Origin of the sequence: Nonomuraea sp. NPDC050691 (genome assembly GCF_040654455.1) — a bacterium.
GTDB lineage: Bacteria > Actinomycetota > Actinomycetes > Streptosporangiales > Streptosporangiaceae > Nonomuraea.
In genome coordinates this window covers 1-56570 of the sequence record NZ_JBFAIA010000018.1, presented here as the reverse complement: position 1 = coordinate 56570, position 56570 = coordinate 1, and the positions used below count along the sequence as shown (strand labels likewise).

Below are 56570 nucleotides of genomic sequence, written 5' to 3'. Positions count from 1 at the left end.
AGAGGCGATGCCGACGCCAGAGCCACCCGGACCGCCATGGCGCGACCCCCACGGCGACCGGCCACGCCTCCCCGGCCGACCGGTCCCGCCGTCTTCGCGGGGCGCGGGAGACTCGCCTGTCCCGCCTTCTTCACGAGGGCCGGGGGACTCGTCGGTTATGCCTCCTTCGCGAGGGTCGGAGGACTCGCCTGTTGCGCCTGGCTCGCGGCGGTCGGGTGACTCGTCCGGTTCCTCCGCGAGTGGCCGTCCCGCGGCGGGGCCGTGGCAGGCCCCGCGTCCGTCCGCGTACTCGGGGGACTGGCGTTCGGGCGGGACGGGACGGGAGCGATCCGGAAAGGAACGTTCCGAAGAGGGGCGATCCGAGGGCGAACGGGCCCCGGCGGACCGGCGTGGCCGTGCGGAGGCGCGTGACACCGGGCCGAGGCAGGCTCGGGGATCTCGTGGCGACGAGGCGCGGGAGCCGATGTCCGCCCAGGAACGGGTACGCGAAGCCTGGCAGAGCCGCGAACGCGAACGGCAGCCCGACCGGCGCGACCGTGAGGGGCACGACGCGCGCGGAGGTAGGCGAGGCGCTGAGCAGGACGAGCGCGGTCGTGAGCAAGGCGCGGGTCGCGAAGGTGGTGGCGGGCGAGCCGCCGGCCGCGAGGGCTGGGCGGAGGCTCGGCGCGAGGGCAGGGCGGAGGCCGGGCGCGAGGGCTGGGCACGCGAGGGTGGGGCGGAGGCTGGGCGGGGGAGTGTTCGGAGGCCCCCACGGGATGTGGCGATCGAGGGACAGGAGCGAGCAGGGCACAGGCAGGCGGGCTCAGGGCAGGACCGCGGCTCAGGGCAGGGCCGTGGCGTGAGGCAGGGGCGCGGCGGGGGGCCTGGGCATGCGCGGGTTTCCGCCCGGCGGGGTCCCGGTGACGTGGCTGCCGGGCTCGGGGCCCTGCTCGTCCTGGTCGGGCTCGTCGGTGGCGTGCCGTACGCGCTGCTGAGGTTCGCCGGGCCGCCCATCGCCCCCGAGCTGCTCGACCTCGACCTGCTCACCAGCAGCGTCGGCCCGTCGACGATCGTGGCCGTCCTCATCCTGTTCGTGTGGATCGCCTGGCTGCAGCTCGTCGCCTGCGTCATGGTCGAGGTGTACGCGGGGGTGCGCCGGGTCGGCATGCCCGCTCGCGTCCCGTTCTCCGGCGCCACCCAGGCGCTGGCCAACCGGCTCGTCTCGGCGGTGCTGCTGTTGTTCACCGCCGGGGCCGTGGCCGTGCCCATCGCGCGCCTCGGCATGACGCCGCCCGCCGCGCCCCCCGTGGCCGCCGTCGCCTACACCGCGCCGGTCGCCGACCACCCGGCGGAACCCCTGGACACGACCCAGCACACGGCGCGCGTGAAGAAGGTGTACGTCGTTCAGCCGCCTCACGGCCGCCATCACGAGAGTCTGTGGGAGATCGCCGAGAAGTGCCTCGGCGACGGCCGCCGCTACCCCGAGATCTTCCGGCTCAACCAGCACAAGGAACAGCCCGACGGCTCCCGCCTGCGGATGGCCGACCTGATCAGGCCGGGCTGGGTTCTCGACATGCCCGACGACGCCCGCCACGCCCACGTCGTCCCCGCCGACCAGGCGCGGGCGCAGAGCCTGCGCGAGCACCCGGGGCGGGCGTCAACGGGCACGGGTCGCGCGGCCGACGAGGTACGCCAGGAGGTCAGGCACCAGAGCCCGAAGCACCACGCCACCCAACGGCAGAGCCCCGAGCACCATCAGGCCCCCCACCAGCAGGAACAGCGAGAACAGCAGGGTCTGGACCTCGTCGACCACCTGGCCGGCGCCTCGCTGGCCGCCGCCGGGCTGCTGGCGCTGCTCGGCCGGCGGCGGCGCGAGCAACTGTGGCGGCGCGCGTTCGGCCGTCGCATCGCCCGCCCGCGCGGCGACGCGGCCAGCGCGGAGGTCGCGCTGCGCATCGGCGCCGACGCCCCCGGCACGCGCCTGCTGGACATCGGCCTTCGGGTGCTGGGCGCCGAACTGGCCGCACAGGGCCGCACACCGCCGACCGTGTACGCGGCGCACCTGTCGGCCCGCAACCTCGACCTGTGGATCCACCCGCCGGACGGCGACGCCCCCGCCCCGTGGACCGTTCAGGACGGCGGCCAGGTGTGGCGGCTGCCCGCGCACGAGGGACGCCTCCTGGCCGAGCGCTGGGACGTCACCGGAGGGGGCGGCGGGCTGAGCCCTGTGGGCGGCAGACCGGCCGGCACCCCGTACCCGGGGAGCGTCCCGTATCAGGGTGGCGCCCCGTATTCGGGCGGCATCCCGTACTCGGGTGGTGTGCCACACGCGGGCGGTGGGTCGGGCGGCGTCCAGCACGCGGGCGGCGTCACGTACCCGGGCGGGCCGGCCGGTGCCCCGTACCCCGGGCTGGTGTCGCTGGGCACCGACGCGGGCGGCCGGGTGCTCGTCGACCTGGAGGCGGCACAGGGCCTGATCAACATCCGCGGCCCGCAGACCACCGCGGCGCTCGCCGCGCTGGCCGTCGAGCTGGCCACCAACCGCTGGTCCGACGGCATGAGCATCACACTCGTCGGGTTCGGGGAGGAACTGACCGCGATCGCGCCCGAGCGGGTCAGGTCGGTGGGCAGCCTGGCCGAGGTGCTGCCTGAGCTGGAGGCGTCCGCCGCCCCCCGCCAGGAGGTGCTGACCGGCCGGATCACGGGCCGCCGCCGCGACGCCCACTTCCTGCTGTCGGCCGTCACCCCCACCCAGGAGGAGGCCCGCAGGCTGGCGCTGCTGGCCCGCAACGACACGGCCGGCTACGTGGTGACCGGCGACGTGCCCCACGCCACCTGGACCCTGGAGATCACCTCGGAGGGCAAGGCCAGGATCGCCGAACTGGGCTTCGAGGTGACCGCCCAGCTCCTGCCGCGCCGCCACTACCAGGCGCTCGTCGACCTGTTCCGTACGGCCGGCCGGTACGACGGCGAGCCGATCACCGACGCCGAGCCGCTTGAGGACCTCCAGCCCCCCGAGGTGCAGGTCCGGATGCTCGGCCCGATCGAGATCGCCGGGCTCGACCCGCTGGAGGAGGGCCGGATGGCGCTGGCCGCCGAGATGCTGGTGTACCTGGCCACGCATCCCGGCGGTGTCCACCCGGTCGTCCTCGGCGGCGTGCTGTGGCCGCGCGGTGTGCAGGCCATGGTCCGCGACGCCACGATCGCGCGGGTGGCCGACTGGCTCGGCGAGGAACATCTGCGGGTGGACGAGGCGGGCCGGCTGAGCCTCGGGCCCGGCGTGCGTACGGACTGGGCGCTGTTCCGGGAGCTGGTGCGCCGGTCGCACCGGGACACGGCGGCGCGGGCCGTGCTGCTCGAACGGGCGCTCGGGCTGGTGCGCGGGCCGCTGCTGAGCGGGCGGCCGCCGGGGCGGTACGCCTGGCTGGCGGCCGACGACCTGGAGTACGACGTGTCGGCCGAGGTGGCGGACGCGGCCCACCGGCTGTGCGAGCTGCGGCTCGCGCAGAGAGATCCGGAGGCGGCGGTGGCGGCCGTACGGGCGGCGTTGCTGCTCGCGGCCGACGACGAGGGATTGTGGCGTGACCTGCTGCGCGCGACGCACGCGACGCGCGACTACGTGCGGTTGCGCGCGGTGGTCGACGCGCTGACCAGGAGGTCGGGGGTGCACGCCTACACGGGCGGGCTGGCGCCGGAGACCGAGGCGCTGATCGACGAGCTGCTGCCCGCCTGGCGCATCCACGTGGTGAGGGAGTCGACGGCATGAGATCCACAGAAGGGTTCCGGCTGGGTGAGGGGGCCGGTGGAGTGCGGGTCGCACATCGGCTCCGGCTGGGCGAGGGGGCTGGTGGTGTCCGTGGGGTGAGTTGTCTCGGGTGGGTCGTGGTGCTGGTCGCGTCCGTCGCGCTTGCCGGGTGTGGTGAGGTCGCGCGCCCGTACACGCCGGGGAACGGCCCGGGCGCCAGCACGCCGGCCATCCGCGCGTCCGACGCGAGCCCTCCGACTACATCCGGCAACCCGGGCGTTCCGAGTACGGAAGGCGCGGACGAGCCGTCGGCGAGCCGCCCGGCGATCCCGCGCGGCACCCAGACGGTGGGGATCGGTGACTCGATGCGCGTCCGCATCGAGTGGCCGTCCGATGCCGACCCGCTGGTACGGCTCGTCGCCGACTACTACGTGGCCTCGCGGCGGGCCGTGGTCACCGGTGACGACGGTTACCTCGACAACCTGGAGTACGACGCCGTGGGCATCGCCCGTGGGTGGGTGGACGAGTTCGCCGACCAGGAGCGGTCCCTGCGTGGTGTCGCCCGCCTGTACAACCTGCGTGTCCAGTCCGTGATGGGCAAGGGCGCGCAGGTCAACGCGTGCGTCGACGAGACGGGGGTGCGCCTGGTGTCCACGCGCACCGGCAAGGCGGTCTCGCGGCAGCCCGCCTGGACGCGCGCCCCGTACATGCAGGGCGTGGCCGCGCACCGCTACGACGGCGGTGTGTGGCGCATCCGGACCTTCGTCAGCGGTGAGGAAGGGTGTGGCCGTTGACCTCTCCCCCACGGTTGAAGCCGAGGAGTTCCGACCCTCACAGGTCAAGTTTCCTGCTTCACCGCCAGCAGCCCGCCAGGCTTGCGCCCTTGAGGTCTTACACCGGCTCCACAGGCGTTTCACCTCTCCACCAGCCCGGCGGCGAGGATGTTGATCGCGGCGTTGACGTCGCGGTCGTGGAGTGCGCCGCACGCACACTTCCATGCCCGGACAGTCAGCGGCATCCTCTCTTGCAGCATGCCGCAGGCCGAGCATGTCTTCGACGAGGGGAACCATCGGTCGATCACGACCAGTTCCCGGCCGTACCAGGCGGCCTTGTACTCCAGCATGGACCGCATCAGGCGCCAGGACGCGTCGCAGACGGCGCGGGCCACGCTGTGGTTCTTGACCAGGTTGCGGACGGTGAGGTCCTCGATCACGACCGTTTGGTTCTCGCGGACGAGCCGAGTGGTGAGCTTGTGCAGGAAGTCCCGCCGCCGATCGGCGATACGGGCGTGAATGCGGGCGACCTGGAGTTTCGCCTTGTAGACCAGGCGCACACAGCCGAACGTCCGGGCAAGCTCTTCAGCCTGCTGGGGGGACGGGTAGAAGCGGTACCTGTAGGCCCGCTTCACGATCTGCGCCACACCTCACCTCCTACCAGGCGATCGATCGAGAATCGCTTCTATGTTCGCATTCACCATGCGACCCCGTCCCGCGTTTCCTCCCAAGGGCAAACTTCCAGAACCTCCACGCTCAAGGAGATTCGATGCCACTGATCGCGACGCTGGTCGCCGGGCTGCTGGCGACCGCCGCAGGAGCCCAGGCGACCCCAGCAGTCCACGCGGACGTCTCAGCGGCCCGCGCCGACGTCCCGGCGGTCCATGGCGCCGCCGCGGGCGTTCAGGGCGTCGCCGCAGCCGTACGTGGTGCGGCGCCCGTGCGGGATCCCGGCGGCGGCTCCCCCGAGGTGACGGGCACGCAGAAGGGACGCACCAGCGTCATCAACCTCAAGGGCTCGCGGATCGTCCTGAGCGGGAACGGCGTCAAGGCAGGCCGCCGCGACGGCTACCGGCTGACCAGCCCCTGCTGGTACGAGCCGGGCCCAACGCCGGAGGAGATGCTCAAGCAGCAGGAGAGCTCGCCCGACCACTTCGCCCGGATCAAGGCCGACGAGGAGAGCTTCCTGCGCTTCCTGGAGCAGTTCAAGGACAAGGTCGGCAAACCGGGTCGCTGGTGGACGCCCGCCTACAACGAGGACGACCCGCGGGGCATCTCGTGCTGGACCGGGCTGGAGATGTTCATCTTCGTGCCGCCCAACACCACGCCGCCCCAGGGCATCACGATCCGCGAGCTGACCGACATCGCGCGGGCCGCGCTGACGGTGCCCGAGCCCAAGATCCGGCTGAACCCCGACGCGAAGAGCTTCGTGAACCTGCCGACCTGGGTGTGGCTGGACGGCATCGGCGAGACGACGCGGACGGCCACGGCGACCCTGCCCGGGATCATGAGCGCGACCGTGGTGGCCACGCTCAAGAGCATCGACATCGACCCGGGCACGTCCGGCGACCGGGCGAAGGTGTCGGAGGACTGCGGGCCGACGGGCAAGCCGTACGTGAAGGGCGGCACGTACAGCTGCGGCGTCAGCTACTTGCGGGCCTCTCTGGACCAGCCGCGCGAGGTGTACCAGCTCACGGTGACGACCGTCTGGCCGGTGGAGGTGGCCGATCCTGGCGTGGACGTGCAGTACCAGCCGGTGCGGGTGGGTGTCACGCGGGACGTGCCGGTCGGCGAGGTGCAGAGCAGCGTCCGCGACGACGGCACCGGCTGAGCGTCAGCCGACCCCGGCGACCCCGGCGGCACCGGCTAGGCGATGATGGCGGCCAGCGGCGCCAGCTCGGGTACCGCGGCCGCCTCCGCCAGCACCTCCTTGAGGACCGTGTCGTGTGTGGGCCCGGCCGCGGCGAGCAGGGCCTGCCCCTCCGGGGTCACCTCGGAGTAGATGCCGCGCCGGTCGTCCTCGCACAGGTAGCGGCGGAGCAGGCCGCGGTTCTCCAGCCGGGTGACGAGCCGGGTGGTGGCGCTCTGGCTGAGCACGACCGCGCGGGCGAGCTGCTGCATGCGCATGTGCCAGCCGTCCTGCCTGCCGAGCACGTCGAGCACGGTGTATTCGCTCACGCTCAGCTCGTGCTCCTTCTGCAGGGCCTTCTCCAGTCGGTCCTCGATCCGCGCGTGCAGCGCGGCGAGCCGGCGCCAGCCCTGGGCGCGGGCCTCCGCGGCGTCATCGGGCAGCGGCATGTGACACCTCCCAGACATCCTTGTATGGTCGCTTAGTCGGCGTATGCAAATAATGTCCACGCTCACTAACGTCGTCTGAGGAGTATTCTATGCCTCTCGCTCTGTTCGCCCTCGCGATCAGCGCCTTCGGCATCGGGACCACGGAGTTCATCATCAACGGGCTGCTGCCCGAGCTGGCCAAGGACTTCGACGTCACCATCCCCACCGCCGGCCTGCTGGTCTCGGGGTACGCCCTGGGCGTGGCCGTCGGCGGGCCGCCGCTGACCATGCTCGGCGGGCGGTTGCCCCGCAAGACCATGCTGCTGGCGCTGATGGTGCTGTTCGTCGCCGGCAACCTGCTCTCCGCGCTCGCGCCCTCGTACGGCGTGCTCATGGTGGGCCGGGTGCTGGCCGCGTTCGCGCACGGCGCCTACTTCGGCGTCGGCTCAGTGGTGGCCGCCGACCTCGTCGCGCCGCAGAAGCGGGCCAGCGCCATCGCGCTGATGTTCACCGGCCTGACCCTGGCCAACGTGGCCGGCGTTCCCCTCGGCACCTGGATCGGCCAGGGCTTCGGCTGGCGGGCCACGTTCTGGCTGGTCGTCGTGATCGGCGTGGCAGGGTTCGTCGGCGTGCTCGCCCTGGTGCCGCGCCGGCCCCGCCCGGAGGGCGGTGTGCTGCGCGAGCTGGCCACGTTCCGCTCGGGCGCGGTGTGGCTGGCGCTGGCGATGACCGTGTTCGGGTTCGCCCCGGTGTTCGCGGTCATCACGTTCGTGGCGCCCATGATGACCGGGGTGGGCGGGTTCTCCGCAGGCGCGGTGCCCGTGGTGATGGCGCTGTTCGGCGTGGGGCTCGTCGTGGGCAACCTCATGGGCGGCCGGTTCGCCGACCGGGCCGTCATGCCGGCCATCTACGGCGCGGTCGGGCTGCTCACGGTGCTGGCCGTGGTCCTCGCCCTCGTCGCGCGCGACCAGATCGCCTTCATGGTGGTGATCACCCTCTTCGGCCTGGCGGGGTTCGCCGCGGTACCGCCGCTGCAGACCCGCGTGCTGGACGCCGCGGCGGGCGCGCCCACGCTGGCCTCGGCCGCCAACATCGGCGCCTTCAACGTGGGCAACGCCATCGGCTCGTTCGCGGCCGGCCTCACGATCGAGGCCGGCCTCGGGTACGTGGCTCCTGCCTGGACCGCCGCCCTGCTCGGGCTGGCCGGGCTGGCGGTGGCGGCCCTGGCGGGATTCCACGCCCTCCGCGCACGAACTCAGAACAAGGCCGGACGGCTCGCGGACTCGTGCGCGAGCAGCCACTCCTTGACCGGCACGCCGTAGAAGTACCCGCCGTAGCCGCCGCCGCTGGGCAGCACGCGGTGGCACGGCACGAACGGCGCGATGAGGTTCTGGGAGCAGGCAGAGCCCGCCACGCGGGCCGCCGTCCGCGGCAGGCCCGCACGCTCGGCCAGCTCCGCGTACGACACCGTGGTGCCCGCCCGGACCTCCCGCAGCGCCTGGTGGAGCCGCTTGCGGGTCGCGCTGCCCGGCTGCTCGACCGGGATCGTGTCGAGCGCGTCGAGGTCGCCGTCGAAGTAGGCGCGGACCGCGCGGGTGACGGGGCCGAGGTCGTCCACGACCTTCATGCCCGCGGCCTGGAGCTCCGGTGTGAGCCGGGCCAGCATCTCGCCGGGCTCGGCGGTGAAACCGGCCGCGACCAGCACGCCCTGCCGTACGAGCAGGGAGAGGGGGCCGATCGGGGTGGGGAGGACCTGTGCTTCGATCATGATGCGCTCCAGAGATGCAGGGCGGCGTAGGCCCGCCAGGGCCGCCACCGCTCGATGTGGTCATGAGGGATGTCGAGGGCGGCCATGCGCTTGGTGAGCACGAGGTCGCCGGTGGGCCAGGCGTCGGGATCGCGCAGCGCCCGCAGCGCGATGTAGCTGGCGGTCCACGGGCCGATGCCGGGGACGTCGAGCAGCGCCGCGACGGCCTCAGTGGGCTCCTGGCCGCCGTCGAGGTCGAGTCGGCCGTCCGCCACGCGGGTGGCCAGCTCCTTCAGGGTGACGACGCGGCGACCGGTCAGGCCGAGCCCTTCGAGGTCGGCCTCCAGCAGCTCCCCGGCCGTGGGGAACAACAGCCCCGGCGTCGCGGGGCTCTCGCCGCCCGCCGGGCGGCCGGCGCGGGTGACGATGCGGCCGAGCAGCGTACGGGCGCCGGCGACGGAGATCTGCTGCCCCACCACGGCCCGCACCGCCAGCTCGAACCCGTCGAACGCCCCCGGCACCCGCAGCCCCGGCCGCGCCTCCACCAGGGTGCGCAGCGAGGTCTGCCCGAGCGCGTCGGCGATCGCGCCGGGGTCGGCGTCGAGGTCGAGCAGGCGGCGGCAGCGGGCCACGATCCGGGCGAGCTGCCGCGTGTCGTCCACCGCCACATCCAGGGCGATGTGCCCGGGCCGCGAGGTGAGGGTGATGACGCCTCCGGGCACGGCCCGGCTGTAGGAGCCGGCCGTGACCGTCTCCAGGCCGGGGATCGCGCGCGAGGTCAGGAACGAGAAGACGCCCTCAACGTCGTACGGCTCGCGCCGGTGCAGCCTCAGGCGCAGCGGCGAGCCCGTCAGCGGCGCCCGCGTCCCGGCGGCCCGGGCGGCGGCGGTCCGCGTGGGGCCGCCGGCCGTGGCGCGCAGCTCGCTCGGCGTGAACCCGTACGTCTCGCGCATGGCCGCGTTGAACTGCCGCACGCTGCCGAACCCGGAGGCGAACGCCACGTCCGTGACCGGCAGGTCCGTCTCCGTGAGGAGCTGCTTGGCCAGCAGCAGCCGCTTGGTCCTGGCCACGGCCAGCGGTCCGACGCCCAGCTCGGCGACGAACAGCCGGTGCAGGTGGCGCTCGGTGATGTGCAGCCGCCCGGCCAGCCCGGCCACGCCCCGCTCGTCGGCCGCGCCGTCGTCGATCAGGCGCAGCGCCCGGCCGACGAGGTCGCCCCGCACGTCCCAGCCGGGGTCGCCGGGGGACAGCTCCGGCCGGCACCGCTTGCACGGCCGGAACCCGGCGGCCTCCGCCGAGGCGGCGTGCCGGTAGAACCGGACGTTCCTGGACGCGGGGGTGCGCGCCGGGCAGATGGGCCGGCAGTAGATGCGCGTGGTCGTCACCGCCGTGTAGAAACGCCCGTCGAACCGGGCGTCGCGGGAGGAGACCGCCCGGTAGCAGGAGTCGAAGTCGAGCTCAAGTGGTGACATGCCTATGACGGTATGCGCCGGGACCGACAGGCGGCTGGCGGAAATCGGACCTCAGCGTGAAAGCGCAGGTCACCAGGTCGTACGGGGTGAGTGGCGGAAATCAGACCCTGGCGCGGGGCGAGATCACCGCTGGTGGCGCAGCGGCGAGAGGACGACCGGCAGCCAGCTCAACGCCATGATCACCGCGCCTGCCCAGAGCGACGCCCGCACGCCCCACACCTCGCCCAGCACTCCGGCGAGCAGGCCCCCGAGCCCGACGGCGCCGATCAGGACGAGGCGCATCGTGGCGTTCAGCCGGCCCAGCATGCCGTCCGGCGTCATCCGCTGCCGCACGCTGACAAGCAGCACGTTGTTGACCCCCGTGCGGAACGCCAGCACGAACCACGCCCCCGCCGCGGCCCACAGCCACGGGCCGCGGTCCAGGAACGGGATCACCAGCGTGGTGGGTGTCGTGGCGAGGCCGACCAGCAGCGTGGCCCGCCCGGCGCCGAGCCGGCGCCCGAACAGGCGCGCCGCGAACGACCCGGCCAGCGAGCCCAGCCCGCCCGTCGCCAGGAACGCCCCGAGCACCCACGCCGGGTACCCGAGCTGCCGGACCAGGAGGACGGGCAGCAGCACCGAGCACAGGTTGAAGGCGAGGTTCGCCATCGCCCCCATCACGGCCATCCCGACGAGGGCCGGGTTGCCGGCGAGGAAGCGCACCCCTTCGGCGATCTGCCGGCCCATCCCCTCGGCCGGCGTGCCGGGGTTCCCGTCGTGCCGGCCGACGGCAGGACCGCCCGGACCGCCCGGACCGTCCGGACCGTCCGGACCGGCCGGGGCGGCCCGGCCGGACGGCGGCGGCTCGGGGACGTGGCGCAGCCAGGCGGCCGACCACAGGTAGCTGAGGGCGTCCAGCAGCAGGGCCACGGGCGCTCCCATGGCCTGCACCAGGACTCCGCCCAGGCTCTTGCCGGTGACGTCCATGCCGGCCGAGGTGCCGACGAGCAGCGCGTTGGCCGCCGTCAGCCGGTCACGCCCGACGAGCCCGGGCAGCACGCTCACGGCCGCCAGCTCGAACACCAGCGTCCCGGCCCCCACGAGCATCGCCACCGCGTAGAGCTGGCCCATGCCGAGCCATCCCGCCCACCAGGCGACCGGCACGGACAGCAGCACGGCCGCCCGCGCCAGGTCCATGACGACCATGAGGCTCCGCCGCCGTGAGCGGTCCACCCAGACACCGGCGGGCAGCCCGAGCGCGAGCACCGTGAGCGTGCCGAGCGCGCTGAGCAGCCCGACCTCGCCCGGGCCCGCCCCGAGCGCCGTGACCGCGAGCAGGGGGAGACCGACCTGGCTGATCTGGCTGCCGAGCCCGCTGACCGCTCCGGCGGTGTACAGGCTGCGGAAGCCGCGCTGCCGCAGTAACGGCATCTCATGGGAAGCGACGGGAGAGGAGGTAGAGGCCATACCCCCGACGATGCTGAAATATCGGGGCATAGCGCTATCGATGAAGCGAGGCGTTCATCCAATGACCCTCACCCTGACCTTCACCGCCCAGGACATGGCCAACATCCGCTTCGCCGTCTCACCCCTCGGCGAGGTGGTGACCAGCGTGCGCGTGGTCAAGGACCCCGCCGCCCACCCCGCCCTCCGGCCCTGGGCCGAGGAGGTGCGCCGCCGCCTGGCGGACGTCGACTGGCGGCTGCTGTCCGACCTGGTGCCCGTCCCCACGATCTCGATCGCCGGCTTCACCTGCACCCCGCCGTCCACGTCCACGCCCGACCTGGAGACGGAGCTGGCCACGATGCGCGCCGCCGGCGACCGTGTCCGCTCCGACCTCGACACCGTGGGCGGCCCCCGCACCCCGCGCGTCCTGGCCCTGTACGACGACCCGGACAAGGGCCTCGAACGCCTGGCGGAGGAGGTGGGCGCCTACTGGGAGGCGGCGATCGCCCCGTACTGGCCGCGGATCAGGTCGCTGCTCGACGGCGAGATCCTGCGCCGGGCAAGGCTGCTGGCCGAGGGCGGCGCGGACCGCATGCTGGCCGACCTCGACGACGCGGTCACCTGGCGCGACGGCCGGCTGCACCTGCGGCACCGTTACGCCTCAGGGGTCCGCTCGCTGCGCGGGCTGGGGCTGCTGCTGGTGCCGTGCGTGTTCGCCTGGCCCCGGGTCTTCTCCGTCACGACGCCGCCGTACCAGCCGACGGTCCGCTACCCGCCCCGCGGCGTGGCGACGCTCTGGGAGCGGCGCACCGTGGACACGCCCGAGGCGCTGGCCACGGTGCTCGGCCGCACCCGGGCGCGGCTGCTGGCCGAGCTCGACCAGCCCGCCTCCACGCAGGACCTCGCCCGGCGCACCGCGCTGACCGAGCCCGGCGTGAGCCGGCACCTCGTCGCGCTGCGCGCCGCGGGCCTGTGCACGGCGCACCGCACCGGCAGGTACGTCCTCTACGCGCGCACGGAGGTGGCCGAGGCGCTCCTCACGCACCGATCCTGAGCCGGGTCACTTGGAGCTGACGCCGACCCCCAGGTCGAACTCCCGGTAGACCCGGGCCCAGAACCCGTCGCGCAGCCACACCCTGGCCTCCGGGAAGGGCCGCAGCGAATGGCCCAGCTCCTTCTCGGCCTCGATCAGCAGCTCCGTGTCGATGACCGTGGGCAGGATCGGCCCGGGCAGCAGGTCGCGGATGTTGTCGCGGCCACGCGTGAGGATCCACTTCTGCGCCACGTGCTCGCCGACGTCCTCCACCCGCGGGCGGCTGGGCCCCAGCTTGGCCACCTGGCCGGGCTTGACCTGAGGCTTGGTGGGCGCCCGTCCGGCGAACACCTGCGCGGGCGACGGCGCGGCCACGGGCGGCGCGACCGGGACGGGCTGCGGAGCGCGGCTGAAAAAGGGCCTCAGGAAATCAGCGGAGATCACTTCGACGGTGTCGGACTCCCACACGAGCCGCTCGGCCTGGTTGGTGCCGTACGGCGGCTCGACGCCCCACAGGTGGATGCGCACGCCGTACGCCTGGGCGGCCTCCACGGCGGGCACCATGTCCTCGTCGCCCGCCAGCAGGATGGTGTCGGTCACCGCGTGGTGGCGGGCCAGCGCCTCCAGGTCGCTCCTGATCTGCGCGTCGACGCCCTTCTGCTGGCCGCGGGCGTTGAGGTTGCCAAGCCGGACCTTGACCCAGGGAAGCTGGGCGATGACCCGCTGGTCGACGGTGGGCACGCGGTCACGGGCGGCGTCATACCAATAGATCCGCAGCAGCTCACCGGAAATACGGGCCATCGCGTGTTTCTGCAGACTCTGGATCAGCTCGTCCGCGGCCACCCGGTATTCTTTGCGTTCCTTGGCCCCCAGCAGGACTTCACCCGCGGCGGCGTACAGATAACCGACATCCACAAGGACGGCGTACTTGGCCGCCACAGGATGCGGCATGAGGTCTGGGATGGCCATGATGTCCTCCAGGCCGCAGCGTTAGTTGATCGGCCGACTATATACTCCTGCTTTTTTCTAGATAGTCCCAAGTCCCTGGGGAGTTGACACCCGTTTCCTGGGATCTCGCTAGGGCAGGGTGCTCATCCGCCAAGCCGCCTTCCCCGGAGACAGAGGCTTACGCATGCTTCTAGCTGGGTTTCGCCACATTCGCGGAGCGGGTGCGGCGGCCGGTCGCGCGGGCGCCGCCCGGGTGGCCAGAACGGCCACGAGTGCGGCGATCTCCTCGGGCGTGGCGTCGCCCCGGACGATCCTCAGATGCGGCTTCATCGAAACTCCTTGAACGTGGAGACTTCGGGCTTCAGCCCTGGGGAGGAAACGCGACACGGCGCCGTGCTGTTTATGACAGTACTTTTCGATAGGCTTCGAACGTGCGTACGGCTTACAAGGTGCGGGCCTACCCCACCGCCGAACAGGCGGCGGTACCGAACCGCACGTTCGGCTGCGTACGCGTGGTGTGCAACCGGATGCTGGCCTGGCGGCATGCCCGCTACCACGGTGAGCGGGTCACAACGAGCTTCACCCAGGCCAACGCCCATCTCACGGCGATGAAAGCGAGCGATGAACTGGCGTGGCTGAACGAGGTGTCGTCGGTGCCGCTGCAGCAGGCCATCCGTCACCAGCAGGTCGCCTTCACCAACTTCTTCGCCGCGCGGGCCAGATACCCGCGTTACAAGTCCCGGACAGGGCGGCGGAGCGCCGAGTACACCCGTTCGGGGTTTCGCTACCGAGACGGGCGGCTGTTCTTGGCGAAGATGGACGCGCCGCTGCGGTTCGTCTGGTCCTGGCCCGGCCTCGACCCGGCGACCATCGAACCCACCACGGTCACCGTGTCGCGCGACCCGTGCGGGCGCTGGTACGTTTCCTTCGCCGTGGACGTCGAAGACCCCGAACCGGCTCCGGCGACCGGCGCGATGGTGGGTGTGGACGTCGGAGTGAGGGATTTCGAGAAGATCATCAACCCGCACCGTAAAGTCTGTTCGTCCCGCACCGACTTCCTGCACCGAACCTCGGCGCGGCTGGTTCGCGACCACGACGTGATCGTGACAGAAGACCTCGACGTCAAGAACATGGTCCGCAACCGCGAGCCGGCCAAAGCGATCTCCGACTCCGGTTGGGGCGCCTTCCGCTGCATGCTGGAGTACAAGGCGGCCAAGAACGGTCGCCACCTGATCGTGATCGACCGCTGGTACCCCTCTTCCAAGACCTGTTCGGCGTGCGGGCATCTGCTGGCCGAACTCTCGCTCAGCATCCGGACGTGGCAGTGCCCGTCCTGCGGCACCCGGCATGACCGGGACGTCAACGCCGCGAAGAACATCCTGGCGGCAGGTCTTGCCGTGTCGGCCTGTGGAGGTGACGTCAGACATTCCGGGTCCTCCCGGGTGCAGTCGCCGGTGAAGCAGGAACCCCAGCCTGTGAAGGCTGGAATCCCCCGCCTTGAGGCGTGGAGAGGAAGTCAAAGCGGGATGTTCCCATGCTTCTTGGCGGGGAGCGAGGCGCGTTTGTTGCGCAGCGCCCGCAGCGCCCGGACCACCTGGGCGCGGGTCTCCGACGGCTTGATCACGGCGTCCACGTAACCGCGCTCGGCCGCGATGTAGGGGTTGGCCAGCGTGTCCTCGTACTCCGTGACCAGCCGGGCGCGCTCGCTGTCGGGGTCCTCGGCCGCCGCCAGCTCGCGCCGGTAGAGGATGTTGACCGCGCCCTGGGCGCCCATCACCGCGATCTGGGCGGTCGGCCAGGCCAGGTTGATGTCCGCGCCGAGGTGCTTCGAGCCCATGACGTCGTACGCGCCGCCGTACGCCTTGCGGGTGATCACTGTGACGAGCGGGACGGTCGCCTCCGCGTAGGCGTAGAGGAGCTTGGCGCCCCGCCGGATGATTCCGTTCCATTCCTGATCTGTACCCGGCAGGAATCCCGGAACATCAACAAATGTCAGGATCGGGATATTGAAAGCATCACATGTGCGTATGAAACGGGCAGCCTTCTCGGATGCGTCGATATCCAGACATCCGGCGAAATGCATGGGTTGGTTGGCCACCACGCCCACCGATTGCCCGTCCACCCGGCCGTACCCGACCACGATGTTCGGCGCAAACAGCGCGTGGACCTCCAGAAACTCCCCGTCGTCCAGCACGCGCTCGATCACCCGGTGCATGTCGTACGGCTGGTTGGCCGAGTCGGGGATCAGCGTGTCCAGCTCCGGATCGGGCTCCAGGTCGGCCGCCGTCTCGAACACCGGAGCCTCGTCCAGGTTGTTCGAGGGCAGGTAGGACAGCAGCTCCTTGACGTACTCCAGCGCGTCGTCCTCGTCGGCGGCCTGGTAGTGGGCCACGCCCGACTTCGTGTTGTGCGTGTGCGCCCCGCCCAGCTCCTCGAACGTGACCTCCTCGCCCGTCACCGTCTTGATCACGTCCGGGCCGGTGATGAACATCTGCGAGGTCTGGTCCACCATCACGATGAAGTCCGTCAGCGCGGGCGAGTACACGTGGCCGCCCGCCGCGGCGCCCATGATGAGCGAGATCTGCGGGATCACGCCCGAGGCGTGCACGTTGCGCTTGAAGATCTCCGCGTACAGGCCCAGCGCGACCACGCCCTCCTGGATGCGCGCGCCGCCGCCCTCGTTGATGCCGATGATCGGGCAGCCCGTCTTCAGCGCCATGTCCAGCACCTTGACGATCTTCTCGCCGTACACCTCGCCGAGCGAGCCGCCGAACACGGTCACGTCCTGCGAGAACACGCAGACCTGGCGCCCGTCCACGGTGCCGTAGCCGGTGATCACGCCGTCGCCGTACGGCCTGCGCCGCTCCAGCCCGAACATCGTCGACCGGTGCCGGGCGAACTCGTCGAACTCCACGAACGAGCCCTCGTCCAGCAGCGCCAGCACCCGCTCCCGGGCCGTCATCTTGCCCCGCGCGTGCTGCTTCTCCACCGCCGCGGCGGACCCGGCGTGGACCGCCTCCTCCAGCCGCTGCTCCAGATCGGCGATCTTCCCGGCCGTGGTGTGGATGTCGGGCAGTTCTGGTATGGCGTCCGCTGTCATGCGCGCAAGGGTAATCCCTCCTCCTAGAGTGGATCCATGACGGACGCGGTTCGCACGCACGCCCTTCTCAAGCGCTACGGACCGCAGGTCGCGGTGGCGGGCGTCGACCTCGTCGTCCCGGCGGGCAGTTTCGCCGGGCTCGTCGGCCCCAACGGCGCCGGCAAGACCACCACCCTCAGCATGGTCACCGGGCTGCTCCGCCCCGACGGCGGGCGCGCCGAGGTCGGCGGCCTCGACGTGTGGCGTGACCAGCTCCAGGTCAAGGCGCGCATCGGCGTGCTGCCCGAGGGGCTGCGGCTGTTCGAGCGGCTCTCGGGCCGGGAGCTGCTGCTCTACTGCGGCCGGCTGCGCGGCATCCCCAGGGCCGACGTCGAGCGGCGCGCCGCAGAGCTGCTGCGCGTCATGGACCTGGAGGACGCGGCGGGCAAGCTCGTCGTCGACTACTCCACCGGCATGCGCAAGAAGATCGGCCTGGCCGCGGCGCTGCTGCACAACCCGGCCGTGCTCTTCCTGGACGAGCCGTTCGAGGGCGTCGACCCGGTCAGCGCCAGCACGCTCACCGAGGTGCTGCGCCGCTACACCGCCTCCGGATCCACCGTCATCTTCTCCAGCCACGTCATGGACCTGGTCGAGCGGCTGTGCGACTGGGTGTCGGTCATGAGCGGCGGCCACATCGTGGCCCAGGGCCCGATCGGCGAGGTGCGTGGCGGGCACAGCCTCAACGAGGCGTTCCTGCGGCTCGTCGGCGGCCCGCGCGCCGCCGGTGACGCGGGGCTGAGCTGGCTCGGCTCCCAGCCCGCGAGTCCAGCAGTCCAGGAGGAGGCGTGATCGGCACGGCGGCGCTGTTCGCGCAGCTCAAGCTCCGCCTCATCGCCGGGGCCCTGCGCGGCGACCTCCAGCGCAAGCTCGGCTTCGTCTTCACCCTCGTCATGGCCGCCGGCATCGCCGTGCTGGGCTTCGGCCTCATGACGCTGGTGCGCCTGGCGCCGCGCGACCTCGCCACCGACCTCGTCGTCGTCGCCTACACCGCCATCCTGGTGGGCTGGATGACGGTGCCGCTGCTCGCGTTCGGGCTCGACGACACGCTCGACCCGGCGCGGCTGTCGCTGTTCCCGCTGCGCACGCGTGAGCTCGCGACCGGCCTGCTCGCCGCGTCGGCCACCGGGGCCTGGCCGGTCGCCACGCTGATCGTCGTCGCCGGCGCGCCGGCCGGCCTGGCCGACGGCCCGGGCGGCGTGCTGATCGGGCTGGTCGCCGTGCTCCTGCAGTTCGCCCTCTGCCTGGTGCTGTCCCGGCTCGTCACCACCTCCCTGTCGGGCGCGCTGCGCACCCGGCGCGGTCGCGACCTGCTGGCCGTGGCCGCGCTGTTCGTCGTGCTGCTCGCCCAGCTGCCCAACGTGCTCCTCAACGCCGACCTCGGCGACCCGGCCGCGATGCTGCGCGGCGCGGCTGACGTCCTGAGGTGGACGCCGCCGGGCCTGCTGGCCCACGCGATGGCCGACGGCGGGCTCGCCGGCCTGGCCGAGGTCGCCGTCGTGGCGCTGCTCGTCGTGCTGGCCGCCTGGCTGTGGATCAAGGCGCTGAACCGGGCGCTGGTCACCCCCGACGCCTCCACCCAGACCGCCTCCGTACGCGAGGGCGGCGGGCTGGCCGACCGGATCCTGCCCGACGGGCCGCTGGCGGCCGTGGTGGCCAAGGAGCTCAAGTATCTCCGGCGGGAGCCGCGCTTCCGGGTGCTGTGGTTCAGCGCGATCGCCGTGAGCGTCGCGATCGCGTTCTCGCTCAGCTCCAACACTCCGGGCGGGGCCGGCCCTGGGCTGCCGATCGGGGTCACCTCGATGGCCGCCATCATGATCGCGCTCCAGTCGGGCAACGTCTACGGCATCGACGGCCCGTCCCTCTGGATGAACGTCGTGGCCATCGGCTCCGAGGACGGCTTCCGCACCGACCTGGCCGGCCGGCACCTGGCGAGCGCCATCGCCGCTACGCCGCTGCTCGTCCTCATCGCCGTGGCGGCGTCGCTGTTCACCGGGCATCCCGGGGCGATCCCCCTGGCCGTCCTCGCCGCGTGGGGCGCGCTCGGCGTCGGGCTCGGCGTCGGCACGGTCACCAGCGTCACCATCCCGTACACGGTGCCCGAGCGCATGAACGCCTTCACCGGAGCCGCCCCCGGACAGGGCGGCCAGGCGTTCGCCTCCGCCATGGGGGCGTTCGCCGGGATCTTCGCCCTGTCGCTGCCGCTCGCGATCCCGATCGCGTTCGGGCTGGTCTGGCTGTGCGCCGTCGCCCCGGTGTACGGGCTGCTGATCGAGACGCTCGGCCGCCGGCTGGGCACGACGATCGGGTTCGCCCGGATGCCGGAGCTCGTGGCCGCCGTGTCCAGGCCCACCTGAGCCCGCGACGAGCCCTGTGAGCAGTGGTCTAGTCCATTAGGTGAGACCGGGCTACGTCCTCCGGCGGCGACTGGATACCCTTCGAGGCATGATTGACCAGGGGATCCAGCGTCGCAGCGCCGCCGTCACCGAGATGCCCGACGAGCTGCGGCACGATGTGCGACTGCTCGGCAAGCTGCTCGGCCAGGTCATCGCCGAGCAGGGTGGCGAGGACCTCCTGGCCGACGTCGAGCGCCTGCGCAAGGCGGTCATCGCCGCGCGCCGTGGCGAGGTGTCGGCCGACGAGATCACGGCCATGGTGGAGGCGTGGGAGATCGACCGGGCGGTCCAGATCGCCCGCGCGTTCACCTGCTACTTCCATCTGGCCAACCTCGCCGAGGAGCACTACCGCATCCGCACCCTGCGGGAGCGCGACACCGAGGGCGGCGTCCAGCGCGAGTCGCTGGCGCAGGCCGTCCACGAGCTGGGCGCCGACCGCGTCGCCGAGCTGGTGGAGAGCCTGGAGCTGCACCCCGTGCTCACCGCCCACCCGACCGAGGCACGCAGGCGGGCCGTCGTCACCGCGATCCAGCGGATCAGCGGCCAGCTCACCGAGTACAACGCCCCCGGCCGCGGCGCCTCCGAGCGCGCGGAGAGCCGGCGGCGGCTGCTGGAGGAGATCGACCTGCTCTGGCGCACCGCCCACCTGCGCCCGAGCAAGCTCGACCCGCTCGACGAGGTGCGCACCGCCATGGCCGCCTTCGACGAGACGCTGTTCCGCGTCGTGCCGCAGGTCTACCGTTCCCTCGACGCGGCGCTGGCCGACGGCACGGGCACCCGGGCGCCGCTCGCCCGGCCGTTCATCCGCTACGGGAGCTGGATCGGCGGCGACCGCGACGGCAACCCCAACGTCACCGCCAAGGTCACCCGCGAGGCCGTGCAGATCCACGCCGAGCACGTGCTGACCGCGCTGGAGAACGCCACCACCCGCATCGGCCGCACCCTTACCTCCACCGCGCAGTTCGCGCCGCCCTCGCCCGAGCTGAAGGGCGCCATCGCCGCGGCCGAGGACGCGCACCCCGAGCTGGTCTCCGAGCTGGCCACCCGCTCGCCGCGCGAGCCGCACCGGCAGTGGCTGCTGTTCGTGGCCGCCCGCATCGCCGCCACCCGCCGCCGCGACCTCGACCTCGCCTACCTGTCGCCCGGCGACCTGCTCGCCGACCTGCGCCTGGCCCAGGAGTCGCTGGCCCGCCACGCCGCCCGCCAGGCGTACGGGGAGCTGCAGCACCTCATCTGGCAGGTCGAGACGTTCGGCTTCCACCTGGCCGAGCTGGAGGTGCGCCAGCACTCCCAGGTCCACGCCGCGGCCCTGGAGGAGATCCGGGCCGGCGGCGAGCTGTCGGAGCGCACCGAGGAGGTGCTGTCCACGATCCGGGTGATCGGCTGGATCCAGGAGCGGTTCGGCGTACGCGCCTGCTCCCGCTACGTGGTCTCCTTCACCCGGGGCGCGGACGACGTCGCCGCCGTCTACGAGCTGGCCGAGCACGCGCTCGGATCGCGGGCGCCAGTACTCGACGTGGTGCCGCTGTTCGAGTCGGGCCAGGACCTCGCCAACTCGCCCGGCGTGCTGTCCGGCATGCTCGACATCCCGCAGGTGCGCGACCGGCTCCCCGCCACCGGCCGGTGCATGGAGGTCATGCTCGGCTACTCCGACTCCGCCAAGGAGCTCGGCCCCGCCGCCGCCACGCTGCGGCTGTACGAGGCGCAGGAGCGGCTGACCGCCTGGGCGGCGGAGCACGACGTGCGGCTGCGCATGTTCCACGGCCGCGGTGGCGCGCTCGGCCGCGGCGGCGGGCCGGCCAACCGCGCCGTGCTCGCCCAGGCACCCGGCTCGGTCGCCGGCCGGTTCAAGGTCACCGAGCAGGGCGAGGTCATCTTCGCCCGCTACGGCCACCTGGCGATCGCCCGCCGGCACATGGAGCAGGTGGCCAACGCCGTGCTGCTCGCCTCCTCGCCCACGCTCGGGGAGCGCGCGGCCGCCGCCGCCGAGCGGTTCCGCCCGCTGGCCGAGCGGGTGGCCACCGCCTCGGAGGCCGCGTACCGGTCGCTGACCGAGGCGCAGGGCTTCCCCGAGTGGTTCAGCCTGGTCAGCCCGTTGGAGGAGCTGGGCTCGCTGCGGCTCGGCTCGCGCCCGGCGCGCCGCGGGCTCGGCGCGCCGCGCTCGCTGGACGACCTGCGCGCCATCCCGTGGGTGTTCGCCTGGGCGCAGACCCGGGTCAACCTGCCCGGCTGGTACGGCCTGGGCACCGGCCTCGCCTCGGTCGGCTCGCTGGACGAGCTGCGGGCCGCCTACCAGGAGTGGCCGCTGTTCAACGCGCTGCTCGACAACGCCGAGATGTCGCTGGCCAAGACCGACCGCTCGATCGCCGAGCACTACCTGGAGCTGGGCGGCCGGCCCGACTTCGCCCGCCAGGTGCTGGAGGAGTACGACCTGACGCGGCGCCTGGTGCTGGAGGTGACGGGGCACACGCGGCTGCTGGAGAACCGCAAGGTCCTCTCGCGGGCCGTCCAGCTCCGCGACCCGTACGTGGACGCGCTGTCGCACCTGCAGCTGCGCGCGCTGCGCGCCCTGCGCACGGGCTCCCCGTCGGAGCACGAGCGCGAGCGCCTGTCCACGCTCCTCCTGCTCTCGGTCAACGGCGTCGCGGCCGGCCTGCAGAACACCGGCTGAGCCGACCGGGTCTCTTTCGAAACGCCGAGGGCCCGGTCGCCAGGCGACCGGGCCCTCGAAGCCCCGAGCTCAGCGCAGGCCGGTGAAGAAGGCGTGGATGTCGGAGGTGAGGGCCTCCGTGGCGGTGTGGGCCGTGTAGTGGCCGTGGACGGGGGCCGGGAGGGTCTTCCACGAGACGATCCGGGCGTGGTCGCGCTCGGCGAAGGCGCGGATGGACCGGAAGTCGCCCTCGGCCATGGCCAGCGCCATCGGCACCGTCGTCGGCTCCTTGCCGGCCTGCTGGGCGCTCTGCTGGGCGCGGGCGTTCTCCCAGTACAGGCGCAGCGCCGAGCCGGCCGTGCCGGTGAACCAGTGGATGGCGGCGTTCAGCAGCACGAAGTCGTCGTCCAGGTCCTCGTCGAAGAGCTGGGCGAGCCAGCCGACCAGGCCGGCGGGCGAGTCGGCGATGGCGTGGGCGAGCGTCTGCGGCTGCTGCGAGTGCAGGACGTTGAAGGCCCCCTTCTCCTTCCAGAACCAGTCGAGCACGGCCAGCCCCGCCTGGTCCTCCTCGCTCAGGCCGGCGAACTCGGCCGGGTCGCCCGAGGGGAACGAGAAGATCTGCGTCACGTGCACGCCCACCACCTGGTCCGGGGCGAGGCGGGCCAGCTCGGGGGAGATCATGGAGCCGGCGTCGTTGCCGACCGCGCCGTAGCGGTCGTAGCCGAGGCGGGCCATGAGCTCCGCCCACGCGCGGGCGATGCGGAGGTTGTCCCAGCCGGTCTCGGTGGTGGGGCCGGAGAAGCCGTAGCCGGGCAGCGACGGGATGACCAGGTGGTAGTGGCGCGACAGCGGCTCGACGGCGTTGAGGTACTCGGCGATCGAGCCGGGCCAGCCGTGGGTGAGGATCAGCGGCAGGGCGTCCGGGTTCTCGGAGCGGATGTGGAGGAAGTGGATCCGCTGGCCGTCGATCTCGGTGGTGAACTGCGGGTGGGCGTTGAGGCGGGCCTCCTGGGCGCGCCAGTCGAAGCCGGTGCGCCAGCGGGTGACCAGGCGCCGCACCCGCTCGACGCTGACCCCCTGGTCGGCGCCCGGGATCTCGTCGGTGAAGCGGGTCAGCGCGAGGCGGGCCTGCAGGTCGTCGAGCTCGGCCTGGGGGATCTCGACGCGGAAGGGGCGGATCTCGGCGCTGCTGGCGGTCATGCTGGACACCTCTCCGAAAGGAACGGAACGCTTTGTTCTGTCTCCAGAATAGCAGAACGGAATGATTTGTTCCACTATTTTGGGTCCGATCCACAGAGATCGTGACCGCGGCCATGGCCCGCGCCGGGAGCACGCATGAGCGCGCCGCCCCCGTCAGGCCCGGACGCGTTCGTGACCCGAGTAGACGTTGCAGCGCTCGCCGCGCAGGAACCCCACCAGCGTCATCCCGAACTCCCTGGCCACGTCCACGGCCAGCGACGACGGCGCGGAGACCGCGCACACCACCGGCACCCCGGCCGCCAGCGCCTTCTGCATGATCTCGTAGCTGGCCCGGCCGCTGACCATGAGCACGTGCCGGTCCAGCGGCAGCCGCCCGGCCAGCGCCGCCCAGCCGGTCACCTTGTCCACGGCGTTGTGCCGGCCCACGTCCTCCCGTACGGCCAGCAGCTCGCCCTCCGGGGTGAACAGGCCGGCCGCGTGCAGCCCGCCCGTCTTGCCGAAGACGCCCTGCCCCGCGCGCAGCCGGTCCGGCAGGCCGTACAGCACCTCGGGCGTCAGCTCGACGGCCCCGGACGGCACGGGACGGCAGCGGTCGCGCAGCGCGTCGAGGCTGGCCGAGCCGCACACGCCGCACGCGCTGGAGGTCAGGAAGTGGCGCTCCAGCGCCGGCAGGTCGGGGATCGGGCCGCGCAGCCGTACGGTGACCGTGTTGTAGCGGGCCTCGGGCGGCACGTCCTCGTCGGTGCAGTAGCCGATGGCCGCGATGCGGCCCGCCGAGACGAGCCCCTCCGCGTGCAGGAACCCGGCAGCCAGCTCGAAGTCGTGGCCCGGCGTCCGCATGGTGATCGCCACCGTACGGCGGGCGCCGTCGAGCGAGGTCAGCCGGATCTCCAGCGGCTCCTCGGTGGCCAGGTCGTCGCGGCGGTCGCGGGTGATCCCGCCGGACAGCTCACGGACGCGGACGCGGGCGGTGGGCCCGGGGCGCTCGCTCATGCCCGGCGCACCGTCGCCGTCGCGTTGTAGTCGGGGATCCGGGCGTCGGGGGAGCGGCGTGACTCGTCGAGCAGCACGTTTCCCTCGGGCCAGTGGATCTGCAGGTTGCCCGGCACGATCGGCGCACGCAGCACCTTGCCCCGGTAGGAGCGCTCGCCGGAGCGCAGCTCGACCGGGGTGCCGTCGGGCAGGCCCAGCCGGTCGGCGTCGTAGGCGCTCATCAGCACCGCCTCGCGGGTGGCGCCGTTGAAGCCGTCGAGCCGCTCGTGGACCATGCTGTTGAACTGCTTGCCCCGCCGCGTGGCCACCATGAACGCCCCGTCCGGCCGCTCCAGGGCGGGCAGCGGCACGGCGGAGAACCTCGCCAGCCCGTCGGCGGTCTGGAACCGGCCGTCGGCGAACAGGCGCCGCCCCCCGTACTGGACGTTGTCGCCGAACGCGCCCAGCCCCGCGATGCCCGCGTAGAACGGCACCGCCCGCTCGATCTCCTCCCGGATCGCGGGCGTGCCCGTGAAGCGGACCTTCGGCGCGAGCGCGGGCCGCGTGCGGGCCGCCAGCTCGGTGAAGATCTTCCACTCCGGCCACGCCTCGCCCACCCGGGGCCCCTCCACCTCCGGCGAGAAGATGATCCGCCGTTCGGTCGAGGTCTCGGTCACGCCGCCCGTCATCTCGTAGCGGGTCTGCGCGGGCAGCAGCAGCACGTCGCCGTCGGACGGCGCCAGCATCTGGGACGACAGCACGATGTCGACGTGGACACGCAGGCGCGGCCGGCGCAGCGCCTCGCGGCAGTAGGCGGGGTCGGGCAGCACCTCCAGGAAGTTGCCGCCGCTGGAGACCAGCACGTCCAGCTCGCCGGCGTGGGCCGCGTCGATCATGTCGGTCGCGGTCAGGCCGGGCGCCGCGGGCACCTCGAAGCCCCACAGATCGGTGAACCGCGCGGCGTTCCCGGGGGTGACGGGCAGCCCGCCCGGCAGTCCCGTGGCGTACGCGCCCATCTCGGCGCCGCCCTGCACCCCGCTGTGCCCCCGGATCGGCATCAGCCCGCAGTGCTCGCGCCCCACGAATCCCCGGGCGAGCGCCACGTTGACGATGGCCCGCACGTTGTCCTCGCCGAAGGTGTGCTGCGTGATGCCCATCGACCACACCAGCACCGCCGACCTGGCCTCGGCCAGCAGCCGGGCCAGCCGCAGCATCTCGTCGCGCGAGGCGCCCGACAGCGCCTCCAGCTCCTCCCACGACTGCCCGGCGACCGCCTCGCGCGCCCGCTCGAACCCCGTCGTACGGTCCGCCACGAACTTCTCGTCCACCCAGCCCCGCTCGACCAGGTGCTTGAGCACCCCGTTGAGGAAGCCGATGTCGCCGCCCACGTTCACGCCGAAGAACTCGTCGGTGATCCTCGTGCCGAACACGGCCGACTCCGCGTTGGAGGGCACCCAGTACAGCTCCATGCCCGGCTCGCGGTAGGCGTTGACCATGGCCACCCGGGTGCCGGCCTTCTTGGCGTGGTAGAGGTACTTCATCGCCACCGGCTGGTTGTTCGACGGGTTGGATCCGATGAAGACGATGAGGTCGGAGCCGATCCAGTCGGTGTAGGAGCAGGTGGTGGCCGCCGCGCCGATCGTCTGCTTGAGCGCCACCGTCGAGGGCGAGTGGCAGATGCGCGCCGCGTTGTCGATGTTGTTGCTGCCGAGCGCCCGCACCGCCTTCTGGGCGGCGTAGTAGTTCTCGTTCGGTACGCCCCTGCTGGTGAGGTACACGCCGAAGCGCGCGTCGCGCAGCCCGGCCGCCGCGATCGTCAGCGCCTCGTCCCACGAGACGCGCGTGAAGCCCGGCTCGCCCGCGCGGCGCAGCATCGGGTACGGCAGGCGTCCCAGCTCGCGCAGCTCCGCGCTGCGCCGCCCGGCCAGCGCCGACACGTCACGCAGCAGCGAGACGTCCAGGGCGGGCATCGTGTTGAGCGGCAGGAGGCGCAGCCGGATGTTGCACAAATGGATCTCGTCCATGGTCCAGTCGCGCATGCCCTTGGTGCCGAGCGCGCAGCCGTCGCACGTGCCCTGGGTGAGGATGCGCCAGGCGTACCTCCTGCGTCCCTTGACCGCGCGGAACGCCTTCAGCAGCTCCAGGTAGTTGTTCGGCTTGCGCAGGCCCAGGCCGAACGGCCGCCAGGACGCCCAGTTGCGTGGATCGAGAAGCTTGCTCACCCCTCCATCTTGCTCCCCCGCCCGGCTCGTTCCGCCAGGGGAGGGAACCCCGGTTGTCAGCGCTGGGGGCCGCGTCGGAGAAGATGGACGGGTGCCGGACTCGCGCTACTCCGATCTCGAACGCCCGCCCCTGTCGGAGGCGGCGCTCAACCGCGCCCTCGTCCGGCCGGGCAGCCTGTGGACGGGCATCGCCGTGGTCGAGAGCACCGGCTCCACCAACGCCGACCTGGCCGGCCTGGCCCAGCAGGGGGGCGCGGAGGGCACGGTGCTGGTGGCCGAGGAGCAGCTGGCCGGCCGGGGCCGGCTCGGCCGCTCCTGGAGCGCGCCCCCCCGCTCGAGCCTGATCGTGTCGGTGCTGCTGCGGCCGCGGCCGCCGATCGCCACGCACGGCTGGCTGCCGCTGCTGTTCGGCGTGGCCGCCGCCTCGGCCGTGCGCCGGCTGGGCGAGGTGGACGTGCGCCTCAAGTGGCCCAACGACCTGCTCATCGGCGACCGCAAGCTGGCCGGGGTGCTGGCCGAGCGCGTGGAGGGCGCGGTGGTCGTCGGCATGGGCCTGAACGTGTCGCTGCGCGCCGACGAGCTGCCGGTGGGGACGGCCACGTCACTGGCCCTCCAGGACGCCGCCTGCCTCGACCGTGACCCGCTGCTGCGGGCCGTGCTGCGCGAGGTCGAGAGCCACTACGCCGACTGGGCCGAGGCCGGCGGCGACGCCGACAAGGCCGGGCTGCGCGCCGCCTACCAGGCGTCCAGCGCCACCATCGGGCGCGAGGTGCGGGTCGAGCTGCCCGGCGACCGCTTCCTGACGGGCCGGGCCACGGGCGTCGACGCGAGCGGCCGCCTCCAGCTCACCGCCGAGGGCGAGAGCCACACGCTCAGCGCCGGAGACGTCGTCCACCTGCGCCCGTCCGCCTGACGGCGCGCCCTCGGGAAGCTCGGCGTAGCCGCGCGTCCCCCGAGGTGGCACGATACGCGCATGACCATCCCGGACCATCACCTCACGCAGGGTGAACGTCGCGTCAGGTCCTTCCACCCGCACTGGAAGCGCCTCATCGGCCCCGCGGCCGCGCTCGTGCTCGTCGCCGCGGCCTCGGGCGCGGCGCTGTTCCTCATCCCGGGCGACTGGGAGTACTCCTCCTACGCCAGGATCGCCGTCTACGCGATCGCCCTCATCCTGCTGGTCGTCTGGTCGTTCGTCCCGTACCTCCAGTGGAAGAACACCGGCTACGTGCTGACCACGCACCGGTTCACGATCAGCTCCGGGGTGCTCAACAAGTCGACCGACGAGATCCCGATGGCCAAGGTCAACACGGTCAGCTCCGACCAGACGTTCGTCGAGCGGCTGCTCGGCTGCGGCACGCTCACCGTGGAGTCCGCGGGCGACCGGGGGCAGATCGTCCTGCGCGACATCCCGCACATCCAGGAGGTCCGGGCCGACCTGTTCCGGCTCCTGGAGGACGCCACCGACGGCGACCTCGACGGCCGTTGACCTCCGAGGACAGGCACGTCGAGCCGGCGGCCGAGGACAGGCCCAGCCGGCCGACGGCCGAGGAGATCGGCCTGCTGCTGGCCGGGATGCCCGCCCGCCTCACGCGCTCGGAGGTCGCGGCCGGCGCCGGCGTCTCCCAGCGGCTGGCCGAGCGGATCTGGCGCGCCCTGGGGTTCCCCACGTTCGCCGACGACGCGGTCGCCTTCTCCGAGGCCGACGTGTCCGCGCTGGGGAGGGTGCGGGAGATGCTCGACCGCGGCCTGCTGGACGAGGCCACGGCCATCCGCATGGCCCGCGCCCTCGGCCAGACCACGGCCCGGCTCGCCCAGTGGCAGGCCGAGATCATCATCGGCCACCTGCTGCCCGCGGAGGGCGAGCCGTCCGACGAGGAGCTGGACCGTGTGGTCGCCACGGCCCGCGAGCTGCTGCCCGACTTCGAGCAGCTCCTCGTGCACGTCTGGCGGGCCCAGCTCGCCGCCGCGGGCACGCGCCTGCTCGCCCTGGCCGACATGCGTCCCGAGGCCGCCCTGGGCCGCGTGTCGCTGGCCGTGGGGTTCGCCGACCTGGTGGCGTTCACCCGGCGGGCCAGGGAGCTTGACGAGCGGGAGCTGGCCGACCTCGTCGAGGGGTTCGAGGCGCGCGCGGCCGACATCGTGGCGGCCCACGGCGCCCGGCTGGTCAAGACCCTCGGCGACGAGGTGCTCTTCACCGCGCCCACGCCGGCGGGTGCCGCCGCGATCGCGCTCGACCTGGCCGGCACGGCCGAGCTGCGCATCGGCCTGGCGTACGGGCCGGTGGTGCCGATGATGGGCGACGTGTTCGGCACCACGGTCAACCTGGCCGCCCGGCTGACCGCCGCCGCCCGGCCGGGCACGATCGTCGTGGACTCCGGCATGGCCGAGGGACTCGCCCAGGGCCTCGCCGGGGGCCTGGCGGGCGAGCCGGGCTTCGAGGTGCGCCCGATGCGGCGCAGAAACCTGAGGGGCCTCGGCATGGTGCGGCCCCATCTCTTGCGGCGATCATCCTCCTGACGCAGGATGGCTGCCATGCCGTACGAAGTGCGGGGCGTCATCGCCCGAGGTAAAGGCAGGGAAGTCTCCGTCGAGAAGGTGATCGTGCCCGATCCCGGGCCGGGCGAGGCCGTCGTCGCCGTGCAGGCGTGCGGGGTCTGCCACACCGACCTCCACTACCGCGAGGGCGGCATCAGCGACGACTTCCCGTTCCTGCTCGGCCATGAGGCGGCGGGCGTCGTGGAGGCCGTCGGCGAGGGCGTCACGGGGGTCGAGCCGGGCGACTTCGTGATCCTCAACTGGCGGGCCGTGTGCGGCCAGTGCCGGGCCTGCCTGCGCGGCCGGCCGTGGTACTGCTTCGCCACCCACAACGCCACCCAGAAGATGACGCTGGAGGACGGCACCGAGCTGTCGCCCGCGCTCGGCATCGGCGCGTTCCTCGGCAAGACGCTGGTGGCGGCCGGACAGTGCACCAAGGTCTCACCCGAGGCCCCGGCGACCGTCGCGGGCCTGCTGGGGTGCGGCGTCATGGCCGGCCTCGGCGCCGCCCTCAACACCGGCGGCGTCACGCGCGGCGACTCGGTCGCGGTCATCGGCTGCGGCGGTGTCGGCGACGCGGCCGTCCTGGGCGCGCAGCTGGCCGGCGCCTCGAAGATCATCGCGATCGACGTGGACGACCGCAAGCTCTCCTGGGCCCGCGACTTCGGCGCCACCGACACGGTCAACTCCCGCGAGAACGACCCGGTCGAGGCGGTCCGCGACCTCACCGGCGGGTTCGGCGCCGACGTGGTCATCGACGCGGTCGGGCGTCCGGAGACGTACAAGCAGGCGTTCCACGCCCGCGACCTGGCCGGCACGGTGGTGCTCGTCGGCGTGCCCACCCCGGAGATGACGCTGGAGCTGCCCCTGCTCGACGTCTTCGGCCGCGGCGGGTCGCTGAAGTCGTCCTGGTACGGCGACTGCCTGCCGAGCCGCGACTTCCCCATGCTCATCGACCTCTACCTCCAGGGCCGGCTCCCGCTCGACAAGTTCGTCACCGAGACCATCGGGCTGGACGACGTCGAGGAGTCGTTCGCCAAGATGGGCCGCGGCGAGGTGCTGCGTTCGGTGGTGATCCTCTAATGCTCGATAAAGTCGTCACCTCGGGGACGTTCTCGCTCGACGGCGGTACGTGGGACGTCGACAACAACGTCTGGCTGGCCGGCGGCGCGCGCGAGGTCGTCGTCATCGACGCCGCCCACGACGCGCGGGCCATCGCCGAGCGCGTCGGCGGTCGCGCCGTCCGCGCCATCGTGTGCACCCACGCCCACAACGACCACATCAACGCCGCCCGGGAGCTGGCCGAGCTGACCGGCGCGCCGATCCGGCTGCACCCGGCCGACCAGGTGCTGTGGGAGCAGGTGTACGGCGACGCGGTGCCGTACGAGCCGCTGGCCGACGGCGAGAAGCTGGAGGCGGGCGGCGTCACGCTGGAGGTGCTGCACACCCCCGGCCACTCCCCGGGGGCGGTCTGCCTGCACGCCCCGGACCTCGGGGTGCTCTTCAGCGGCGACACGCTGTTCAAGGGCGGCCCCGGCGCGACCGGCCGGTCCTACTCGTCCTTCGACACCATCATCGCCTCGATCCGCGACCGGCTGCTGACGCTGCCGCCCGAGACCGTCGCCCACACCGGCCACGGCGAGTCCACCTCGATCCGCGCGGAGGCGCCTCACCTGGAGGAATGGCTGGCCAGAGGTCACTGAAGCCTTACCTCGATGTGGCGGAGGTAACGTAGGCAAGCCTTACCAAACTGGGCTACATTTAGGTTTGCCTAACCTACCGGCTGTCCAGAGAGTGAGAGGCTGTCCCCCGCATGTACGTGTGTGTCTGTCGTGCCGTGACCGAGAACGAGGTGCACGACTGCATCGCCTCAGGGGCGCGGACGGCTCGCCAGGTGCGCGACACCACTGGTGCCGGTGGGGACTGTGCCTCTTGTGTCCGGAAAATCTGTGCGATGCTGAAACGGTCTGAGGAACTGACGACCGCATAGCACGAGGGGCCCGTCCATGCAGGGCGACAAACAGATCATCGAGCTGCTCAACGAGCAGTTGACGGCGGAGCTCACCGCCATCAACCAGTACTTCCTGCACGCCAAGATGCAGGAGAACTGGGGTTACACGAAACTGGCCAAGCACACCCGCGACGAGTCGATCGACGAGATGCGGCACGCCGAGCGCCTGACCGACCGCATCCTCTTCCTCGAGGGGCTGCCCAACTACCAGCGGCTCGGCACGCTGCACATCGGGCAGACCGTCGAGGAGCAGCTGAAAGCCGACCTGGAGGTGGAGCTGGCGGTGGTGCAGCGGCTGCGCCCGGGCATCCAGCTCATGCGCGAGAAGGGCGACGTCACCTCGGCCCGCATCTTCGAGGAGATCCTGGCCGACGAGGAGCACCACATCGACTACCTCGAGACGGAGCTGGCGCTCATCCACAGCCTGGGGGAGCAGCTCTACCTCGCCCGCTACACCGAGCCGCCGAGCGTCTGACCCGTGGCGCGACACGCCGCCGCGCGACACGCCCGCCGGGGCTCCTCCGGCGGGCGTCGCCGTTTTCTGGAGAGGCTCGCGTGATTTCCGGGACGGGCGTGGCGGGATGGAAAGAACAAGACCGTACATTTCTCGCGGTTTTTCTTCCGCGACACGCCCGGGCGCGAAACGCGCGCGCCACACGGCATTTCGCGCCCTCCCGGGATCTGATTCTGCGCGCCGGCCGCCAATCGCGGTAATTTAAGCCCGGCTAACCGATATTTATCAGCGTTTGCCCAGGTCAATGGATAGGTCAACGACGAGTCAAACCGTGCGCTGTGCCCGGGAAACGATCGCCTAAGGTCCTACGATCGCTTCATGACCTGCGTACTTCTCGCCGAGGATGACACCTCGATTTCCGAGCCGCTCGCGCGCGCTCTGCGCCGTGAGGGCTATCAGGTTGAGGTGAGCCCTGACGGCCCGCAGGCCCTGGAAAGGGCTCTGTCGGGTGGCATCGACCTGATCGTCCTTGACCTCGGTCTGCCAGAAATGGACGGACTGGAGGTCGCCCGCCGGATCCGTGCCGAGGGACACGGCACTCCGGTTCTCATACTCACCGCCCGCGTCGACGAGGTCGACACGGTCGTCGGCCTCGACGCCGGCGCCGACGACTACGTCACCAAGCCGTTCCGCCTGGCCGAACTGCTCGCCCGGGTGCGCGCGCTGCTGCGGCGGGGCACGTCCGAGACTCCGGTGGTCCAGGGCGTGCGCATCGACGCCGACTCCCGCCGCGCCTGGATGGGGGAGAAGGAGCTGCATCTGACGACCAAGGAGTTCGACCTGCTGCGCGTGCTGGTGCGCGACGCCGGCAAGGTGGTCACCCGCGAGCAGATCATGCGCGAGGTGTGGGACACCAACTGGTGGGGTTCCACCAAGACGCTCGACATGCACATCTCGTGGTTGCGCCGCAAGCTGGGCGACGACGCGGCCAAGCCCCGCTACATCACCACCGTCCGGGGAGTCGGCTTCCGCTTCGAACGCGAGTAGGCGATGCGCCGCCGCCTGCTCACCTCCACTCTGGTCGTCGCGGTCATCGCGGTTCTGCTGCTGGGGGTCCCCCTGGGCATCGTGGTCAGCCGCCTGATCGTCGACGAGGCGGCCCAGGAGCTCAGGGCGGAGGCGACGCGACTGGTGGGGGAGGTGGAGTACGCCCGCATCCAGGAGGCGCCGCTGGATCCTCAGCAGCTCGAACAGAAGTATCCCGGCCGCTACATCCAGATCTACGAAAGAGCGAACCCTCCCAAGGCGACCATCGTCGGCAGGGCATCGCCGCCCGGCCACCAGATGGCCGAGGACGCCCAGTCCGAGAACGGCATCTATGTCCGGGTGAGCCGCGACCGGGACCAGGTCGAGCAGGACGTCCGAGCGCGCCTGCTGCTGATCGTGGCCCTCGCCGTCGCGGCTCTCGCGGTGGCCGTCGGCCTGGCCATCGTGCAGTCGCGCCGGTTGACGCTGCCGCTGCTCGACCTGGCCAAGATCGCTGAACGGCTGGGCTCCGGCGACGCCCGGCCCAGCAGACACCGGTACGGCATACCCGAGCTGGACCAGGTGGCCGAGGTGCTCGACCGCAGCGCCACCCGCATCTCCGACCTGCTCACCCGGGAGCGGGAGTTCGCCACCGACGCCTCCCACCAGTTGCGCACCCCGCTCACGGGGCTGACCATGCGGCTGGAGGAGATCGTCGCCTCCTCCGACCAGCCCGCGGTGGTCCGCGAGGAGGGCGAGGCGGCCATCGTGCAGGCCGAGCGTCTCACGGCCGTCATCGACGAGCTGCTCGCCGCGGCCCGCCGCCAGCGTCACGCGCAGGCCGAGCCCGTCGCCATCGACGAGGTGCTGATCCAGCAGATCACCGAGTGGGAGCCGGTCTTCCGCGGCCTGGACCGCACCCTGCTGCTGGAGGGCACCCGCGGGCTCAAGGCGCTGGCCACCACCGGTGGCTTCGGGCAGGTCATCGCCACCCTGCTGGAGAACTCCCTGCGCCACGGCGGCGGCACCGTCGTGGTCACGACCACGCAGGGCGACAGCTACATCGTCATCGAGGTGGCCGACGAGGGGCCCGGCATCGCCGACGACATCGCGCCCAGGGTCTTCGAGCGGAACGTGAGCGGGGGAGGCGGCACGGGCCTCGGCCTGACGCTCGCCCGGGCACTGGCCGCGGCCGACGGTGGCCGGCTGGAGCTGGTGCGCCGCCGCCCGGCGACGTTCGCGATCTTCCTGCGGCCCGCGGACGAGAACAACCGGACGCGGGTGGTCAGCGGACCCGCGTGACTCAGCGGTCCTGGCGGACCTCGGCGTCGGGCAGCTCCGCCGGAATCGGCTCCGTGGCCTCCAGGAACACCCACCGCTTGTACGACCAGTAGCGGAACAGCGTGCCGAGCCCGACGCCGATGATGTTGGCGACGTTGAGGCTGAACAGGTCGTGCAGGTGCAGGGTGTACTTGGTGAAACCGATCACCAGCACGCCGAACAGCAACGCGATGCCGTTGAGCAGGAAGAACAGGAAGTACTCGCGGCGGAGCCCGCTCTGCTCGCGGTGGCGGAAGGTCCAGAACCGGTTGCCCGCGTACGCGAAGGTGGCCGAGATGGCCGTGGCGAGCACCTTGGACGTCATCGGCCCCCAGTCGAGGACGAGGAACGCGTTGTACATGCCCGTGTCGATGACGAACGCGACGGCCCCGATCACCCCGAACTTGGTCAGCTCGTGCAGCAAGGACGAGAACCGCTGGTAGAGGACCCTGATGAAATCCACGTCTCCGGCTCGGTCCTTCCTGCTCCGCGTCCTGACTGCCAGGTGTCCGCGTACGTGACAATTGCCCGCAGCCGGGCCTGACCACTCCAGCGTACTGGTGGACACCCCGCGCACGGTCCCGAGCGGGAAAGATCGGGGCCCCTACCAACACCCCCATGAATATGGGCTTATGCCCGGACAAATGTGAATCTTGGGTATTACGCTGCGGAGTCAGATCATCGGCGCGTCCCGCGCGCCGATGTCGGGCTCAGACGGACCGCCGTTCCCACGGCCACGACCCTCGGGACCCCACCGTGCCGTTACGACTGCTCACGCTGCTCGCCGGCCTCTGCCTGCTGGCGGCGGGATGCGGGGGGACGACGCCCGCCGACGTCGTGCCGGCCGAGCAGGAGCCGTCCACGGCCGCGACCTCCCCGCCGCCCCGGGTGGACGCGACCACGGCGGAGCCCGCGTTCGGCGTGCTCACCGAGCTCGACGAGGCCTGGGAGCAGCGCGACTGCACCACCATCGCCGACCTCACGGCGTGGGCGGAGAAGCCGCTGGGCGGCCGTGCCTGCGAGGGCACCCGGAACGGCCGCCCAGCCCTCTACAGCGACCCCGTCTTCTTCCTGCCGGACGAGCCCGGCTGGTTCGCCGCGCTGGCCAGGAAGCCGTCGCCCGCGTACTTCGTGTTCGTCTTCGAGGACGGGCGCTGGCGGCTCGGCGCGGGACCGATCCCCGCGCGCGGCGAGCCCGTCCGGCCCGGCGAGACCGGCGTCGCGGCCGACCCCGACCTGGCCACCGAGGCCGCGCTCGTGCCGCAGCGCCATCTCACCTACCTGACCGATCCGGCCGGCGTGAACGGCGTGCGCTTCCCCGCCGGCGACCCCGTGCGCGGCCTGCTGGCCGAGATCCTCGCCCGGCCCGCCCAGGTCAGGCCGGACCGGCTGGACATCGACGTCGAGCTGGTCGACGGGCCGGCGCGCGCCGTCGCGCTGTCGGCCGACTCCATGCTGGTCTTCGACGTCGTACGGCTCACCTACCGGCAGCGGCCCAAGGCCGGGAGGACGGCGCTCAAGCACCCCCTGGACGGGGTGTCGCCGGAGGGCACGGAGCTGGTGGAGCTGGCCAGCGTGCTGAGCGCCACGAAGGGCCTGACGACCGTCGGGACGCGCCGCGGCGTCGCCGACTGACCGCACCGGCGGACCGCACCTGCAACCGGCCTGGCCTCGCCGACTGACTGCCTGGTAGGGGCGGGTAAGCTCACGACACGTGAGTTCCTACCGCCCCATCGGCCCGGTCGTCGGCATGGTCGGCGCGGGTCAGCTCGCCCGGATGACCCAGCAGCCCGCCATCGCTCTCGGAGTGGAGCTGCGGGTCCTGGCGAACGCGCCCGACGAGAGCGCCGCGCGCGTGATCGTCGACACGCGGATCGGCGACTACCGCGACCTGGCCGACCTGCGCGACTTCGCCAAGGGCTGCGACGCCATCACCTTCGACCACGAGCACGTGCCCACCGAGCACATCAGGGCGCTGGCCGCCGACGGCTTCACCGTCCACCCCGGCGCCGACGCGCTCGTCCACGCGCAGGACAAGGCCGTCATGCGCGAACGGCTGACCGCCATCGGCGCCCCCTGCCCCGCCTGGGCCCGCGTGTCCGGCGTCGAGGACGTCACCCGGTTCGCCGGCGAACACGGCTGGCCCGTGGTGCTGAAGGCCGTCAGGGGCGGCTACGACGGCCGCGGCGTGTGGGTGTGCCGCTCGGCCGAGGAGGCCGCCGAGGCGTTCGCCACGGGCGTGCCGCTGATGGCCGAGGCGTTCGTGCCGTTCGAGCGGGAGCTGGCCGTCCTCGTGGCGCGCTCGCCGCACGGCCAGGGCGTCAGCTACCCCGTCGTCGAGACCGTCCAGCAGGACGGCATCTGCGTCGAGGTGCTCGCCCCCGCGCCCGGCCTCGACCCGGAGCGCGCCGCGCAGGCGCAGAACATCGCGCTCGGCATCGCCCAGGAGCTCGGCGTGACCGGGTTGCTCGCGGTCGAGCTGTTCGACTCGGGTGACGCGCTGGTCGTCAACGAACTGGCCATGCGTCCCCACAACAGCGGCCACTGGACCATCGAGGGCGCGCGCACGTCCCAGTTCGAGCAGCACCTGCGGGCCGTGCTCGACCTGCCGCTCGGCTCGCCGGCCATGACCGCGCCGGTGGTCGTCATGGCCAACCTGCTCGGCGGCGACGACCCCGACCTGTTCAAGCGGTACGAGCACGTGATGGCCCACGACCCGGGCGTCAAGGTGCACTTCTACGGCAAGCAGGTGCGGCCCGGCCGCAAGATCGGGCACGTCACCGCCGTGGGCGACGACCTCGACGAGGTCCGCGCCCGCGCCCGCCACGCCGCCGTCTACCTGACCACGGGGGAGTACACGTGACCCGGACCCTGACGCGCGCGTCGACGGAGGTGGCGGCGTGAGCGTCGGCATCGTCATGGGCAGCGACTCCGACTGGCCCGTCATGCGGGCGGCGGCCGAGGCCGTGGCCGAGTTCGGAGTGCCGTTCGAGGCCGACGTGGTGTCCGCGCACCGGATGCCGGCCGAGATGATCGACTACGGCCGGCAGGCGGCCGCGCGCGGCCTCAAGGTCATCATCGCCGGTGCGGGCGGCGCGGCCCACCTGCCGGGCATGCTGGCCTCGGTGACGCCGCTGCCGGTCATCGGGGTGCCGGTGCCGCTGAAGTACCTCGACGGGATGGACTCGCTGCTGTCGATCGTCCAGATGCCCGCCGGGGTGCCGGTGGCCACGGTCGCCGTGGGCGGGGCGCGGAACGCGGGGCTGCTGGCCGTGCGCATCCTGGCCGCCGCCGACCCGGAGCTCCAGCGGCGCATGGAGGAGTTCCAGGGGCGGCTGAAGGAGCAGGCATACGCCAAGGGCGAGCGCCTGCGCGCCGAGGCGGCCACCCTGGGCGCGCAGCCTCCGTCCGCCGAGGGCTGAAGCGGCATGGGCCTTCCGTAGTTCCGTAGCTTCTGAGGGAAGCCATGGCGGCCTTCTGGCGGAAGCCATGGCCAGCAAGACGCCGTGACGGCGGCCCGCCGTCACCCGGTCAGCGGGCGTCTTCCTGGAGGCCCCCAGCCCCGTGCGGTGGGTGGTGGCCAGCTTGGCTGTGCCGTAAAAGATAGAAAAATCATGGTCGGCCGAGCGCCCGGTAATGCCAGCCCGCGGACCGCCACGCCTCGGCGTTGAGCGCGTTGCGGCCGTCCACGATCCGGCGGGTGGCCACGGCGGCGCCCAGCTCCTCCGGGTCCAGCTCCACGAACTCCTGCCACTCCGTCAGCAGCAGCACCACGTGGGCGCCGCGCACCGCCTCCAGCGCCGACTCGCCGTACTTCAGCTCGGGATGCGCCTTGCGGGCGTTGTCCAGCGCGATCGGGTCGTAGACCGTGACCCGGCCGCCCTGGTGGCCGATCGTGACCGCCACGTCCAGCGCGGGCGAGTCGCGGATGTCGTCGGAGTTCGGCTTGAACGCGGCGCCCAGGACGCCGACCGTGCAGCCGTGGAAGGAGCCCCCCGCCAGCTCGCGGGCCAGGTCCACCATGCGGGCGCGGCGGCGCATGTTGATGGCGTCCACCTCGCGCAGGAACGTCAGCGCCTGGTCGGCGCCCAGCTCGCCGGCCCGGGCCATGAACGCCCGGATGTCCTTGGGCAGGCAGCCGCCGCCGAACCCGAGCCCGGCGTTGAGGAACCGGCCGCCGATCCGGTCGTCGTACGCCAGCGCCTCCGAGAGCTGCTTGACGTCGGCGTGCGCGGACTCGCAGACCTCGGCCATGGCGTTGATGAAGGAGATCTTGGTGGCGAGGAAGGCGTTGGCCGCGGTCTTGACCAGCTCGGACGTCGCGAAGTCGGTGACGACCATGGGCACCTCGCCCAGCGGCTCGTAGATCTCGCGCAGCACCTTCTCGGCCCGCTCGGAGCGGACGCCGACGACGATCCGGTCGGGCGTGAGGGTGTCCTGGACGGCGTAGCCCTCGCGCAGGAACTCGGGGTTCCAGGCCAGCTCCGCCTGGACGCCGGCCGGGGCGAGCCGGGCGAGCCGCTCGGCCAGGCGGCCGGCGGTGCCCACGGGCACAGTGGACTTGCCGACCACCAGGCACTCCCGGTTCAGGAGCGGGGCCAGGGAGTCGATGGCCGCGTCCATGTAGGAGACGTCGGCCGCGTACTCGCCGCGCTTCTGCGGGGTGCCGACGCAGATGAAGTGGACGTCGCCGAACTCCGCGACCTCCTCGTAGGACGTGGTGAAGCGCAGGCGTCCCGAGTCGAGCCCGCGGCGGAGCACCGGTTGGAGCCCGGGCTCGTGTATGGGCAGCTCACCGTTGTTGAGTCGAGCGATCTTGTCGGCGTCGATGTCGAGGCCCAGGACGTCGAATCCGAGGTCTGCCATGCAGGCCGCATGGGTGATGCCCAGGTATCCGGTCCCGATCACCGTGAGGCGATATGGCACGTGTGAGCTCCTTTCGATGCGCCAGGGCATGTTACCGGCCCGCGTTATCTCGTTCTGTGCCACCTGTGCCATTTCACAAACCGTACCCGCTGGTAACAAACTGGTCGGACGTCCTAGTATCTGAGCATGAGCTTCCCTCTCTATGCGCCCGCCGAAGAGCACGACATGCTCAGGGAGACGGTCCGGGCCCTCGCCGACGAGAAGATCGCCCCGCAGGCCGCCCAGGCCGACGAGACCGGGGAGTTCCCCTGGGACGTCTACAAGGCGCTCGTCGCGGCGGACCTGCACGCCGTCCACGTCCCCGAGCAGTACGGCGGCGCCGGGGCGGACGCGCTCGCCGCGGTCATCGTCATCGAGGAGGTGGCGCGGGCCTGCGCGTCGTCCTCGCTCATCCCGGCCGTCAACAAGCTCGGCACCGTGCCGCTGCTCCTGTCGGCCTCCGAGGACCTCAAGGCCCGCTACCTCGCGCCGGTCGCCCGGGGCGAGGCGATGTTCTCGTACGCGCTGTCGGAGCCCGAGGCCGGCTCGGACGCCGCGTCCATGAAGACCCGCGCCGTCCTCGACGGCGACCACTACGTGCTCAACGGCACCAAGATGTGGATCACCAACGCGGGCGTGTCCGAGTACTACACGGTCATGGCCGTGACGGACCCGTCGGCCGGGGCGCGCGGCATCTCCGCGTTCGTCGTGGAGAAGTCGGACGCGGGCGTCTCCTTCGGCCCGAAGGAGCGCAAGCTCGGCATCAAGGGGTCACCGACCCGCCAGGTCATCCTGGACGACGTCCGCATCCCCGCCGACCGCCTGATCGGCGAGCCGGGGACGGGCTTCAAGACCGCCCTCGCCACGCTCGACCACACCCGCGTCACCATCGCCGCCCAGGCCCTCGGCATCGCCCAGGGCGCCCTCGACTTCGCGATCGGGTACGTGAAGGAGCGCAGGCAGTTCGGCAAGCCGGTGGCGGACTTCCAGGGCGTGCAGTTCATGCTCGCGGACATGGCCATGAAGCTGGAGGCGGCCCGGCAGCTCACCTACCACGCGGCGGCCAAGTCGGAGCTCGCCATGCACGGGCAGCCGCAGAAGGACCTCACCTTCCTGTCGAGCGCCGCCAAGTGCGCCGCCTCGGACGCCGCCATGGACATCACCACGGACGCGGTACAGCTCCTGGGCGGGTACGGGTACACGACGGACTTCCCGGTGGAGCGCATGATGCGCGACGCCAAGATCACCCAGATCTACGAGGGCACCAACCAGATCCAGCGCATGGTGATGGCCCGGCAGCTCCTCAAGTAGGTCCATGACCTGCAGAAACCCGGGGCTGAGCGCGTAGGGCCCCGGGTTTGGTATGCCAGTCGAGCGGTTCGGAAGAGCGCTGTTCCGTCGCTGTTCCGTGATCACTGGGCAAGAGGCCGGTGAGCTGTCATGATCGCAGCCGTGGACATCGACGGCTTCTGGGAGCTGGTGGAGCGTTCGGCCCGCGAGACCGGGACCCGGCAGGCACGAGTGGCATGGCTGAAGAACCAGCTCTCCGGCCTGCCCGCCGAGGAGATCGTGGACTACGACGTCTGGTTCACGGTATGCGCCAACCGGGCCTGCTCCTGGGACATGTACGCGGTGTTCTGGACCATCACCGGATTCGGGTCGTCCGATGGTTTCGAATACTTCGTGAACTGGCTGATCAGCCGTGGCCGTGATGCCTTCGAGAAGGTCGCCGACTGCCCTGACCGGATTCTTGAGCTGCCGGAGGTACAGCGCCTCTTCGAACTGTCGAAGAACTTCTCTCATGAGAGGACGACCTGGGGCCGGGATGGCAAGTTCCGCCTGAGGCGGGTCACTCGCATCCGGCGAGAGCTGTGGCCGAGTGAGGACTACCCCAAGTTCGAGTCCTTTGCCTACGTCACCTTCGAGCCCTACAAGGCGACCGGCCTCGAAACGGACGGCTTGGGGGATGCCGTTCGCGCACGAGGCGTCCACAGCAAGTTTCCCTTTCTGACCTACCACGCCGAGCCCGATGGAGAGGAGTGGGATTTCGCTGACGAGGCGGAGTTCGCTCGTCGTCTTCCACGGCTTGCGCGGCACTACGGCCTTACCTGATGAGCCCTGGCAGCGAGATCCGCTTGACAGGGGGATGCGTCGAGTGTCGGGGCTTGATCTCAATCCTGGCCCGCTTCTCCTCGACGAAACGCCGTAATCTGCGACACTCGGGATATGAGGCGCACGGCGTACGCGTTCGGTGAACTCTTTGGACTGCTGCGTGTTCTTCGCTTCCTCCCGGTACGGGTCAGCTATTTCCGGAAACTCCGCCCCGCTCGCGCCACTTCTTCAGTCACCGAACATGTCACCGCCCTGCGCCGCGACGGGGTGGTGATCATTCCTGATTTCCTCGACGCGGAGACGATCGCCCGGATGCGCACGGCGGTGCCGGACCCGGCGGAGTTCGACGAGTCGCCTGAGGGCGACGGCGCGCTGCGCTACCCGAAGGCGGCCGAGATCGAGGCCTTCGCCCCGTTCTTCGATGAGGAGACCGTGCCGTCCATCGTGCGCGGCTACCTGTCCCGGACGGCCGAGCCGGTGCGACGCACGGTCGGGCTGAAAGTACGCACCGGCCCCATCCCGACCTTCGAGACGAGCTACCACATCGACACGTGGAAGCTACGCGTGAAGGCCTGGCTCTACCTGGAGGACGTCGGCCCGGAGAACGCCCCGACCGTCTACCTGAAGGGCAGCCACCGGGGCGCCTGGCGGCTGCTCCACGAGGCCCGCCACCACGACTGGTTTCGGGTGGATGAGGAGGGCTTCGCCGACGAGGACGTCTTGTACGTCGGCGCGTTGTGGCCGCACGAGGTGGCCCGCCTGCGCGCCGCCTACGGCTTCGAGGAGGTCGTCTGCACCGGCAGGGCGGGTACGTTACTGCTGTTCGACGGCCGCGGCCTGCACCACGCGACCACGCTGGAGTCGGGGCGGCGGTTGATCCTCACGAGCTACTGGGTCCATCCCGATGCCTGACTGGATCCGGCCGCCCTCGGGCGACGGACCGAAGGTGATCATCCACTCGACGACCGACCTGAAGGGCGACGCGCAGTCGCCGGGCGATCCTGGCGCGTACGTCGAGGCCCGTTCGGTCTACCTCGCCCGGCCTGGAGACCTGGTGGTGGGGCGGGGCGCCGCGTTCCGGGAGGCGCTGGCCTTCCACGGCGCGCGCGGCCTGGAGGTGCCGCGCCGCCATTACCACCTGTCCCACGACCTGCTCACGGCCCGTCCTCCGACGCTGCTCGGCTGGTCGCGGTTTTCCGTGTACGCCCTGGACGACCCCACCATCGCGCTTCTGCGCTGGATCCTCGACCGGTCGGGCCTGCCGTACCTGGAGGTGGACGCCAACCCGCCGCACCTTCTGACCACCTGGTCGGACAAGACGTTGCTGCACCCCCACGTGGATGACGCCGCGGACGCGGCCACCGAACGGGACCAGGCGCCGGTCCTGCGCGACCACGGCGTGGAGGTGCCCGTGCTGCCCGGATACGCCGTGCACGACCGGGCCGGCCTGCGGCGGGCCGCCCGGCTGCTTCGCGAGCGGCACGGCGTGACGCGCGGCTGCCTCAAACCGGCCCAGGGCTCCGGCGGCTACGGCATCCGGCCCGGCCTCGATCTGACCGGCGACCTGCCGGTCCCGGTGAACGGCCCGCACGTCCTGGAGGCCCACCTCGACTACCTGGCCGCCCCGTCCGCCCGCCTGGGCGCCGAGGGCGCGACGTTGCAGCTCATGCGCGGCACCACGTGCGCCGGCAACGTGCTGGTCGACGCCGACCGCCACCCCGGCCTCACCCGAGCCCAGTACGCCGCGATCGGCGAGGTCATGGCCCGGCTGCCCGGCGAGCTGGTCACGATGGGCGTGGACTTCGGCGTCGGCCGGGTCGACGGCCGCGCCGGCGGCCGGGTCGTGCTGGCCGTGCAGGACCTCAACCCCACCCCGACCGCCGCCGACCTGACCCGCGCGCACGCCCTCCGCCACAACGCGCGTTACGCGGCCACCCGCGTGCTCGTCCCCGAGGGCGGTCTGGCGGACCTGGCGCGGTACGGCGAGCCGATCGCCGCGGTGCCGGGGAAATGGGGCATGATCGCCGCCACCGGGGACAGTCCCGAGGAGGCGGTGCGGGCGGTCATGACAGGCGGTCGGCCTCGGCCGCGAACCACGCGGGCGGAATGAGCTCGGCGTTGCCCCGGGCCGCCTCGGCGGTGCGCCGCAGGTGGTGGGCGGTCGCCGCAGTGTCGCCTTCTGCCAGTGCTCCCGCGGCCTCGGCCAGGGCGCGGGCGGCCAGTGCGTCCATACCGCCCCACTGCTCCAGCAGGTCGGCCGCCTCGGTGGCGGTCGCCACCACCTCCGGCACCCGCCCGGCACGCCAGTACGCCCAGGTCAGGTTGAACAGGCATAGGCCCTCGACCTCGATCGTCTCGACCTTCGCGCCCTCGTGGCGGCCCAGCAGGAAGATCTGGATGGCCTCGTCGACCAAACCGAGCCCGAGATGGGCGATCCCCTCGATGCTGCGCACGTAGCCGACCGCCTCCGGGATGCCGGAGCGCTCGTAGGTGAGCAGCGCCCGCTCGCAGGCGTCGATCGCACCCTGCCAGTCCTCGGAGACCAGGCAGACGATGCTGCGAGCGTCGGCGGCCCGGCCGCGCAGCAGGTCGTCGGGGTGGCGGCCGACCAGCTCGTCCAGCTCGTCGGCGACCGCGCGGGCCAGCGCGGCGTCACCGGCGTAGCAGTGGGTCAGGCACAGCCCGAGCAGGGCGTGCGCCTCGTGCACCCAGTCCTCGTTCTCGCGGGCGATCGCGATGGCCAGAGTCAGCGTGGTGACCGCCTTGGGGGCCTGGCGCTGCTGCCGGTGGGCCTTGCCGAGCTGGAGCAGCGAACGTTGCTGGCGCTGCAGGTCGCCGATCTCGGCAGCCACCTCGAAGGCCTGCTCCAGCAGCGTCACCGCCTGGCTGAACGGGCCGCCCCGGATGCGGGCGATGCCCAGGCCGAGGTAGTGCATGGCCATCGCCTCGGGGTCGGTCAGACGGCCTTCGAGCTGCGTGTGCATCCAGACCGCCGCCGCGACCGAGCCCTGGAAGATGAGGAACTCGTCGAAGGAGCCCAGCACCCGGGCCGCCGCGTCGAAGTCGCCGGCCTTCACGCGGTGCTCGAACTCGTAGCGCTGGAAGGTGACGTCGTTGAGGGAGCGCCAGTCGGCCTCGGGCACGGCCTCGGCCGCGTACCAGGAGGCGACCTGGGCGTCGAGCTCGCGCTGCCGCTCCGCCGGGAGGCGGGCGTAGATGAGGTCGGCGTCCATGGGGTGCAGGGCGAAGGTGCGGGTCGTGCGGTCGACGCCGACCAGCTGGGCGCGGGCGAGCTGGCGCAGCGTGGCGGGCACGTCCAGGCCCGGCAGTATCCAGGCCACGGCCCGGGCGGGCACCGGGCGGCCGAAGACCGAGAGTACGTTCATGACCCCACGGCCGTCGTCGTCGAGTCGGTTGTACTGGTCGCGGACCAGGTTGCCGAGCACGTCGCCGCGCTGGGCGAAGGTGGCCAGCAGGTCGTCGAGCGTCGGCAGGGTCAGGTAGTCGTCGGCGAGCGCGCCCACCACCAGTTCCAGGGCGCGCGGAATGCCGTGCACCCGCTCGGCGGCCCGCGCGAGCCGGTCCGCCCGAATGTCCCTGATCCCGATGTCGCCGCTACGGTCGAGGTCGCGCAGCAGCTCGACCGCGTCGTCGGTCGGCAGCCCCTCGACGAGGTTGACCCGCACGTCGAAGCGCAGCAGCTCCGGTGGCAGCGCCAGCGGGATCTGCGTGGTGACCAGCACGCACGGCGCCCGGCGGGCCCGGAACAGGATGTCGAAGAAGACACCCAGCTCGTCGTCCAGCTCGCCGCCGTCGCCGAGCTTGTCCTCCATGTTGTCGAGCAGGATGACGTAACGTGCGTCGGACATCGCGGAGAACAACTCGTGGACGCGGTCGGCCAGCGACCGCTGGTTGCGCCAGACGGCGTGGAGGCGGTCCTCCTCGCCCTCGCCGAGCACCAAGGCGCAGTCCATGAAGATGCGTTCGATGGTGATCTCGCTGGTGCGCGTGCTGAGGCAGACGATGCCACGCGGCAGCGGGTTGTCGCCCCCGTGCGGCCAGACGCCGTTGGCCAGCAGGTCGAGCACCTTGGCGGCCAGCGCGCTCTTGCCGATGCCGCGCCGCCCGACAATGGTGATCAACCGGGTGCCGGGGTCGCTGAGGTACTGGCTGATCAGGGCCCGCTCCCGGACCCGGTCGCGGAACAGGTCCAGCCCGAAGGCGACCGGGATGCCGATCATCCGGCACGACACCGCCGGCAGTTCCTCCGGCACCCGGCCGGTCTCGAGGCCGAAGCGCTCGATGACGTCCTGGATGGGAGTGGCGTAGAGCAGCGGCAGCGCGCGCCGCGCGTCGGTGGCCGAGGAACGCAACCGGGAGCGCACCTGCTCGATCAGCACGCCGATGACCACCCCGGCCGGGGACTCGACCGGACTGCCCGAGTAGCCCTCGTAGTCGTCGGCCTCGGTGTCGACCAGGAGCTGGTGGGCTTCGAGCTGGAAGCCCTTGGCGTTGACGAACAGCCGCCGCACCGCCGCGACGCGGCCGTCGAGCAACGGGTCGTTGGGGTGCGGCTGGGTGGAGACCTGCCAGCGGGAGTTCAGCTCGGCCGGTCCGGGCCGCAGCCAGAGCCCGGCCTCGTCGCGCAGGTGCAGCACAGCGACGTCCAGCGCGGGGTCCACCTCGACGCGCGCCACTTCGAGGCTCTCGCGCGGCAGCACCAACCGGATCAGCGAGGCGTCGACCGGCTGGCCGTCCCGCCCGCGTACGACATGATGGGCGGTCGCCGCCACCCGGGGCCCGATCGTGAACCCACACCCCCGAGGTCTGCCGTCGACCAGGATGCGGCCGACGGCGTCTTTGCGGTCGGCCTTCACCGGTCCCTGCGGTAGGTGAGCGTGACCTCGAACGTCGCCCCCGCCGAGCCTCTGGTGAGGATCGCGCCGGCCTCGGCGGTCAGCGTCACGCCGAAGGTCGCCTCCAGCTCGTCGAGGGCCCAGCCGGTGACCTGCGGGATGGCCCCGACGGCCCCGGCGATGGCCTGCGCGCCCTGCTCGACCGCGCGCGCGACGTCCTTCGATCGCTCGATGAAAGGCTCGGCGAAATTGCTGCCCCAGCCGATCTCACGACCGTCCTCGGTCACCACCTGGACGAGGATTTCCGACATCGAGATCTCCCTGCTGAACAAGGCCCCGGAGAAATTCCCAACGTATCTTATTCACCTTGGGTCGTGATGGGAAGGATAATTTTCGGCCAGTATATTAATGGCCGCCGGAATAGTGATATTCCTTCCTGAAAGTATGACAATGAGCCGTCCGTTCACCGCGACCTTCCCGGCCAGTACCGCCGCGATCCCGCAGGCCCCCGCACCCTCCACGACCAGTCCGTGCTCGGTGAACAACCAGCGCATCGCGGTGTGGATCTCGGCGTCAGTGACCGCGGTCAGCTCGGCGCGGCCCCGGATCAGGTCCGGCGTGAGGCAGCCCTCCTCGATGTTGCCGGCGATGCCGTCGGCGATGGTGTCACCGATGACCTGGGGCTCGATGCGCCCGGAGGTCACGGCGGCCGAGACCGCCCGAGACACCGCCGACTCGACGCCCACCACGCTGACGTCGCCCCGGCCCTCCGCCCACAAGGCCAGCCCGGCCACCAGCCCGCCGCCGCCGACCGGCGCGACGACCGTGAGCGGTCCGGGCGCCTGGACGTCCAGTTCGCGGCCGATCGTGGCCTGCCCGGCGATCACATGGGTGTCGTTGTACGCCGACACGTACCGCCCCGGCAGGGTGAGGGAGTGGGCCTCGGCGGCGTCGAAGTCGTCGCCGTGCCGGACCAGGGTGATGGGGTAGGCCGCCATCTTGGCCACCTTGGCCGGAGATGCCTTGGTGGAGACGACGACGGTGACGGGGGTGCCGGTCAGCGTGGCGGCGTAGGCCATCGCCAGGCCGTGGTTGCCGGCGCTCGCCGTGACGGCCGCCTCGCCGCCGGGTAGCACGGCCAGGGCGGCCAGCGCTCCGCGTACCTTGAACGAGCCGGTGGGCTGCTGAGTCTCGGCCTTCAGGAACGCGCCGGGGGCCAGCGCGGTCGGCAGCAGGGGGGTGGGTGGGAGCACGGCGGAGACGTGCTCCCACGCTCGTTCCTGATCGGCGGTGGTCGGCGCGGTGACTGAGCGAGAAGGCATGCGCCCATCATGCGTCGGCCGGGGCGTTCGATTGAGGGCTTCGGAGGGCTCGAAAGGGCCCGCAGGTGCAGAGCAGATCAGGAGCTTCAAAAAGCCGGGGAGGAGTATGGTTCTGTAAGCGCCGCGGCCGAAAGCGAAAGATCCTCCTCGTCGGCCTGAACCGCCTCTACGGGCACCAATATCACCTGATGCGGTCCCCGAGTTCACGTGCGGGCTGCGAACACGTGATCGTGCAGGAGGAGCAGCGTCCCCGTATCCGCCTGCCATGGAACGACAAGCACGTCGGCGGCGGTGGCGAGCGCCGCGAGGAGCGGACGGCCGGGTCAGGTCGGCGCGGGTACCGACCGGGCCTCCGCTCGAGCGATGCGCGCCTTGACGTCGCGGAAGTGCAGCCGCATCGCCTCCCGGGCGGCCCGGGTGTCCCGAGCGCGAAGCGCCGCCACGATCCGGCGGTGGTTGACGACGATCTCCGCGGTCCGCTCCTCCGGCGGCCCGAGCGTCGGCTCGACCTGGTGGTAGACGTCCCAGAACAGGCCGATCAGCTGCAGCACCAGCTCGTTGCCGCACGACTTGTACAGCAGCGCGTGGAATGCCCGATCGGCTTCCCGGTCCCGGTCCATGCCGTTGACCAGGGCGTCCAACGCGGCGAGCCGGGCGACGCTGGTGCTCTGGGCCACCTGGCCGATCAGTTCGGTCTCGAGCAGCTCGCGTACCTCGACCAGGTCGTGCAGCGCGCGGATCCCGCCGCCCGGTCCCGAACGCACCCGGAAGGCGAGCGACGGCGTCAGTACGTCGAGCGACGCGTGCCCGACGAACGTCCCGTGACCGTGCCGGATCTCCACGATGCCCAACGCCTTGAGGGCCCGCACGGCCTCGCGGACGCTGTTCCGGCTCGCCCCCAGCAGATCCGTCAACTGCACTTCGGTCGGCATCGGCGCCCCGGGGGCCAGTCCGCGCTCGTGGATCAGGGCGACGATGCGCTCTTGAAGCGACGCGCCGTCCCGCGTACGCATGCTGCCTCCAGGCTCGTCGAAGACCTTGAGCCAACATCCCACCTCTCGGTCCCGCAAGGCGAGGTGAAGCGGGAAAGTTCACATCGACGACATGGAGGGGCCACCGGATGGACGTGGCCTGGTAGCCGCCCCCTCAAGACGCCGGGGGGCTCCCGGCGTGGTCGTCCCGCTGCTCGTCCGGGATGTCGGCGGCCGGGCCGACAGGACGTGGGATGTCCTCGACTGCTCGGTGGTCACCATCGGCGTCCGGAGGCCGTCAGGACGCGGCGATGGCGCTCGCCGGGATCGGGCGAGCGCCATCGCCGAGCGCTACGTCTCCCCTCAGCCGGCCTGGTCGAACGGCAGCCGAAGCCCGAGCTGACCGCCGATCGGGAGGTTCCGCCGTCGGATCAGGTCCAGCTCGGTGCCGGTGAGAGCGCGCCGGTAGACGCGCACCTCGTCCAGCGTCCCGTGGAAGCGATCCACACCGTCCATCCGCTGTCCGATGTGGATTCCGCCGAGCCCGAACTCCTTGCCGAGGGTCAGCGAACCGGCCGGCGCCGCCGCCGACGAGACCTGCTCGCCGTCCACCAGGAGCCGGAGCTCGCCGCGTACCCGCTGGAGCACCACGAAGTGCCACTGCCCGTCGTTGTACGCGTTCGGCGACTGTACGGTCACGTTGAACCGGTCGACGGAGAGGACCGCCCGGATGCGGTTGCCGGCCGGTTCGGCCCGTAGCCACAGCGCCGGCGGGTTGGTGCCCCGGTTCACCCGGTGGAACCAGAGGATCGCGTGCGCCCCGGCCTTGTCCGAGTACCGGATCCAGGAGGTCAGCGTGAAGTCCCTCCCGCCCAGGTCGATGGAGTCGTCGAACGCCACCTCCACCCGGTCGTCCACCCGGTCCAGGGCCAGCCCGTCGCCGAACCGCCCGTCGGTGGTCTGCGCGCCGCCGCGGACGTACGCCTCGTTGCGGTACGGCGACTTGTCCGGCGTCGTCGGGCCGGGCGCCGGGGGCCCGGGGATGCCGGGCGGGGTGCCGTTCGGCGTCTCCAGGTACGCCTCGTTGAACCGCGCGAACCGGATCTGCTCGTAGGGAGTGACGTTGCCGGCCTCGTACATCAGGGCGGCCTCGTCACCGTCCAGACGCACCATGTCCGAGTACGCCGACGGCCCCCAGGAGAAGACCTTGCCTTCGTCCCAGGTGTCGAAGTGGCGCCCCTCGTCGGAGGACGACCGGATGCCCATCGCTTCCCGGGCGCCCGGGTGCATCGGCGAGGAGAAGAGGACGCGCTCTTCGCTGAACCGCAGCAGCGACGCCTGGACGTCGGTCGTCGCCAGCGCCGGCATGGTGCGGAACGGGGCGTCCCACGTCTCGCCGCCGTCGCTGCTGGTCGCGTACGCCCGGCTGCCTTCGTCGGTGCCGCGCTCACGGGCCGAGGCGTAGATCCGCCCGTCGGTGAGCTCGACGACGGTGACCTCCTGGGCGATGACCGTGCCGTCGTCGCGGAACGTCTCGGCGCCGATGTTCCAGGTCGCGCCGCTGTCGTCGCTGTAGAGCAGGTGCGTGCCGTAGGCGTGCTTGCCGACCCGGTCCCAGCTCTCGAAATTCGCCCCGACGACCAGCCGGCCGGCGTGCGGGCCGCGCTGGAGCTGGATGCCGTGCATCGGGCCGGTGGCGTACCAGAAGTTCCACTCCGGACGCTTGCCCTCGGTCATCTCCCTGGCGGCCGACCAGGTCGCCCCGTGGTCGTCACTGAACTGCACCCAGGGGTCGCGGTCACAGCCGTTCGGGCACGGCTCCGCGCCGTTGTGGGTGCTCACCAGCACGACACGCCCGGTGCGCTCGTCAACGATCGGCACCGGGTTGCCATGGGTGGTGCCGTTGCCCTCCGAGACCACCTGCAGTGGTCCCCAGGTCCGCCCGCCGTCGGCGGAACGGCGCAGCACGAGGTCGATGTCCTCGTCGTCGCCGCAGTCCTTCACCCGCCCCTCGGCGAACGCCAAGAGCATGCCGTTCGTGGCCCGCACCACCGCGGGGATCCGGAAGCAGCCGTATCCGAAGTCGCCCTGCTTGTAGAGCACCTGCTCGTCCACGAACGGTGCGGTGTCGGCGGTCGTGCCGGCCTGGAACGTCTCGGCCGGCGTAGCGGACGCCGGCGCGGTGAATGCGCTGGCGAGTAAGCCGGCGAGCACCATTAAGGCGCCCACATGGCGGCGGCGGGAGCGCCAGGTACGGCCCTTCGGGGGGTGGCCATCGTGCATGTCCTCGCCCTTCGTTGACGGGAGGAGATCGTGATCGGACATCCTACGTCCAACGTCGGATGTCCGATAGTGGACAATGAGGCGTCGAGCACTCGGCCAGCCGCGCGCGTGAACGGTGCGAAAACCTGGTCGTCGTGGCAGTCATGGCATCCGTGATGGTGGCGCAGGACGTCGCCGCCGCCGCTACGACCACCGCCGCCCGGCCCCGCATCGGCGACGTCCAGCAGGCGCTGAATGTCGTGGCGTGACGGTCGGATCAGAGGGCCACGCCGTCGATGCCGATGATGCGTTCCATGCCCAACCGGCACAGCAACTCGGTGGGCCCGAGGTTGCGTCGGCCGTACTCCTCGGCCTGGCCGGACGGCACATAACGCTCGGCGAGCCGGGTGGTCCAGGCGAGCAGGTCATCGGGGGCCTGCTCCACCCGCACGGGGCCGCGCACGGTCACGAAGGCGTACGGGAACTCCTCGCGGTCCACGGTGAGCGCGGCGCGCGGGTTGGCGCGCAGGTGCCGGCCCTTGACGCTGCCGCGCCCCGTGGTGAAGACCAGGTCGTCGCCGTCCAGCACGAACCACAGCGGTGCCACGTGCGGGGCGCCGGAGGACGAGGCGGTCGCGAGCTTGCCGGTGCGCGTGCCGGCGACCAGGAAATCGATCGCCTCCTGCCTGGACATCTCCTGCATGGTCCTATGTTCGCAGGTGGGCGCGGGCGTGGGGCGGCCCTCGTCCGCGTGTCGCGCAGGTGCGTGGCGGGCTTGATCACGGCGATCCGGCCACCTCCGCGAGTGACCACGTGCGACCCCCGCGAGTGAGCACGTTTCGCCTCCCTCAGCTGTCGTGACCGCTTCTGCCGCCTCGTGGCCCGCTGCCCCGAACAGCGCGGATGCCGTCGAGCAGGAGGCGCGGTTCCAGAAGCTGCGCGCCCAGGGGTACCGGCCCGTCGCCGTGGACGTCTCCGGTGGTGGGCGGTACGCCGCCGTGTGGGTCAAGGACGGCGTGCGACCCTGGGCGATGTTCCAGGGCATGTCGGCCAAGGGGTACCAGCAGCGGTTCGACCAGGCGTTGAAGAGCGGGATGCAGCCGGTCTCCGTGTCGGCCACCGGGGCCGGTGACGGCGCGCGCTTCGTGGCCGCCTTCGCGAAGACCGGCGCGAAGTTCTTCGCCGAGCACGGGCTGACCGGCAGCCGGTTCGCCGCGGCCAACGCCTCCGCCAAGAGCCGCGGGTACGCGCTCACGTCGGTCGACGCGTACGGCACGGCCGGCGACACCCGGTTCGTGGCCGTCTGGACGCAGGGGACGAGTGGCGCCTGGGACTACACCACCGGCAGGACGCTCTCCCAGCACGAGGCCGACTTCAAGTCCCGGATGAAGCAGGGGTATCGGCCGACCGAAATCGCGGTGGCGCCCGACGGCACCTACACGGCCGTGTGGCGCAAGGACGGGCTGAAGTCGTGGGCCCACTACGTCGAGATGAGCGGCTCGGGCTACCAGAAGCGCTTCGACCAGCTCAAGACCAAGGGGCTGCGCCCGGTGCAGGTGGACGGCGAGGGCGGCCACTACGCCGCCATCTTCGAGGCCGCCGGATAGGACGACCTGCCCCGGTCGGTCGGCGGGCTCGCCTGAGGTGAGCCCGCCGGGGTCCGGTTCCACCCAGGCCATCCGAGGTCCGGTTTCAGGCGGGCCGGAGCCCGCCTGCCCGTCCAGGACGCGTCCGATGTCCGGTCGGGCGGGCGCCGCCCCGCCACCGCCCTCACCGGGCGAGGACGTCGACGTTTCCTGTTGTGCTCTTCGCCACGATGGTGCGGTCGCCGCGGGTGTCCTCGACCTCCGACCGCTCGTCGCCGTACCGGCTCTCCGCCGTCACCGTGTACGCCCCCTTGGGCACCGTCGTCCTGACGTACCCGTCGTGGGACATCACGTCCACCTGCGACGGCGACATGGCGAACGACAACCGGACGGTTCCCTCACGGGTCCGCACCCGCACGCTCGCCGACTTCAGCCGCTCGCCCGCGACCAGCCCGTCGTCGCTGTTGAGCCGCAGCCTTCCGGACGTCCCGTACGCCTTGATCGGCCCGTGCGACGACACGTCCGCGTCCTGGGTGAGGTCGTCGAGGATCACGCCCTCCTCCGCCCCCTCCACGACCAGCCGCACGCCGGGCGGCACCCGGACGTGGTAGCGGGCCCCGCAGTCGCCGAACACCACCGTGCAGTCGGCGCCGAGCCGCAGCGTCCCGTCCTTGAGCGACCAGGACGCGTTGCCCTCGTCCGCCGCCTTGCCGCGTACCCAGCGGTCGACGCGCACCGTGCCCGGCTCGCCCGGCAGGATCCGCAGGCCGCCCATCGCGCTCCTGACGGTGAGCTGCCCGCCCGCGTGTACGAACGTGCGGCTGCCGTGCACCTCCTTCGCGTCCAGCTCGACCCCGCAGCCGCTCGTGACCGTCGCGAGCAGGGCCACCGCCGACGCCGCCGCCATCGCCTCCAGAATCCGTCTCATGGGGTGATCGTCGTCCGGCGGCGCCGCTCCGCCATCGGCCATCCGGCCGAGTCGGCATCCGCCGTTCGGCCGCATTTCGGCCGCGCCTCCGCCGAGATCCAGGCGCCCAGGCCGAGATCCCAGGGCCGAGACAGCTCAAGGCCGAGACAGCTCAAGGCCGAAAGCCGCAGGGCCGAGGTCTCTGGAAAGCGGTCAGAGGGCGGCGAGGAGTTTGCGCACGTGCGACAGCGGGTCGGCCCCCATCGGCCGTACCGCGACCGTCGTCGCCCCCGCCTCCCACAGCGCCCGCACCAGCGCGGCCGCCTCCTCCGGAGACCCCGCCGCCATCGCGACCTCCTCGGGCGCCACCCCCAGGAACCCGGCCTGGCCCTCCGCCGCGGGCCGCATCACCTCGCGGGCGTCGTCGCCGACACACAGGTGCGTGAACGCCACCAGCTCGTGGTCGTCCGCGGCCCCGATCTGCTCGAGGATGCCGGGGATCCGGGCCGGCTCCAGGCCCTCGGGGATGATCGTGCCCTGCGCCACGCGGCCGGACAGCGCGAGCGAGCGCGGCTTCACCACCCCGGCCAGGACGGGCGGCGGCTCGGCGGGCGGGTGGACGAGGGTGACTCCGTCGAGGTGCACGGCCTGGCCGTGCAGGGTCACGGTCTCGCCGCGCAGCAGCGCCCGCACCGACGTGATCGTTTCCTCCAGCAGCGCGATCGGCGAGGGTGCGGCGGCGCCGACCTGCCGCATCCAGTCCTGGACCCCGTGGCCGATGCCGGCGGCGAGCCGTCCGGGGTGCAGGCGGGCCAGATTGGCCAGTTCCATCGCCAGCAGCGCCGGGTTGCGCAACGGGGCGGGGGTGATGCCGATGCCGACCCGCAGGCGCTCGGTCACGGCCAGCGCGGTCGCGGCCGAGGACACGGCGCCCGTCCATCCCAGGTCCTCCACGACCCACAGGTCGGCCACGTCCAGGCCGTCCAGCTCGCGGGCGAACGGCACCAGCAGCTCCGGCGCCAGGTCGCGGTCGAACATCACTCCGAGCCTCACAGCAGGCCTCCCGTGTCACGTCGGTCTGGCGGCGCGGCCGTCCGCTGGTCCTGCCCGCCCACGGAACGATCCCGGATGGAGGAGGGGGACGCGCTGGGGCGGCCGTCCGGCCTCCGAGTATCCAGTACGGGGGACGGCCGCCGTTCGGGCGGGGCCGCGCCGCGGGGCATTCACGCAGACGAGCGCAGGGGAAGGAGTCCGGAGGAGGGTGAGGGATCTCCGGTCAGGCCGCCGCGGCCGACAGGGCCGAGCAGGCCTCCTCGATCGACGAGGCCGTCTCGAAGTGACGGTCCAGGTTCGTGATCGTGAACAGATGACTGATCATGCCGTCCACCAGCACGAGAATCATCCTGCCGCGTACGTGATGAACGTGGTTGAAGGCGTTCACCAGCACACCTAGTCCCACCGAGTCGCAGAACGGGACCTCTGTCAGGTCAATGACCACGTTGGCCGAGTCGCTCCTGGTGAGGACGTGGTCCAGTTCGGCCCGCAGTCGCGGGGCTCCGGCCACGTCGAGATCACCGACAACGCGCACAACCGTACAGGGGTCCTCCCGCCAATACTTGACCACCATGACGCATCAAGTGCCCGGAGTAAGGACACATATGCCTATTTCTTGCATATGTTCTGAGTTGCCGTTTTCGTAGTCGGTGTGGCGCTTGACGAGGGCTTCGCCCCCGGCGTCTCCAGAACCGGTTTCTGGATCTTGGGCTGGTCGCCGCCCGCGATGACCTCGATGCCCTTGACGTCGTCGGCCTCGCGCAGCTCCGCGCCGGGGATCGCCGCCGCGACGGTCCGGGCGGAGTCCTCGCGGTCGGGGGCGTAGCGGATGACGGTCTTCTTGTAGTCCTTGCGTGGGGTGTTGCCCGGCTGGTCCGGCACCCGGAACCCGGCCGCCACCAGCGCCTCCTTGGTCCGCGCGCCGAGCCCCGTGACGAGCGTGCCGTTCTTGACCGTGAGCGCGATGCGCTCCGGCGGGATCGACTCGCCGGCGGGCTTGGCGGTGGCGGTCGCCGAGGCGGAGGAGGACGGCGCGGGGCTGGGCTTGACGAGGTTCTCGTCGGCGGCGATCCGCCGGAACAGCTCGCGCGCCGCCACGTCGTCCCACAGCACCGCGGACTCGCCGGTCGGCGCCTTGAAGTCGACGTTCTTGAGGGGCACGTCGGCGAACGCGACGTCGTCCAGCGACACGTCGCGCATCTGCGTGGCGAGCCCCATCAGACCGTCGTCGGGATCGACCTTGATCGTGCGCAGCGTCGAGTTGACGAACCCGGCCAGCTTGGCCGGGTTGGTGAGCGTGCCGGCGCTGAGGGCGCGGTTCAGCAGCGCGGAGATCACCTGCTGCTGCCGGTCGATGCGGTCGAGGTCGGAACGGGCCGTGGCGCGGGTGCGGGCGTAGCCGAGCGCCTGGGCGCCGTGCAGCTCATGGGTGCCGGCGGTGAGCGTGAGCCCCGCCTTGGGGTCGTTGATGGGCACCGGGGTGCAGACCGTGACGCCGCCGAGCGCGTCCACGACGTCGATGAAGCCGAGGACGTTGACCTCGATGTAGCGGTTGATGGACAGCCCGGTCACCTGCTCCACGGTCTCCTTGGCGAGTCTCGGCCCGCCGAACTGGTACGCGGAGTTGATCTTGTGCTGGCCCTTGCCCGGGATGGTCGTCCAGGTGTCGCGGGGGAGGCTCACCACGGTGATCTTGCGGTGGTCCTCGGACAGGTGGATGACCATCATCGTGTCGGTCCGCTGCCCGGCCTCGCGGCCCAGCTTGAGCTGGTTCTGCTGCTTGCGGGTGAGGTCGTCGCGCTTGTCCACGCCGACGAGCAGGATGTTCATCGCGCCGCGGGACACCGGCTCGGTCACCCCCGCGTCGACCGTGCCGATCTGCCGGGGGGTCGCCCACACCACGCCGGTGCCGACGAGCACGCTGGCGGACAGCAGGCCCGCGACGATCAGGTTGCGCCGCCGCGCCTTCGCGCCGCGCCCCGGCCTGCGCTTGCGACCGGGTGGGAGCCTGACGCCGCCGTAGGCGTCGCCGCCCACATGCACCCCAGCGTCCTCCGCGCCCGGGTCGCGCATCCCGTCCCCCTCGTGTTCCGCCGCGAGGATCGGGCTTTCGATTGCCCTCCTCCCCTGCTCGTACAGTAGCGTGAGCCCCGCCATGAAGCAGTTCCCCGACTCGCCGCACGCGCCAGCGGAGACCCGTAGCTGGCCGCCCATCTCCGTCGTGATGCCGGTCCTCAACGAGGAGCGGCATCTTCGCGAGGCCGTCGACCAGGTCCTCGCCCAGAGCTACCCCGGCGCGATCGAGGTCGTCCTCGCCGTGGGACCGTCCCAAGACCGCACCCAGGAGGTCGCCGACGCCATCGCGGCGGCCGACCCGAGGGTCGTCGTGGTGCCCAACCCGACGGGCCGTACCCCCAACGCCCTCAACGCGGCCATCGCGGCCTCGCGCAGCGGCATCGTCGCCCGGGTCGACGGGCACGCCATGCTGCCGTCCGACTACCTGCGGGTGGCGGTCGAGACACTGGAGGAGACCGGCGCCGACAACGTGGGCGGCGTCATGGCGGCCGAGGGCGTCACCGCCTTCGAACAGGCCGTCGCCTGCGCCATGACGTCCAAGATCGGCGTGGGCGCCGCCGCCTTCCACGTGGGCGGCACGGCGGGCCCGGCCGACACCGTCTACCTGGGTGTGTTCCGGCGCTCCGCGCTCGACCGGGTCGGCGGCTACGACGAGCACTTCCAGCGCGCCCAGGACTGGGAGATGAACCACCGCATCCGTCAGAGCGGCGGCCTGGTGTGGTTCCAGCCCCGCATGCGGGTGACCTACCGGCCCCGGCCCAACGTCAAGGCGCTGGCCAAGCAGTACTTCCACTACGGCCGCTGGCGGCGCGTCGTCTCGCGCACCCACGAGGGCACGATCAACCTGCGCTACCTCGCGCCGCCGGCCGCCGTGCTCGCGATGGCGCTCGGGCTGATCGTGTCGCCGTTCTTCCCGCTCGGGCTGATCATCCCGGCGGGTTACGCGCTGGCCATCGCGGGCGGCTCGGTGCTCACGGGCAGCGGCTACCCGCCGGCGGTCAAGGCCAGGCTGCCGCTGGTGTACGCCACCATGCACATCTCGTGGGGCTGGGGCTTCCTGACCAGCCCGCGCAAGCTGGCCCGCCCGTCGCCCCAGCAGGGCCACCTCTCACTCCACTGACCCACCCGTCCCGGGCGCGCGTCACCCCTCTTCTCAGGGGTACGCGCGCCCTCCCCCGGTCAGCGTGGGCCGGATGTAG

48 protein-coding genes and 3 pseudogenes are annotated in these 56570 nt (G+C 71.8%); 27 read left to right on the top strand and 24 right to left on the bottom strand.

The features are described from left to right. Window positions 1–904: 904 nt before the first annotated feature. Window positions 905–3745 carry a hypothetical protein gene (locus AB0H81_RS10810; protein WP_358372246.1) on the top strand — a complete coding sequence of 947 codons (2841 nt, stop codon included), beginning with the start codon at window positions 905–907 and terminating at the stop codon, window positions 3743–3745. Further along, complete coding sequence (locus AB0H81_RS10805) at window positions 3742–4518, top strand: hypothetical protein (RefSeq protein WP_358372244.1); 777 nt, start codon at window positions 3742–3744, stop codon at window positions 4516–4518. The genes AB0H81_RS10810 and AB0H81_RS10805 overlap by 4 nt, the downstream gene beginning before the upstream one ends. 119 nt (window positions 4519–4637) lie before the next feature. Here AB0H81_RS10805 and AB0H81_RS10800 read toward each other — a convergent pair. Further along, window positions 4638–5042: pseudogene (locus AB0H81_RS10800) on the bottom strand (RNA-guided endonuclease TnpB family protein); the annotation flags it as partial. Window positions 5043–5054: 12 nt separating this feature from the next. Further along, a pseudogene (locus AB0H81_RS10795) lies at window positions 5055–5132 on the bottom strand (helix-turn-helix domain-containing protein); the annotation flags it as partial. Between the two features lie 134 nt (window positions 5133–5266). Between AB0H81_RS10795 and AB0H81_RS10790 the strand changes: the two are divergent. Further along, window positions 5267–6328 (top strand): hypothetical protein, encoded by a 1062-nt coding sequence (locus AB0H81_RS10790; protein ID WP_358372241.1) that lies wholly within the window; start codon window positions 5267–5269, stop codon window positions 6326–6328. Window positions 6329–6363: 35 nt separating this feature from the next. Here AB0H81_RS10790 and AB0H81_RS10785 read toward each other — a convergent pair whose 3' ends face one another. Beyond that, the gene (locus tag AB0H81_RS10785) at window positions 6364–6795 is read right to left on the bottom strand and encodes a MarR family transcriptional regulator (RefSeq protein WP_358372238.1); all 432 of its coding nucleotides are present in this window, start codon (window positions 6793–6795) and stop codon (window positions 6364–6366) included. Window positions 6796–6884: 89 nt separating this feature from the next. On the opposite strand from AB0H81_RS10785, the gene AB0H81_RS10780 reads away from it, so the two are divergent. After that, on the top strand, window positions 6885–8096 hold the full coding sequence (locus AB0H81_RS10780) for an MFS transporter (RefSeq protein ID WP_358372235.1): 1212 nt from the start codon (window positions 6885–6887) through the stop codon (window positions 8094–8096). Here AB0H81_RS10780 and AB0H81_RS10775 read toward each other — a convergent pair. The 3 genes from AB0H81_RS10775 to AB0H81_RS10765 form a co-directional block, all read right to left on the bottom strand. Beyond that, entirely contained in the window at window positions 8030–8542 is a 513-nt protein-coding gene (locus AB0H81_RS10775) for a methylated-DNA--[protein]-cysteine S-methyltransferase (protein ID WP_358372233.1), read from the bottom strand. The two genes, AB0H81_RS10780 and AB0H81_RS10775, sit on opposite strands and share 67 nt — an antisense overlap. Beyond that, on the bottom strand, window positions 8539–9993 hold the full coding sequence (locus tag AB0H81_RS10770) for a DNA-3-methyladenine glycosylase 2 family protein (RefSeq protein WP_358372230.1): 1455 nt from the start codon (window positions 9991–9993) through the stop codon (window positions 8539–8541). The genes AB0H81_RS10775 and AB0H81_RS10770 overlap by 4 nt, the downstream gene beginning before the upstream one ends. 123 nt (window positions 9994–10116) lie before the next feature. Then, on the bottom strand, window positions 10117–11403 hold the full coding sequence (locus AB0H81_RS10765) for an MFS transporter (protein WP_358372228.1): 1287 nt from the start codon (window positions 11401–11403) through the stop codon (window positions 10117–10119). Between the two features lie 97 nt (window positions 11404–11500). On the opposite strand from AB0H81_RS10765, the gene AB0H81_RS10760 reads away from it, so the two are divergent. Then, complete coding sequence (locus tag AB0H81_RS10760) at window positions 11501–12472, top strand: DUF5937 family protein (RefSeq protein WP_358372225.1); 972 nt, start codon at window positions 11501–11503, stop codon at window positions 12470–12472. 6 nt (window positions 12473–12478) lie between these two features. On the opposite strand, the gene AB0H81_RS10755 is transcribed toward AB0H81_RS10760, so the two are convergent. After that, window positions 12479–13420: an NYN domain-containing protein gene (locus AB0H81_RS10755; RefSeq protein WP_358372224.1), complete on the bottom strand. Its 942-nt coding sequence runs from the start codon at window positions 13418–13420 to the stop codon at window positions 12479–12481. Window positions 13421–13528: 108 nt separating this feature from the next. After that, window positions 13529–13729, bottom strand: a complete 201-nt coding sequence (locus AB0H81_RS10750; protein WP_358372221.1) for an acyl-CoA carboxylase subunit epsilon — start codon at window positions 13727–13729, stop codon at window positions 13529–13531. 101 nt (window positions 13730–13830) lie between these two features. Between AB0H81_RS10750 and AB0H81_RS10745 the strand changes: the two are divergent. Further along, window positions 13831–14790: pseudogene (locus tag AB0H81_RS10745) on the top strand (RNA-guided endonuclease TnpB family protein); the annotation flags it as partial. 125 nt (window positions 14791–14915) lie between these two features. Here the strand turns inward: AB0H81_RS10745 and AB0H81_RS10740 are convergent. Then, window positions 14916–16499: an acyl-CoA carboxylase subunit beta gene (locus AB0H81_RS10740; protein ID WP_358372218.1), complete on the bottom strand. Its 1584-nt coding sequence runs from the start codon at window positions 16497–16499 to the stop codon at window positions 14916–14918. 36 nt (window positions 16500–16535) lie between these two features. On the opposite strand from AB0H81_RS10740, the gene AB0H81_RS10735 reads away from it, so the two are divergent. The 3 genes from AB0H81_RS10735 (at window position 16536) to AB0H81_RS10725 (ending at window position 21602) form a co-directional block, all read left to right on the top strand. Beyond that, window positions 16536–17327, top strand: coding sequence for an ABC transporter ATP-binding protein (locus AB0H81_RS10735; protein ID WP_358372215.1), 792 nt, complete (start codon window positions 16536–16538; stop codon window positions 17325–17327). Then, window positions 17324–18892 carry a hypothetical protein gene (locus tag AB0H81_RS10730; protein ID WP_358372212.1) on the top strand — a complete coding sequence of 523 codons (1569 nt, stop codon included), beginning with the start codon at window positions 17324–17326 and terminating at the stop codon, window positions 18890–18892. The genes AB0H81_RS10735 and AB0H81_RS10730 overlap by 4 nt, the downstream gene beginning before the upstream one ends. An 88-nt stretch (window positions 18893–18980) precedes the next feature. Continuing rightward, window positions 18981–21602 (top strand): phosphoenolpyruvate carboxylase, encoded by a 2622-nt coding sequence (locus AB0H81_RS10725; RefSeq protein ID WP_358372209.1) that lies wholly within the window; start codon window positions 18981–18983, stop codon window positions 21600–21602. Window positions 21603–21671: 69 nt separating this feature from the next. Here the strand turns inward: AB0H81_RS10725 and AB0H81_RS10720 are convergent, their stop codons facing one another. The 3 genes from AB0H81_RS10720 to AB0H81_RS10710 all read right to left on the bottom strand — a co-directional run bounded on the left by AB0H81_RS10720 (window position 21672) and on the right by AB0H81_RS10710 (window position 25975). Beyond that, window positions 21672–22781, bottom strand: a complete 1110-nt coding sequence (locus AB0H81_RS10720) for an epoxide hydrolase (protein ID WP_358372206.1) — start codon at window positions 22779–22781, stop codon at window positions 21672–21674. Between the two features lie 153 nt (window positions 22782–22934). Further along, on the bottom strand, window positions 22935–23774 hold the full coding sequence (fdhD, locus tag AB0H81_RS10715; protein WP_358372203.1) for a formate dehydrogenase accessory sulfurtransferase FdhD: 840 nt from the start codon (window positions 23772–23774) through the stop codon (window positions 22935–22937). Beyond that, the gene (locus AB0H81_RS10710; RefSeq protein WP_358372200.1) at window positions 23771–25975 is read right to left on the bottom strand and encodes an FdhF/YdeP family oxidoreductase; all 2205 of its coding nucleotides are present in this window, start codon (window positions 25973–25975) and stop codon (window positions 23771–23773) included. The genes fdhD and AB0H81_RS10710 overlap by 4 nt, the downstream gene beginning before the upstream one ends. Window positions 25976–26066: 91 nt before the next feature. On the opposite strand from AB0H81_RS10710, the gene AB0H81_RS10705 reads away from it, so the two are divergent. The 9 genes from AB0H81_RS10705 to AB0H81_RS10665 all read left to right on the top strand — a co-directional run bounded on the left by AB0H81_RS10705 (window position 26067) and on the right by AB0H81_RS10665 (window position 33303). Next, the gene (locus tag AB0H81_RS10705; RefSeq protein ID WP_358372197.1) at window positions 26067–26888 is read left to right on the top strand and encodes a biotin--[acetyl-CoA-carboxylase] ligase; all 822 of its coding nucleotides are present in this window, start codon (window positions 26067–26069) and stop codon (window positions 26886–26888) included. A gap of 60 nt (window positions 26889–26948) precedes the next feature. Beyond that, window positions 26949–27461 carry a PH domain-containing protein gene (locus AB0H81_RS10700; RefSeq protein ID WP_358372195.1) on the top strand — a complete coding sequence of 171 codons (513 nt, stop codon included), beginning with the start codon at window positions 26949–26951 and terminating at the stop codon, window positions 27459–27461. Further along, entirely contained in the window at window positions 27458–28492 is a 1035-nt protein-coding gene (locus AB0H81_RS10695) for an adenylate/guanylate cyclase domain-containing protein (protein ID WP_358372193.1), read from the top strand. The genes AB0H81_RS10700 and AB0H81_RS10695 overlap by 4 nt, the downstream gene beginning before the upstream one ends. Before the next feature lie 15 nt (window positions 28493–28507). After that, window positions 28508–29593, top strand: a complete 1086-nt coding sequence (locus AB0H81_RS10690) for an S-(hydroxymethyl)mycothiol dehydrogenase (protein ID WP_358372191.1) — start codon at window positions 28508–28510, stop codon at window positions 29591–29593. Then, on the top strand, window positions 29593–30213 hold the full coding sequence (locus AB0H81_RS10685) for an MBL fold metallo-hydrolase (protein ID WP_358372189.1): 621 nt from the start codon (window positions 29593–29595) through the stop codon (window positions 30211–30213). Before AB0H81_RS10690 ends, AB0H81_RS10685 begins: the two co-directional genes overlap by 1 nt. 110 nt (window positions 30214–30323) lie before the next feature. Beyond that, on the top strand, window positions 30324–30500 hold the full coding sequence (locus tag AB0H81_RS10680; RefSeq protein ID WP_358372187.1) for a (2Fe-2S)-binding protein: 177 nt from the start codon (window positions 30324–30326) through the stop codon (window positions 30498–30500). A gap of 16 nt (window positions 30501–30516) precedes the next feature. Continuing rightward, on the top strand, window positions 30517–30996 hold the full coding sequence (bfr, locus tag AB0H81_RS10675) for a bacterioferritin (RefSeq protein WP_358372184.1): 480 nt from the start codon (window positions 30517–30519) through the stop codon (window positions 30994–30996). A gap of 357 nt (window positions 30997–31353) precedes the next feature. Then, on the top strand, window positions 31354–32022 hold the full coding sequence (locus AB0H81_RS10670) for a response regulator transcription factor (RefSeq protein ID WP_043620820.1): 669 nt from the start codon (window positions 31354–31356) through the stop codon (window positions 32020–32022). 3 nt (window positions 32023–32025) lie between these two features. After that, window positions 32026–33303 carry a HAMP domain-containing sensor histidine kinase gene (locus AB0H81_RS10665; RefSeq protein ID WP_358372182.1) on the top strand — a complete coding sequence of 426 codons (1278 nt, stop codon included), beginning with the start codon at window positions 32026–32028 and terminating at the stop codon, window positions 33301–33303. A 1-nt stretch (window position 33304) separates the two neighbouring features. On the opposite strand, the gene AB0H81_RS10660 is transcribed toward AB0H81_RS10665, so the two are convergent. Next, complete coding sequence (locus tag AB0H81_RS10660) at window positions 33305–33784, bottom strand: GtrA family protein (protein WP_358372179.1); 480 nt, start codon at window positions 33782–33784, stop codon at window positions 33305–33307. Window positions 33785–34077: 293 nt separating this feature from the next. On the opposite strand from AB0H81_RS10660, the gene AB0H81_RS10655 reads away from it, so the two are divergent. The 3 genes from AB0H81_RS10655 (at window position 34078) to purE (ending at window position 36743) form a co-directional block, all read left to right on the top strand. Continuing rightward, entirely contained in the window at window positions 34078–34956 is an 879-nt protein-coding gene (locus tag AB0H81_RS10655; protein WP_358372176.1) for a hypothetical protein, read from the top strand. Between the two features lie 79 nt (window positions 34957–35035). Then, the gene (locus AB0H81_RS10650; RefSeq protein WP_358372173.1) at window positions 35036–36184 is read left to right on the top strand and encodes a 5-(carboxyamino)imidazole ribonucleotide synthase; all 1149 of its coding nucleotides are present in this window, start codon (window positions 35036–35038) and stop codon (window positions 36182–36184) included. 55 nt (window positions 36185–36239) lie between these two features. After that, the gene (gene purE, locus AB0H81_RS10645; protein WP_358372316.1) at window positions 36240–36743 is read left to right on the top strand and encodes a 5-(carboxyamino)imidazole ribonucleotide mutase; all 504 of its coding nucleotides are present in this window, start codon (window positions 36240–36242) and stop codon (window positions 36741–36743) included. Window positions 36744–36933: 190 nt separating this feature from the next. On the opposite strand, the gene AB0H81_RS10640 is transcribed toward purE, so the two are convergent. Further along, window positions 36934–38247 (bottom strand): UDP-glucose/GDP-mannose dehydrogenase family protein, encoded by a 1314-nt coding sequence (locus AB0H81_RS10640; protein WP_358372171.1) that lies wholly within the window; start codon window positions 38245–38247, stop codon window positions 36934–36936. 126 nt (window positions 38248–38373) lie between these two features. Between AB0H81_RS10640 and AB0H81_RS10635 the strand changes: the two genes are divergently transcribed. The 4 genes from AB0H81_RS10635 (at window position 38374) to AB0H81_RS10620 (ending at window position 42448) form a co-directional block, all read left to right on the top strand. Next, window positions 38374–39537 (top strand): acyl-CoA dehydrogenase family protein, encoded by a 1164-nt coding sequence (locus tag AB0H81_RS10635; protein ID WP_358372168.1) that lies wholly within the window; start codon window positions 38374–38376, stop codon window positions 39535–39537. 141 nt (window positions 39538–39678) lie between these two features. Continuing rightward, complete coding sequence (locus AB0H81_RS10630; RefSeq protein ID WP_358372164.1) at window positions 39679–40338, top strand: DUF4240 domain-containing protein; 660 nt, start codon at window positions 39679–39681, stop codon at window positions 40336–40338. Window positions 40339–40452: 114 nt separating this feature from the next. Further along, complete coding sequence (locus AB0H81_RS10625; RefSeq protein ID WP_358372161.1) at window positions 40453–41250, top strand: phytanoyl-CoA dioxygenase family protein; 798 nt, start codon at window positions 40453–40455, stop codon at window positions 41248–41250. Then, window positions 41243–42448: a hypothetical protein gene (locus AB0H81_RS10620; RefSeq protein WP_358372159.1), complete on the top strand. Its 1206-nt coding sequence runs from the start codon at window positions 41243–41245 to the stop codon at window positions 42446–42448. The genes AB0H81_RS10625 and AB0H81_RS10620 overlap by 8 nt, the downstream gene beginning before the upstream one ends. On the opposite strand, the gene AB0H81_RS10615 is transcribed toward AB0H81_RS10620, so the two are convergent. The 6 genes from AB0H81_RS10615 to AB0H81_RS10590 all read right to left on the bottom strand — a co-directional run bounded on the left by AB0H81_RS10615 (window position 42402) and on the right by AB0H81_RS10590 (window position 50443). Next, window positions 42402–45215, bottom strand: a complete 2814-nt coding sequence (locus AB0H81_RS10615; RefSeq protein ID WP_358372157.1) for a trypsin-like peptidase domain-containing protein — start codon at window positions 45213–45215, stop codon at window positions 42402–42404. The genes AB0H81_RS10620 and AB0H81_RS10615 overlap by 47 nt on opposite strands. Further along, on the bottom strand, window positions 45212–45505 hold the full coding sequence (locus AB0H81_RS10610; protein WP_358372154.1) for a CU044_2847 family protein: 294 nt from the start codon (window positions 45503–45505) through the stop codon (window positions 45212–45214). Before AB0H81_RS10610 ends, AB0H81_RS10615 begins: the two co-directional genes overlap by 4 nt. Before the next feature lie 51 nt (window positions 45506–45556). Continuing rightward, window positions 45557–46516: a pyridoxal-phosphate dependent enzyme gene (locus AB0H81_RS10605; RefSeq protein WP_358372151.1), complete on the bottom strand. Its 960-nt coding sequence runs from the start codon at window positions 46514–46516 to the stop codon at window positions 45557–45559. A 323-nt stretch (window positions 46517–46839) separates the two neighbouring features. Further along, window positions 46840–47529 (bottom strand): FadR/GntR family transcriptional regulator, encoded by a 690-nt coding sequence (locus AB0H81_RS10600; RefSeq protein WP_358372149.1) that lies wholly within the window; start codon window positions 47527–47529, stop codon window positions 46840–46842. Between the two features lie 321 nt (window positions 47530–47850). Next, a complete protein-coding gene (locus tag AB0H81_RS10595) occupies window positions 47851–49770 on the bottom strand; it encodes a sialidase family protein (RefSeq protein WP_358372146.1) in 1920 nt (639 codons plus the stop codon). A 256-nt stretch (window positions 49771–50026) separates the two neighbouring features. Beyond that, window positions 50027–50443 (bottom strand): PPOX class F420-dependent oxidoreductase, encoded by a 417-nt coding sequence (locus AB0H81_RS10590; protein ID WP_358372144.1) that lies wholly within the window; start codon window positions 50441–50443, stop codon window positions 50027–50029. Between the two features lie 163 nt (window positions 50444–50606). Between AB0H81_RS10590 and AB0H81_RS10585 the strand changes: the two genes are divergently transcribed. Beyond that, window positions 50607–51356 carry a hypothetical protein gene (locus AB0H81_RS10585; protein ID WP_358372142.1) on the top strand — a complete coding sequence of 250 codons (750 nt, stop codon included), beginning with the start codon at window positions 50607–50609 and terminating at the stop codon, window positions 51354–51356. Between the two features lie 163 nt (window positions 51357–51519). Here the strand turns inward: AB0H81_RS10585 and AB0H81_RS10580 are convergent, their stop codons facing one another. The 4 genes from AB0H81_RS10580 to AB0H81_RS10565 form a co-directional block, all read right to left on the bottom strand. After that, window positions 51520–52263, bottom strand: a complete 744-nt coding sequence (locus AB0H81_RS10580; protein WP_358372139.1) for a DUF4097 family beta strand repeat-containing protein — start codon at window positions 52261–52263, stop codon at window positions 51520–51522. A 192-nt stretch (window positions 52264–52455) separates the two neighbouring features. Beyond that, window positions 52456–53295: an LLM class flavin-dependent oxidoreductase gene (locus tag AB0H81_RS10575; protein ID WP_358372136.1), complete on the bottom strand. Its 840-nt coding sequence runs from the start codon at window positions 53293–53295 to the stop codon at window positions 52456–52458. Between the two features lie 223 nt (window positions 53296–53518). Further along, on the bottom strand, window positions 53519–53869 hold the full coding sequence (locus AB0H81_RS10570; RefSeq protein ID WP_358372134.1) for an STAS domain-containing protein: 351 nt from the start codon (window positions 53867–53869) through the stop codon (window positions 53519–53521). Window positions 53870–53904: 35 nt separating this feature from the next. Next, entirely contained in the window at window positions 53905–55368 is a 1464-nt protein-coding gene (locus AB0H81_RS10565; RefSeq protein ID WP_358372132.1) for an LCP family protein, read from the bottom strand. Between the two features lie 82 nt (window positions 55369–55450). Here AB0H81_RS10565 and AB0H81_RS10560 point away from each other — a divergent pair, with 82 nt between their 5' ends. Beyond that, a complete protein-coding gene (locus AB0H81_RS10560) occupies window positions 55451–56491 on the top strand; it encodes a glycosyltransferase family 2 protein (protein WP_358372129.1) in 1041 nt (346 codons plus the stop codon). Window positions 56492–56570 lie beyond the last annotated feature (79 nt).

Excerpts from the sequence above, each read along its gene's own strand:
- purE (WP_358372316.1), top strand. The coding sequence starts at position 36,240 with ATGGGCAGCGACTCCGACTGGCCCGTCATGCGGGCGGCGGCCGAGGCC.
- AB0H81_RS10755 (WP_358372224.1), bottom strand. The coding sequence starts at position 13,420 with ATGGCCATCCCAGACCTCATGCCGCATCCTGTGGCGGCCAAGTACGCC.
- AB0H81_RS10570 (WP_358372134.1), bottom strand. The coding sequence starts at position 53,869 with ATGGTGGTCAAGTATTGGCGGGAGGACCCCTGTACGGTTGTGCGCGTT.
- AB0H81_RS10750 (WP_358372221.1), bottom strand. The coding sequence starts at position 13,729 with ATGAAGCCGCATCTGAGGATCGTCCGGGGCGACGCCACGCCCGAGGAG.
- AB0H81_RS10805 (WP_358372244.1), top strand. The coding sequence starts at position 3,742 with ATGAGATCCACAGAAGGGTTCCGGCTGGGTGAGGGGGCCGGTGGAGTG.
- AB0H81_RS10635 (WP_358372168.1), top strand. The coding sequence starts at position 38,374 with ATGAGCTTCCCTCTCTATGCGCCCGCCGAAGAGCACGACATGCTCAGG.
- AB0H81_RS10780 (WP_358372235.1), top strand. The coding sequence starts at position 6,885 with ATGCCTCTCGCTCTGTTCGCCCTCGCGATCAGCGCCTTCGGCATCGGG.
- AB0H81_RS10580 (WP_358372139.1), bottom strand. The coding sequence starts at position 52,263 with ATGAGACGGATTCTGGAGGCGATGGCGGCGGCGTCGGCGGTGGCCCTG.
- AB0H81_RS10625 (WP_358372161.1), top strand. The coding sequence starts at position 40,453 with ATGAGGCGCACGGCGTACGCGTTCGGTGAACTCTTTGGACTGCTGCGT.
- AB0H81_RS10610 (WP_358372154.1), bottom strand. The coding sequence starts at position 45,505 with ATGTCGGAAATCCTCGTCCAGGTGGTGACCGAGGACGGTCGTGAGATC.
- AB0H81_RS10720 (WP_358372206.1), bottom strand. The coding sequence starts at position 22,781 with ATGACCGCCAGCAGCGCCGAGATCCGCCCCTTCCGCGTCGAGATCCCC.
- AB0H81_RS10605 (WP_358372151.1), bottom strand. The coding sequence starts at position 46,516 with ATGCCTTCTCGCTCAGTCACCGCGCCGACCACCGCCGATCAGGAACGA.
- bfr (WP_358372184.1), top strand. The coding sequence starts at position 30,517 with ATGCAGGGCGACAAACAGATCATCGAGCTGCTCAACGAGCAGTTGACG.
- AB0H81_RS10670 (WP_043620820.1), top strand. The coding sequence starts at position 31,354 with ATGACCTGCGTACTTCTCGCCGAGGATGACACCTCGATTTCCGAGCCG.
- AB0H81_RS10785 (WP_358372238.1), bottom strand. The coding sequence starts at position 6,795 with ATGCCGCTGCCCGATGACGCCGCGGAGGCCCGCGCCCAGGGCTGGCGC.
- AB0H81_RS10765 (WP_358372228.1), bottom strand. The coding sequence starts at position 11,403 with ATGCCGTTACTGCGGCAGCGCGGCTTCCGCAGCCTGTACACCGCCGGA.
- AB0H81_RS10620 (WP_358372159.1), top strand. The coding sequence starts at position 41,243 with ATGCCTGACTGGATCCGGCCGCCCTCGGGCGACGGACCGAAGGTGATC.
- AB0H81_RS10760 (WP_358372225.1), top strand. The coding sequence starts at position 11,501 with ATGACCCTCACCCTGACCTTCACCGCCCAGGACATGGCCAACATCCGC.
- fdhD (WP_358372203.1), bottom strand. The coding sequence starts at position 23,774 with ATGAGCGAGCGCCCCGGGCCCACCGCCCGCGTCCGCGTCCGTGAGCTG.
- AB0H81_RS10590 (WP_358372144.1), bottom strand. The coding sequence starts at position 50,443 with ATGTCCAGGCAGGAGGCGATCGATTTCCTGGTCGCCGGCACGCGCACC.
- AB0H81_RS10665 (WP_358372182.1), top strand. The coding sequence starts at position 32,026 with ATGCGCCGCCGCCTGCTCACCTCCACTCTGGTCGTCGCGGTCATCGCG.
- AB0H81_RS10700 (WP_358372195.1), top strand. The coding sequence starts at position 26,949 with ATGACCATCCCGGACCATCACCTCACGCAGGGTGAACGTCGCGTCAGG.
- AB0H81_RS10685 (WP_358372189.1), top strand. The coding sequence starts at position 29,593 with ATGCTCGATAAAGTCGTCACCTCGGGGACGTTCTCGCTCGACGGCGGT.
- AB0H81_RS10740 (WP_358372218.1), bottom strand. The coding sequence starts at position 16,499 with ATGACAGCGGACGCCATACCAGAACTGCCCGACATCCACACCACGGCC.
- AB0H81_RS10775 (WP_358372233.1), bottom strand. The coding sequence starts at position 8,542 with ATGATCGAAGCACAGGTCCTCCCCACCCCGATCGGCCCCCTCTCCCTG.
- AB0H81_RS10565 (WP_358372132.1), bottom strand. The coding sequence starts at position 55,368 with ATGCGCGACCCGGGCGCGGAGGACGCTGGGGTGCATGTGGGCGGCGAC.
- AB0H81_RS10560 (WP_358372129.1), top strand. The coding sequence starts at position 55,451 with ATGAAGCAGTTCCCCGACTCGCCGCACGCGCCAGCGGAGACCCGTAGC.
- AB0H81_RS10735 (WP_358372215.1), top strand. The coding sequence starts at position 16,536 with ATGACGGACGCGGTTCGCACGCACGCCCTTCTCAAGCGCTACGGACCG.
- AB0H81_RS10690 (WP_358372191.1), top strand. The coding sequence starts at position 28,508 with ATGCCGTACGAAGTGCGGGGCGTCATCGCCCGAGGTAAAGGCAGGGAA.
- AB0H81_RS10600 (WP_358372149.1), bottom strand. The coding sequence starts at position 47,529 with ATGCGTACGCGGGACGGCGCGTCGCTTCAAGAGCGCATCGTCGCCCTG.
- AB0H81_RS10725 (WP_358372209.1), top strand. The coding sequence starts at position 18,981 with ATGATTGACCAGGGGATCCAGCGTCGCAGCGCCGCCGTCACCGAGATG.
- AB0H81_RS10595 (WP_358372146.1), bottom strand. The coding sequence starts at position 49,770 with ATGCACGATGGCCACCCCCCGAAGGGCCGTACCTGGCGCTCCCGCCGC.
- AB0H81_RS10770 (WP_358372230.1), bottom strand. The coding sequence starts at position 9,993 with ATGTCACCACTTGAGCTCGACTTCGACTCCTGCTACCGGGCGGTCTCC.
- AB0H81_RS10680 (WP_358372187.1), top strand. The coding sequence starts at position 30,324 with ATGTACGTGTGTGTCTGTCGTGCCGTGACCGAGAACGAGGTGCACGAC.
- AB0H81_RS10790 (WP_358372241.1), top strand. The coding sequence starts at position 5,267 with ATGCCACTGATCGCGACGCTGGTCGCCGGGCTGCTGGCGACCGCCGCA.